The following is a 55,532-nucleotide window of genomic DNA, read 5'->3' as shown; positions in this document are numbered from 1 at the left end:
AGTACCTGGCCGGCACCCTCTGGTTCCTCTGGGTGGGCTGCGGCCGGCTCTCGGAGGGCCGGCACTGGCTGGACCACGTGCTGGAGGAGGGCACCGCGTACGACTCCTCGCGGCTGAAGGCGCTGTGGGTGCTCGGGCAGGTCTCCGTGCTCCAGGGCGACCCGGTCGGTGCGATCTCCGCGCTCCAGGAGTGCCGGGACGAGGCGGAGCGGGCCGGTGACCCCACGGCGCTCGCCTACGCGGTGCACCGGATGGGCGGTCTGGCACTGGTCACCGACGACCTGGCCAGGGCGCGGCGGCTGCTGGACGACGCGCTCGGCCGCTACCGGGAGCTCGGCGAACTGAACAGCAATGTGCTGATGGCCCGGATCGAGCTGGCGACGGTGATCGGTTTCCAGGGGGACCTCGACACGGCGGCCGAGATCTGCCAGGAGGTCAGGGAGGTCTGCGAGGACCACGGGGAGCAGTGGGCCCTGTCGTACGCGCTGTACGCGCTGGCCTTCGCGGCGCTGCAACGGGGCCGGCCGGACCGGGCCCGGGAGCTGCTCGGCAAGTGTCTGGCGATCGGCCACGCCTTCCACGACCTGCTCGGTTCGGTGCTCGCCCTGGAGCTGCTGGCGCTGGTGACGGCGGTCCAGGGCGATGCCGCGGAGGCCGCGGTGCTCCAGGGGGCCGCCGACCGGATCTGGCCGTCGGTGGGGCTGCCGCTGTTCGGTTCGGCGCACTACGGGCAGCCCAGGTTCCGTTGCGAGCAGCTGGCCCGCCGGGAGCTGGGCGACGGCCCCTACGAGGCGGCCCTGCGCACGGGCGGGCTGCTGGATCTGGACGCGGTGGTGGCCAGGGCGCTGGCGGACGGCCCCGCGGACCGGGCGCAGCGTTCCGAGCCCCGGACCAACCCCGGGAAAAGGCGGCGGCCCACCGCCTCCCGTACATCCGGGAGGGGTGGGCCGGAACGCTCGTGAAACGACTGCGCCTGATCAGCGGGCGTAGTACTCGACGACGAGCTGCTCGTCGCAGATCACGGGGATTTCCTTGCGGTTCGGGTCCCGGTCAAGGCGGAAGGCCAGGGCCTTCAGGTTCACCTGCAGGTAGCGCGGGGTCTCGCCGTCGGGGGCGTAGCCACCCTCACGGGCCACCTGGAAGGGGACCTTGGAGCGGCTGCGCTCGCGGACCATGACGATGTCGTCGGGGCGCACGCGGAACGACGGCTTGTCGACCTTGCCACCGTTGACCTCGATGTGGCCGTGCACGACCATCTGACGGGCCTGGTAGATGGTGCGGGCGATACCCGAACGCAGCACCAGGGCGTCGAGGCGACGCTCGAGCTCGACGACGAGCGCCTCGCCCGTCTTGCCCTCGGCCTTCTTGGCGCGGTCGTAGGCGCGGGCCATCTGCTTCTCGCTGATGTCGTACTGCGCGCGCAGACGCTGCTTCTCCAGCAGACGGACCTTGTAGTCCGAGTTCTGCTTGCGGCCACGGCCGTGCTCGCCCGGCGGGTAGGGGCGGGCCTCGAAGTACTTGACGGCCTTCGGCGTCAGCGCGATGCCGAGCGCACGGCTCTTCTTGACCTTGGGACGCGACTGGTTAGGCACGTTCTCCAGACCTCCGTTGTAGGTTAGGTTAGGCTCACCTTAGTTGAGGAGATCGCATGTCTCGCCCGGGGAACACCAGTCACATCACGGACAGCACTGACAGCGTCGACACCCCACGGGATGCCGATACGACGGAGGACCGATCAGATCGTGGTCAGCCGCGCCCCAGCGGGCTTGAAACCACTCGGATGCCGTCAGCAGCCGAGCGCACACGAACTCTCGTACAGAGTACCTGCTCCGCCGTGCTGCTCGTTCCCGGGCTGCGCCATGTGCCCCCGGACCACCTGATGCCCCTGGCCAGGAACGTGGGTCCGGACGGGGACCTGTTCCTCGAACTGCCCGCCGGCTCCCCCGTCGTACGGGCCGCGACGCACGCCGAGGACGACGAGCTGTCCGCCGTGCTGGAGATCACGGACGTCGCCCCGGTCTCCGTGCCGCACCGCATCCGCGGCCGCGCGTGGGTCTGCGGCCCGCTGACCTCCGTGCCCGGCGTCTCGGGCCCCGGCCGCGCGACGCTCCGGCTGGAGACGGCCGAGGCGTACGTCGACGACCTGTGGGGCGCGCAGGAGGTCGCACCCGACGAGCTGCGGGACGCGGCCCCCGACCCGCTCTGCGTGCACGAGGCGGAGCTGCTCCAGCACCTGCACGCGGCGCATGGCGAACAGCTGCGGACCCTGTGCGGGCTGCTGGGCGAGCGGACGGCCCGCCGCTGCGCGGCGCACCTGCCCTCGGTCGTCCCGCTGGCACTGGACCGGTACGGGCTGCGGGTCCGGCTGCGCGAGGGGGCGGGGCAGTCCTATGACGCGCGCTTCGAGTTCCCCGCGCCGGTGCGGGACGTCATCGACCTGAGCCACGCCATGCACACCCTCTTCGAGGCGGCGGCGCGCTGAGCCGGAACAACGGGGGCGCGGCCGGGTCCCCTCAGCCCTCGGACGGGCCGGGCTCCGTGCGGCCGAGCCGCTCGCGCACCCGGTCCACCACGTCCGCGTAGCGTGCCTCCGCGCCGTAGCGCGTGGGCCGGTAGTAGTGCTTGTCGCGGACCGCTTCCGGAGCGTACTGCTGGGCGGCGATGCCGCCGGGGACGTCGTGCGGATACACATAGCCCCGGGCGTGCCCCAGCTTGGCGGCGCCCTTGTAGTGGCCGTCGCGCAGATGGGCGGGGACCGGCCCGGCGAGCCCCTTGCGCACGTCCTCCTGGGCGGCGAAGATCGCCAGCGTCGCCGCGTTGGACTTGGGCGCGAGGGCCAGGGCGATCGTGGCGTGGCTCAGGGTGAGCGCCGCCTCCGGGAAGCCGATCATGGCGACCGCCTGGGCGGCGGCCACGGCGGTGGGCAGTGCCGTGGGGTCGGCCAGGCCGATGTCCTCGCTGGCCGAGATCATCAGCCGGCGGGCGATGAACCGGGGGTCCTCCCCCGCCTCGATCATCCGGGCCAGGTAGTGCAGCGCGGCGTCCACGTCGGAGCCCCGGATCGATTTGATGAGGGCGCTCGCGACGTCGTAGTGCTGGTCGCCGTCACGGTCGTACGTGACGGCCGCGCGGTCGACGGTCTCCTCCAGGGTGCGGAGGCTGATCTCCTTCTCCTGCTTGGCCAGCGCCGCGCCGGCCGCGGCCTCCAGCGCGGTCAGTGCCCGGCGGGCGTCCCCGCCCGCGATGCGCAGCAGATGCGTCTCGGCGTCCCCGGGCAGCGTCACCGCGCCGCCGAGCCCGCGCTCGTCGGTCAGCGCGCGCCGCAGCAGGCCGCGCAGGTCGTCGTCGGTGAGCGGTTCCAGGGTGAGCAGCAGCGAGCGGGACAGCAGCGGCGAGATCACCGAGAAGTACGGATTCTCCGTGGTCGCCGCGATCAGCGTCACCCAGCGGTTCTCCACGGCCGGGAGCAGGGAGTCCTGCTGCGCCTTGGAGAAGCGGTGGATCTCGTCGAGGAAGAGGACGGTCTCCTTGCCGTAGCCGCCGGTCGCGCGCCGGGCGCCCTCGATGACGGCGCGCACTTCCTTGACGCCCGCGGTGATCGCGGAGAGTTCGACGAAGCGCTTGTTGGTGGCCTTGCTGACCACGTACGCCAAGGTCGTCTTCCCGATGCCGGGCGGACCCCAGAGGATCACCGACGAGGGACCCGCCGGGCCGCCGTTGCCCTCGCCGACGAGGCGGCGCAGGGGGGAGCCCGGTTTGAGCAGGTGCTGCTGGCCGACGACCTCGTCGAGGGTGCGGGGGCGCATCCGGACGGCCAGGGGACTGCCGGCCGGGTCCTTCTCCTGGCGGTCTTCGGCTGCTGCGGTAAAGAGGTCGGGCTCCACGTCCTGAAGCCTATGCCACGGCACCGGCATCCCCGCCGGGCCGGTCGTCCGGCGGGGGGTGCGGGCCGGTCAGCTGGTCCAGAAGTCCCACCAGCGGGTCAGGATCAGCATGCCGATGATGCCGATCCACAGGACCGGCGGCACCCAGTGGAACTCCGTCAGCCCGGTGCGCAGCCAGTTCGGCGCGGGAATGATCCGGTGCTTGATGTTGTGCGTGGTGACGTAGCAGAACATGAAGATCGTGGCGACCCAGGCCAGGCAGCACCACAGGCAGAGCGAGTTGATGTTGTAGAGCGACTGGTACTGGAGCCAGGTGCAGAAACCGACACCGAACAGCGTGCCGGCGTTCATCCCGAGCCAGTACCAGCTGCGGAAGCGGGCGCCCGCCAGCAGCGCCAGCCCGATGCCGATGATCACCGGGTAGGTGGCCATGCCGAGCATCGGGTTCGGGAAGCCGAAGGCGGCCGCCTGCTCGCTCTTCATGATGTTGCCGCAGGCGACGACCGGGTTGAGGCTGCAGCCCGGCGTGAAGTTGGGGTCCTCCAGCAGCTTGAACTTGTCGATCGTGATGACCCAGGCGGCGAGGAGTCCGGCAGCGCCCGTGATCACCAGCAGCAGTGCGAGCGCCCGACTGCCGCCGATGGTCCTCGTCCCGCCGTCCTCGTCCTGGTCGGGAGAGGAATGGTCAACCGCTGCAGTCGTCATATCGCCGTTCCATCAGTGAGTGGCCTGCTGGGCACGGTCATTGTGCCGCACCGGGGTGTCGCATCTCCGTTCGATGAACATAAAGATGCGCCCACGGTTCGTTTCCGGCCGAGGCGGCGCGCAGGGGCCTTCGCGCACTCCCGGCACGCGCCCGTGCGCGGTGGAAGTGCCGGACCTGCGGGCATCTCGCACCCGGCGCCTCCGGCCGACGGTCCGGACCCGGGAATCCACCGGTCCCGACGTCAACCCGGCCCGTACCGGCCATCATTGAGGTTTCCGACCAGGAGTCATTCGTCAGAATGAATCCGCACACGCCAAGTTGACGACGTGACGGACCGAAAGGGGCGTGGCGACCGTCCCGCTCCGGGCCGTGCGACGACCTGGCGCCCTCCCGCGCCGCCCTCGCGCCGACGAAGAACCGGCTGGCCGGGGCACGTGCCCCGGCCAGCCGGTCATGGCGTTCACACCGCTCGTCGGAATCCCGCCCGGGCGGACGACGCCGGGTGCTACCGGGCCAGGCGCTCGCGGATCGTCCCGGCGATCTCCGGCAGGGGCACCGCCGTCTGCTCGCCGGACTCCATGTCCTTGAGCTGGGCGACGCCCTCGGCCAGATCGCGCTCGCCCGCGACGATCGTGAACCGCGCACCCGACCGGTTCGCGCTCTTCATCGCGCCCTTGAGGCCGCGGTTCCCGTACGCGAAGTCCGCCGCCACACCGTCGCGGCGCAGCTGCGTGACGACGCCGAAGAGCACCCGGCGGGCCTCCTCACCGAGGGGTACGGCGAACACGCTGGTGGTCGCGGGCAGTTCGAGCTCGACGCCCTCCGCCTCCAGCGCGAGCACCGTGCGGTCCACGCCGAGCGCCCAGCCGACCGACGGGAGCGCCGGACCGCCGATCATCTCGGACAGCCCGTCGTAACGGCCGCCGCCGCCCACCGCGGACTGCGAGCCGAGTCCGTCGTGCACGAACTCGAAGGTGGTGCGGGTGTAGTAGTCGAGGCCGCGGACCAGCTTCTCGTCGTCCTCGTACACCACGCCCGCCGCGGAGAGCAGGTCGCGCACCTCCTCGTGGTACGCCTTGCAGGCGTCGCAGAGGTAGTCGCGCAGCACCGGGGCGCCGGCCAGCTGCTTCTGCACCTCGGACCGCTTGTCGTCGAGGACCCGGAGCGGGTTGATCTCGATGCGGCGGCGGGTCTCCTCGTCCAGGTCGAGCTCGCGCAGGAAGCCCTGGAGCGCGTCCCGGTAGACGGGGCGGCACTCCTTGTCGCCCAGCGAGTTGAGCAGGATGCGGAAGTTCCGCAGACCGAGCGTGCGGTACGCCTGGTCGGCCAGGATGATCAGCTCGGCGTCCAGCGCCGGGTCCTCGGCACCGATCGCCTCGGCACCGACCTGCGAGAAGTGCCGGTAGCGGCCCTTCTGCGGGCGCTCGTAGCGGTAGTACGAGCCGGAGTACCAGAGCTTCACCGGCAGGTTGCCGAGCTTGTGGAGGTTGGCCTCCAGCGCGGCGCGCAGCACGGAGGCGGTGCCCTCGGGACGCAGCGCGAGCTCGGAGCCGCCCTTGGTGGTGAGGGTGTACATCTCCTTGGTCACGATGTCGGTGGACTCACCGACTCCGCGGGAGAAGAGGGCCACGTCCTCGAAGCCGGGCGTCTCGATGTAGCCGTAGCCGGAGTTCTTCAGGGGGGCGGCGAGCGCCTCGCGCACCGCGAGGTACTTGGCGGAATCGGGCGGGGTCAGGTCGTACGTGCCCTTGGGGGCCTTGAAGGTGCTCACGATTTTCTCTCGTCTACATTCCTCGTCGGGGCGCGTCCATCCCGTTCAGGAACGGGTTGGAGACGCGCTCGCGGCCGATGGTCGTCTGGGGGCCATGGCCGGACAGCACCACGGTCGAGTCGTCGAGCGGCAGGCACACACGGGCCAGCGACTCGAGCAGCTCGGCGTGGTCGCCGCCGGGCAGGTCGGTGCGTCCGACGGAGCCGGCGAAGAGCAGGTCGCCCGAGAAGAGGATCTGCGGAACATCCGCGACCTCGGGCATCCTGAACGTCACCGACCCCTTGGTATGGCCGGGCGCATGCGAGACACCGAATTCCAGACCGGCCAGCTTCAGGAGCGCGCCGTCGCTCAGCTCCTGGACGTCGTCCGGCTCCCCCACCGTCAGCTCGCCCATGAGCGGCATCCCGATGGAACGGCCCAGGGCCTTCTCCGGGTCGCTCATCATGTAACGGTCCTCGGGGTGGATCCAGGCGGGGACGTCGTGCGCGCCGCACACCGGGACGACCGATGCGACGTGGTCGATGTGGCCGTGGGTCAGTACGACGGCGACGGGCTTCAGCCGATGCTTCTTCAGCGCTTCCTCGACTCCGGCCGCGGCCTGGTGGCCCGGGTCGATGATCACGCATTCCTCACCGGCGGCCGGGGCGACCAGGTAACAGTTGGTCCCCCAGGCCCCTGCGGGGAACCCGGCAATGAGCACGATCGTCCTTAATGGTCGTCCGACAACGGATGGCGACTGAGAAGGTCGCGGCAGTACCAGAGCCTACCGGCGCTCCTCATTCCACAGCCAACCCATATACGGTACGGGCAGCCCAGGCCTCATACGGACGACCTACAAGGAGAACACCCGGTGGTCAGCAGCGATCAGCGGCGGCGGCAGCTCGCCAGGGAGAAGTTCGAGCGGCAGCAGCAGCGCCGGGAGGAGGCCCGTCGCAGGACCCGGCGGCTGGCGGTCGTCATCGCCTCCTCGGTGGCCGTGGTGGCGGTCATCGCGGGGGGCACCTACCTCGCCATGGGCGACGACGACAAGAAGGACAAGTCCGACGCGTCCGCGAGCGCGAGCCCGTCGGCCTCCGCGTCGCCGAGCGAGAGCAGTGCGCCCGAGCCGGCGATGAAGATCGACAAGAAGGCCGAGTACACGATGTCGCTCAAGACGAGCCAGGGCGACCTCGCGTTCACCATGAAGGCGGCGAAGACCCCGCACACCACGAATTCCTTCAAGGCGCTGGCCGACAAGGGCTTCTTCGACGGCACGAAGTGCCACCGGCTGACCACGCAGGGCATCTTCGTCCTGCAGTGCGGCGACCCCAAGGGCGACGGCACCGGCGGCCCCGGCTACACGATCCCGGACGAGAACCTGACCGGGCTGGGCAAGGCGGGCGCGGACGGCACGGTGACCTACCCGGCGGGCACGGTGGCGATGGCGAACACCGGCCAGCCGCACACCGGCGGCAGCCAGTTCTTCCTGGTCTACAAGGACAGCAAGCTGCCGCCCACCTACACTCCGTTCGGCACGATGGACGACGCCTCGCTGAAGGCCGTCAAGGACATCGGTGCGGCGGGCGTGGCGGGCGGTGCCGCCGACGGTGCGCCGAAGAAGGCCGTGGACATCTCGAAGGCCGCCGTCGACAAGTCGTGATCCGGTCGGGGCGGCCGGACCGGGCCGGCCGGTGACGACGAGCGCGGGACGGATTTTTTTCGGCCCCGCCGAGTGCGGACAGCCGGGCGGCCGGTCGCCTAGATTGGCGTTGTGCAGGGCGGGCGCTGCCCGCCCCAGGAAACTGTGGACGATGCCAGGGGGCGAAAACCCCCTCGCGGGCATCAGGTGGAGGAGGCGCTGTGAGCAGCGACCCGTGGGGCCGTGTCGATGAGACCGGCACCGTGTACGTGCGGACAGCCGACGGCGAGCAGGTCGTCGGATCGTGGCAGGCGGGTTCCCCCGAGGAGGCTCTGGCCTACTTCGAGCGCAAGTACGAGGGCATTGTGGTCGAGATCGGCCTCCTCGAACGGCGGGTGAAGACCACCGACCTGTCGGCCAAGGACGCCACGACCGCCATCGAGCACCTGCGCACGCAGGTGGACGAGCACCATGCCGTCGGCGACCTCGAAGCGCTGCGCAAGCGGCTCGACGCGCTCGTCGCGGCGGTCGACTCGCGACGCGAGGAGCGCAAGGTCCAGAAGGCCAAGCAGACCGACGAGGCGAAGCGTGCCAAGGAGGCGCTGGTCGCCGAGGCCGAGGAGCTGGCGCAGAGCGAGCAGTGGCGCTCCGCGGGCGAGCGGCTCCGGGCGCTCGTCGACACCTGGAAGGGGCTGCCGCGGCTCGACCGCAAGTCCGACGACGAGCTGTGGCACCGCTTCTCGCATGCCCGCTCGGCGTTCTCCAAGCGCCGCAAGGCCCACTTCGCGTCGCTGGACGCCCAGCGCGAGGAGGCCCGCAAGGCCAAGGAGAAGCTGGTCGCCGAGGCCGAGTCGCTCTCCGGTTCCACGGACTGGGGGGCCACGGCCGCCCGTTACCGCGACCTGATGACCCAGTGGAAGGCGGCGGGCCGCGCCCAGCGCGAGGCCGAGGACGAGCTGTGGAACCGCTTCCGCGGCGCCCAGGACGTCTTCTTCGCCGCCCGCGGCGAGGTCTTCGCCGAGCGGGACGCGGAGCAGGGCGAGAACCTCAAGCTGAAGGAGGAGCTCGCGACCGAGGCCGAGCGGCTGGTGCCGGTGCAGGACCTGAAGGCGGCCAGGGCCGCGTTCCGGGCCATCAACGAGCGCTGGGAGGCCATCGGCCACGTGCCGCGCGACGCCCGCCCGAAGGTCGAGGGGCGGATGCACGCGGTGGAGCGGGCGCTCCAGGAGGCCGAGGAGTCGGAGTGGCGGCGGACGAACCCGGAGGCGCGTGCGCGTGCCGCGGGTCTGACCGGTCAGCTGCAGGCCGCCGTGGACAAGCTGCGTACGCAGATCGACACGGCCCGCGCCTCGGGCAACAACGCCCGTGCCGACAAGCTGGCCAAGGAGCTGGAGGGCCGGCAGGCGCTGCTCGACCAGGCGCTGAAGGGCCTGGAGGAGTTCGGCGGCTGACGCCTCCCGACTTCGCCCGAGGGGCTTTCCCGCGTTCGCGCGGGGAGGCCCCTCTCGCGTGCCCGGGGCGGCACGGACGGCAACGATGCAGCCACGACAACTGCCGGAACCCGGCAGTGAATCGGGGAGGGTCGAGAAGGGATGATCTTCGCACCGGCGCGCTTCTCGCGCCGGATCCGACGCGTTCGCCCACACGTGAGGCAGGTTCACCGATGAGACCCACCCGTGTCGCCCTGACCGCCGCAGCCGCCGCCCTCGCCCCGGCCCTCCTCCTGTCCGGTCCGGCCTTCGCCGCCGGACCGGCGTCCCCGTCCGCCGCCGTCACCGCGGTGCAGGCGGACGGCGGCTCGGACATCCCGGTGGACGAGATGTCCGACGACGACCTGAGGATCGCGATCCTGCGCATCCTGGCGGACGAGGACAGCGGCAAGAGAGTCGTCCGGGAGGCCAACGAAGCCCTGGACATCGGCACCACGGAAGCCATGCGGGCCTTCCTGAAGACCGGTTACCCGCTGGCCCAGGCCGAGGACGACCAGGTCGCCCTCTTCCGCATCCTCGCCGATCCGGACTCCGGGAAGCGGGTCGTCAAGGAGATCAACGCGCTCCTCGACACCGGCACCGCGTCGGAGATCCGCCAGTGGCTGGAGACCGGCTACCGCCTCGCCCAGGCCGAGGACGACCAGGTCGCCCTCTTCCGCATCCTCGCCCGCCCGGACATCAGCGATGCGATGCGCGCGGCGGTCATCGAGGTCATCGACGGCACGCCCGAGGAGATGCGGTACTTCCTGGAGTACGGCCAGTACGAGGTCGACGCGTAGACCGCCCGGCCCGCCGCTACGGTCGGCGGGCCGACGTCACCCGGTAGACGTCGTAGACGCCCTCCACGCCGCGTACCGCCTTCAGTACGTGGCCGAGGTGCTTCGGGTCGCCCATCTCGAAGGTGAAGCGCGAGGTGGCCACCCGGTCCCGGGAGGTCTGCACGGCCGCCGACAGGATGTTGACGTGCTGGTCGGACAGGACGCGGGTGACGTCGGACAGCAGCCGCGACCGGTCCAGCGCCTCGACCTGGATGGCGACCAGGAAGACCGAGGACTGGGTCGGTGCCCATTCGACGTCCAGGATCCGCTCCGGCTGCTGCGACAGCGAGTCGACGTTGACGCAGTCGGCGCGGTGCACGGAGACGCCGCTGCCCCGGGTGACGAAGCCGATGATCGGGTCTCCGGGGACGGGGGTGCAGCAGCGGGCCAGCTTCACCCAGACGTCCTCGACGCCCTTGACGACCACGCCCGGGTCGGCGTTGGAACGGCGCTTGCCGCGGCCGCGCGAGGGCGGCGCGCTCTCGGCGATGTCCTCGTTGGCGGCGTCCTCGCCGCCGAGCGCCTGGACCAGTTTCTGCACGACCCCGGCGGCCGCGACGTGCCCCTCCCCGATCGCCGCGTACAGGGACGAGATGTCGGGGTAGCGCATCTCGTGGGCGAGGGTGACCAGGGAGTCGCCCGTCAGGATGCGCTGGATCGGCAGGTTCTGCTTGCGCATGGCCCGCGCGATGGCGTCCTTGCCCTGCTCGATCGCCTCGTCGCGGCGCTCCTTGGAGAACCAGGCCCGGATCTTGTTGCGGGCACGGGGCGACTTGACGAAGCCCAGCCAGTCCCGGGAGGGCCCGGCGCCGGATGCCTTGGAGGTGAAGACCTCCACCAGGTCTCCGTTGTCCAGGGTCGATTCGAGCGGTACGAGCCGTCCGTTGACCCGGGCCCCTATGGTCCGGTGGCCCACCTCCGTGTGCACGGCGTACGCGAAGTCGACCGGCGTCGCGCCCGCGGGAAGCGCTATGACGTCTCCCTTGGGCGTGAAGACGAAGACCTCGTTGCGGGAGAGGTCGAAGCGCAGCGACTCCAGGAACTCGCTGGGGTCCTCGGTCTCCTTCTGCCAGTCCAGGAGCTGGCGCAGCCATGCCATGTCGTTGACGGTGTCCTGGCTGCGGCCGGTGTTCTTGGGGACGTCGGTGCGCACCTTGGAGGCACCGGCGACGGCCTCCTGCTTGTACTTCCAGTGCGCGGCAATGCCGTACTCGGCACGGCGGTGCATGTCGAAGGTGCGGATCTGGAGCTCGACGGGCTTGCCGCTGGGACCGATCACCGTGGTGTGCAGCGACTGGTACATGTTGAACTTGGGCATCGCGATGTAGTCCTTGAACCGGCCGGGCACCGGGTTCCATCGCGCGTGGACGGTGCCGAGCGCCGCGTAGCAGTCGCGGACGGTGTCGACGAGGACGCGGATGCCCACCAGGTCGTAGATCTCGGCGAAGTCCCGGCCCCGCACGATCATCTTCTGGTAGACGCTGTAGTAGTGCTTCGGCCGTCCCGTGACGGTGGCCTTGATCCGGGCGGCCCGCAGGTCTGCCTGGACCTCGTCGGTCACTATGGCGAGGTACTCGTCGCGCTTGGGGGCCCGCTCGGCCACGAGCCGGACGATCTCGTCGTACATCTTGGGGTAGAGGATCGCGAAGGCGAGGTCCTCCAGCTCCCACTTGATGGTGTTCATGCCCAGCCGGTGCGCCAGCGGGGCGTAGATCTCCAGGGTCTCGCGGGCCTTCTTCTCCTGCTTCTCCCGCTTGAGGTAGCGCATGGTGCGCATGTTGTGCAGGCGGTCGGCGAGCTTGATGACCAGGACCCTGGGGTCCTTGGCCATCGCGACGACCATCTTGCGCACGGTCTCGGCCTGGGCGGCCTCGCCGAACTTGACCTTGTCCAGCTTGGTGACGCCGTCGACCAGCAGGGCGACCTGGTCGCCGAAGTCGCGGCGCAGGGTGTCCAGGCCGTACTCGGTGTCCTCGACCGTGTCGTGCAGCAGCCCCGCCATCAGCGTCGCCGGGTCCATGCCCAGCTCGGCGAGGATGGTGGTGACGGCGAGCGGGTGCGTGATGTACGGGTCGCCGCTCTTGCGCTTCTGGCCGCGGTGCCAGCGCTCGGCGACCTGGTAGGCGCGCTCGATCTGGCGCAGCGTGGCGGTCTCGATCTTGGGGTCGTTGCCGCGGACGATGCGCAGCAGCGGTTCGAGCACCGGGTTGTACGGGCTGGAGCGCTGCACGCCGAGGCGGGCGAGCCTGGCCCGTACCCGGTTGGACGAGCCGCCGGATCGGGTCGTGGGCGCGCCCGGCGGAACCGGTTTGGCCGCGGGCTTCGCCGGGGGCTTCGGGGCGGACGCGGCCGGGGGCGTCGGCGCGACCGGCTGCGCGGGGGACGCGGCCCCGGACGCCGGCGCGCCCGCCCGGTCCGGGCCCGGTCCGGGCTCTGGAGCCGGGGGCTTCGGCTTGTCCGCGGGCTGCTTCTTCCCGGGCGTGACGGGGGCCGCCGCGGGCTTGTCGGGCTGCGGGGCGGCGACTGGCTGGGCCTCGTCTGGCAAGAGCGCTCCTCGTGCGGATCCGGATACCCGGAAAGGCCATCGTATCCACCCGGTGGCCGGTCCTCCCCCGGGGACCGTGAGACCCACCACAACACGGGACGGACCCCCGGTTGTTCCCGGGGGTCCGTCCCATGTCGTGCGAGGCGGCGCCGCGTGCGGTCCGCTACGGCTCAGACCGTGATCAGCACTTCCAGCGGAGCGTTGCGCAGGCCCTGCTCCAGCCGGGCGCGTCCGGCCAGGAAGCCGAGCTCCATGAGGACCGCGACACCCGCGACCTCGGCGCCGGCCCGACGGATCAGCTCCAGCGAGGCCTCGGCGGTGCCGCCGGTCGCGAGGATGTCGTCGATGACCATGATGCGGTCGCCTGCGGACAGGTCCTCCGCGTGGATCTCGATCTCGGCGGTGCCGTACTCCAGCTCGTACGCCTGGCTGAGCGTGGCTCCGGGCAGCTTGCCCGCCTTGCGGACGGGGACGAAGCCGAGCCCGGCCCGGACCGCGACCGGGGCGGCCAGGATGAAGCCGCGGGCCTCCAGGCCGACGACCTTCGTGGCGCCGTGCCGTACGCACAGCTCCGCGAGGGCGTCGGTGAGGGCCGTGAACGCCGCCGGGTCCGCGAGCAGCGGCGTGATGTCCTTGAACATCACGCCCGGCTTCGGGTAGTCCGGTACGTCGCGGATCCGGCTGAGCAGGAGCTCACGGGTGCTTTCGGTGGTGCTGGTCATCTCAACGCTTCCCCGGGGTCCGGCCGTGTCCCCTGGGGGGCTGCTGGCGCTGGCCGACGACCGCGGCGGCGGGGGCGGGGGCGGTGTCCTGGACCGAGCCGTCCGACGGGTCGTCCTCGGCGGACTCGCCCTTGGCGGCGGCCGCCGCGCGCTTGGCGAGGATCCGCTTCTTCAGGGCCTTCATCTGCGGGTCGCGTTCCTTGAGGTCGGCGACGAGCGGCGTGGCGATGAAGATCGAGGAGTACGCACCGGCGGCGAGACCGACGAAGAGCGACAGCGAGATGTCGTTCAGCATGCCGGCGCCGAGTACACCGCCACCGATGAAGAGCAGGCCGGCGACCGGCAGCAGTGCCACGACGGTGGTGTTGATGGAACGCACCAGCGTGCCGTTGATGGACCGGTTGGCGATCTCGCTGTAGGTCCAGCGGGTCTGCTTGGTGATGCCGACCGTGCTCTCCTTGAGGCTGTCGAAGACCACGACGGTGTCGTACAGGGAGTAACCGAGGATCGTGAGCAGACCGATCACGGTGCCGGGGGTGACCTCGAAGCCGACCAGGGCGTAGATGCCGACCGTGATGGTGATGTCGTGGATCAGCGCGACCAGGGCCGCGATGGCCATGCGCCACTCGAAGGCGATGGCCAGGTAGACCACCACGAGGACCATGAAGATGCCGAGGCCGGTCCATGCCTTGTTGGCGATCTGCTCACCCCAGCTGGGGCCGACCAGGTCGGCGGCGATCTTCTCCGCGGGGACGTCGAGGTCCTTGGAGAGCTGTTCCTTGATCTGGTCCGACTTGGCGGTGTCGACCTCGGTGATCTGGATGCGCAGGCCGCCGTTGCCGAGCTTCTGGACGATCGCCTGGTGGCCGGAGGCCTCCGTGGCCAGGTCCTCCGCCTCGGAGACGGTGGTGCTGGTCTTCGGGGTGGTGAAGACCGCGCCGCCCTTGAACTCGATGCCCATGTTGAGGCCGCTGACCACCAGGCCGACGATGGCCGTGATGGTGATCAGGATCGAGACGCCGTACCAGAGCTTGCGCTTGCCGATGAAGTCGTAGCCGACCTCGCCGCGGTAGAGACGGGCGCCGATGGTGCCGAGTCGCGACATCTCACGCCTCCTTCGGGTCAGTGGGGGCGGTGGCACGGCGCGAGCGGCGCAGCGGCGGCTTGGCGCCGAGCCGCTTCGGGTCCAGGCCGGACCACGGGTGGCCGCTGGAGAAGAACTTCGTGCGGGCCATCAGCGTCATGAGGGGCTTGGTGAAGAAGAACACCACGACCACGTCGAGCAGGGTGGTGAGCCCCAGGGTGAAGGCGAAGCCCTGGACCTTGCCGACGGTGACGACGAAGAGCACCGCCGCGGCGAGGAACGAGACGAAGTCGGAGACCAGGATGGTGCGACGGGCGCGCGGCCAGGCCCGTTCGACGGCCGGGCGGAGCGTGCGGCCCTCACGGATCTCGTCCCGGACCCGTTCGAAGTACACGATGAAGGAGTCGGCGGTGATGCCGATGGCGACGATGGCGCCGCAGACCGCCGGAAGGTTCAGCGCGAAGCCGATGGCCGGGCCGAGCAGCGACATGAGCGTGTAGGTCAGGATGCCGGAGGTCAGCAGGCTCAGCAGGGCGATGAATGCGAGGCCGCGGTAGTAGACCACCAGGTAGATGACCACCAGGGCCAGCCCGATGGCGCCGGCGATCAGACCGGCCTGGAGCTGCTCGCCGCCGAGCGCGGCGGTGACGGTGGTGACGCTCTGCTCACTGAACGAGAGCGGGAGCGCACCGTAGGAGAGCACGTTGGCCAGGTCCTCGGCGGACTGCTGGGTGAAGCTGCCGGAGATCTCCGCGCTGCCGCTGAGCGTCGTGCGGACGGAGGGCGCCGAGACGACCTCGCCGTCGAGCGCGATGGCGAACTGGTTCTGCGGCTGCTGCAGCTGGGAGAGCTTGCTGGTGATCTTCTGGAACTGCTTGGAGCCCTTGCCGGTGAACTCCATCTGGACGATCCACATGCCGCGCTGCTGGTCGAAGTTGGCCTTGGCGCTGTCGACCTCGGTGCCGGACACCTCGGACGGGCCGAGGACGTACTTCTCCGCACCGTCGGAGCTGCACGCGACCGTGCTGTCGGTGGGCTTGACGCCCCGCGCGGCCTTGGAGCGGAGTTCCTTGCTGGAGCAGTCGAGCTCCGCGAACTGCTTCTGCAGCTTGGTCGCGGCGGCCTGCTCCTCGGCGGAGGGGGCGGACGCGGAGGACGACGGCGAGGCGTCGGCCTTCGGCTTGTTGCTCGCGTCCGGGCTCGGCGTGGAGTCGGCCTTGAGGGCTCCGGTGACCGCGCGGCCCTGGGTGGTGGCGGTCGCGCTCGGCGTCGTCGAGGACTTGCCCTTGTCCTTGTCCGTCGCGGTGGCGCCCTCCGACGCCGAGACGCTCGGGCTGGTGGACGGGGAGGGCTTGCCGGACGACGAGGCGCTGGGCTCCGGGGTGGGCATGCCCTGGGCGACGGTCAGCACCGGCCGGAAGTAGAGCTTGGCGGTGGTACCGACCTGCTCACGGGCCTGGGCGGAGTTCGTGCCCTTGGGGATGTTGACGATGATGTTGCGATCGCCCTGGGTCTGGACCTCGGCCTCGGAGACACCGAGACCATTGACACGGCGCTCCATGATCTGGACCGCCGTGTCCATGTTGGTCTTGTTGACCGCCGATTCCTGGCCCGGTTCGCTCTTCGCCTCCAGCGTGATGGACGTGCCACCCGCCAGGTCGATGCCGAGCCGTGGAGTCGGCTGATCAGCCAGGAACATCCCGCCGATGAGCGCGACCATGGCGATCAGGATCAGAGCCAGGGAACGCCCCGGCTTGCCCTGACCGCCGGACGCTCCCCGGCTCTTCTTCGGTGCTGCCACCTTCTCGTTTCTCCCTGTCCAACCGCCCCGCGCCGGGTACGCGCCCGAGCGGCCACGAAGTGTAGTGGGGACCCGCCCCCGCAGAAGATCGCACGGTCCGGGGAGTGCCGGACGCCGATGCGCCCATGACACTCCCCGGGTCGTGGACTACTTCGCGTCGGCCTCGCCGTCGGCCTTGCCCTCGGACTTCTTGTCGGACTTGGCGTCCTTCGACTCGGCGTCGTCGGCCCCGTCCTTCTTCTCCAGGTCGATCGCGGCGTCGTCCGAGGCGTCCTCGGTCAGAGAGGAGGCGTCGTCCGGAACGACCGCACCGTCGAGGGTGTCGTCGCCGTGAACGATGCGGTTGTACTCCTCGTCGTCGAGGACGGCGCCGACGGCGTTCTTGGCGTAGACGGCGTGCACGCCGGGCGCGACCTCGAGGAGCACGGTGTCGTCGTGAACTTCCTTGACGGTGGCGTACATCCCCCCGATCGTCCGGACGCCGGTGCCGGGCTGCATCTCGTTGCGCATCTGGACTGCGGCCGCCTGCTTCTTCTTGGCGGACCGCGTCATCAGGAACATGGCCCCGATGAGCACGATGAAGGGGAGGAGAGTCACGGGATTCACGGGACGAGTTTCCTTCGCACGACCGCGCTGGAGGGCGGCCTGTATCTACGGGGGTGGGCACACCGACCTGCTAAGGGCGGCATCGGCGGAGTCTAAGCGAGTCCGCATCGATGGAACAACGCCCGACGCCGTGCTGTGGTTCCTGCTTCGGCCAAGCTGTGACACTTCACGCCCCGAACAGGCCCTGTTGTCCCTTTCCGCCGTGCTGCGGGGGCACGAGACCGAGGTGCGCCCAGGCCGCGGGCGTCGCGATCCGTCCGCGCGGGGTCCTGGCCAGCAGCCCCTCCCGTACCAGGAAGGGCTCCGCGACCTCCTCGACCGTCTCGCGCTCCTCCCCCACCGCGACCGCGAGGGTGGACAGCCCGACGGGGCCGCCGCCGAAGAGCTTGAGCAGGGCTTCGAGCACCGCCCGGTCCAGCCGGTCGAGGCCCCGGGCATCGACCTCGTACACCCCGAGGGCCGCGGCGGCGACCGGGCGGTCGATCCGCCCGTCGGCCTTGACCTGGGCGTAGTCACGGACGCGGCGCAGCAGCCGGTTGGCGATGCGGGGCGTGCCGCGGGAGCGGCCGGCGATCTCGGCTGCGCCGTCCGCGTCCGTCTCCACGTCGAGCAGGCGGGCGGAGCGGTGGATGACGCGTTCCAGTTCGGCGGGGGTGTAGAACTCCATGTGGCCGGTGAAGCCGAAGCGGTCGCGCAGCGGCGGCGGCAGCAGCCCGGCCCGGGTGGTCGCGCCGACCAGGGTGAAGGGTGGCAGTTCCAGCGGGATGGCGGTGGCGCCGGGGCCCTTGCCGACGATGACGTCGACCCGGAAGTCCTCCATCGCCATGTAGAGCATCTCCTCGGCGGGGCGCGACATCCGGTGGATCTCGTCGAGGAAGAGGACCTCGCCCTCCTGGAGGGAGGAGAGGATCGCCGCGAGATCGCCGGCGTGCTGGATGGCGGGGCCGGAGGTGATCCGGATCGGTGCGCCCATCTCGGCCGCGATGATCATGGAGAGGGTGGTCTTGCCGAGGCCGGGGGCGCCGGAGAGCAGGACGTGGTCGGCGGTGGCGCCGCGGGCCCTGGCCGCCTTGAGGACCAGGTCGAGCTGTTCGCGCACCTTCTCCTGGCCGACGAATTCGTCGAGGTCCTTCGGCCGCAGGGCCGCTTCGACCGCGGTGTCCTCGCCGTCCGCGTCGGCCCGGACGAGGCGCTCGTCGAGCCGCTCGTCGCTGTCGGGTCCGGTCTCGTCCCAGTTCATGTGGTCTGTCCCGCCTCGGATGGTTCGGTGCCGTGCGGTGCCCGGCCCGGCGTCGGGGGTGTCCCCGGGGTGTCGCGCTCCGGTCAGCGCGCGCGGTTGAGGGTCTGCAGCGCGGCGCGCAGCAACTGCGGCACGGGGGGCCGGCCGCCCTCGGCGAGGGCCGCCTCGGCCTGCGGGGTGACGGCGGCGACCGCCTCGTCGGCCTCGCGGGTGGCGTAGCCGAGGCCGATCAGGGCGGCCTGGAGCTGGTCGCTCCAGGAGGAGGTGACGGGGGTTCCGATGCCCTGCCGGCCGCTGTGGGACCCGACGGGCTCGCCGAGCCTGTCCTTCAGTTCGAGGAGGAGCTTCTGTGCGCCCTTCTTGCCGATGCCCGAGACGGCGGTGAGCGCCTTCTCGTCGCCGGTGGCGACCGCGGTGCGCAGGGCGTCGGGGCTGTGGGTGGCGAGCATGGCCTGGGCGAGCCGGGGGCCGACCCCGCTGGCGGTCTGGAGCAGTTCGAAGACCTGCCGCTCGTCGTCGTCGGCGAAGCCGTAGAGGGTGAGCGAGTCCTCCCGTACGACGAGGGAGGTGGCGAGCCTGGCCTCGGTGCCGATCCGGAGGCCGGCGAGGGTGTTCGGCGTGCACTGGACGGCCATGCCGATGCCGCCGACCTCGATCACGGCCGTGGTCGGGGCGAGTGCGGCCACGGGGCCGCTGACGAAGGCGATCATCGGGGGACCTTCCGGACGGGAACCGCGGGTGTACGGGGGGCGCGCCGGGCGGCGGTCGCGTGGGCCTGCTGGAGGCGGTTGACCGCGGGGGCGCGCCAGATGTGGCAGATGGCGAGCGCGAGGGCGTCGGCCGCGTCGGCCGGTTTCGGCGGGGCGTCGAGTCGCAGCAGCCGGGTGACCATCGCGCCGACCTGTGCCTTGTCGGCGCGGCCGCTGCCGGTCACGGCCGCCTTGACCTCGCTGGGGGTGTGCAGGGCGACCGGTATGCCGCGCCGGGACGCGCAGAGCATGGCGACGGCGCTGGCCTGGGCGGTGCCCATCACCGTACGCACGTTGTGCTGGCTGAAGACCCGCTCCACGGCGACGCACTCCGGCCGGTGCTCGTCGAGCCATTCCTCGATGCCGCGCTCGATGGCGACCAGCCGGTGGCCGAGCTCCGCGTCGGCGGGGGTGCGCACCACTCCGACGCCGAGCATCGTCAGGGGCCGACCCGCGACGCCCTCGACGACTCCGACACCGCACCGGGTCAGCCCCGGGTCGACGCCGAGTACCCGCATGGGATGCCCCCTTCCGTGCCGATCGTTCAACTGTTCCCGCAGGCTATCCGCTCGCACTGACAATGCGACGGGCCGACGGGGTGTGTTCCCCGTCGGCCCGTCCGTGGAGGCCGTGCCGCTGAGCCGGGCTCAGGCCTCGACCTTCTCCATGACCTCGTCCGAGACGTCGAAGTTGGCGAAGACGTTCTGCACGTCGTCGCTGTCCTCCAGGGCGTCGATCAGCTTGAAGATCTTGCGCGCGCCCTCCTCGTCCAGCTCGACCTGCATGGTGGGGAGGAAGTTGGCGTCGGCGGAGTCGTAGTCGATGCCGGCCTCCTGGAGCGCGGTGCGGACCGCGACCAGGTCGGTGGCCTCGCTGACGACCTCGTAGCTCTCGCCGAGGTCGTTGACCTCCTCGGCACCCGCGTCGAGCACGGCGCCCAGGACGTCGTCCTCGGTCAGCTCACCCTTGGGGACGATCACGACGCCCTTGCGGTTGAAGAGGTACGACACCGAGCCCGGGTCGGCCATCGAGCCACCGTTGCGGGTCATCGCGACGCGGACGTCGGACGCGGCACGGTTGCGGTTGTCGGTGAGGCACTCGATGAGCACCGCGACGCCGTTCGGGCCGTAACCCTCGTACATGATCGTCTGGTAGTCGACGCCGCCCGCTTCGAGACCGGCACCGCGCTTGACCGCGGAGTCGATGTTCTTGTTCGGTACGGAGCTCTTCTTGGCCTTCTGGATCGCGTCCACAAGGGTCGGGTTCCCATCGGGGTCCGCGCCGCCGGTACGGGCGGCGACCTCGATGTTCTTGATCAGCTTCGCGAAGAGCTTGCCGCGCTTGGCGTCAATCACGGCCTTCTTGTGCTTCGTCGTAGCCCATTTAGAGTGGCCGGACACTGCCTTCTCCTTCGCGTCACCAAAAACGATTCGAACCCGAGAGATCCTACCGGGATCGAGTCAGCCGACTGCGCGCACCATGTCCACGAACAACGCGTGAACACGGTGGTCCCCGGTCAATTCCGGATGGAATGACGTGGCCAGGGCGTTTCCCTGACGTACGGCGACGATGTGGCCGTCGTGCTCCGCCACCACCTCGGCGCGCGCCCCGACCGACTCCACCCAGGGGGCGCGGATGAAGACGCCCTCCACCGGGCCGCCGTCGACGCCGGTGACCTCGACGGCGGCCTCGAAGGACTCGTTCTGCCGCCCGAAGGCGTTGCGGCGCACGATCATGTCGATCCCGCCGATCGTCTCCTGGCCCGCGCGCGGGTCGAGGATCTTGTCGGCGAGCAGGATCATTCCGGCGCAGGTCCCGTAGACGGGCATGCCGTCCCGCACCCGTTCGCGCAGGGGGTCCAGCATGCCGAACAGGACGGCCAGCTTGGACATCGTGGTGGATTCGCCGCCGGGCAGGACCAGACCGTCGACCTCGGCGAGTTCCTCGGGCCGCCGGACCGGCCTGGCCTGGGCGTCCGCCGAGGCCAGGGCGATCAGGTGTTCCCGTACGTCGCCCTGGAGCGCCAGGACTCCGATCACAGGGGTGTCGCTCATCGGTGCTTACCAGCCGCGGTTGGCGTAGCGCTCGGCCTCGGGCAGGGTGTCGCAGTTGATGCCGACCATGGCCTCGCCCAGGTTCCGGGAGGCGTCCGCGATGATCTTCGGGTCGTCGTAGAAGGTGGTGGCCTTCACGATCGCGGCGGCGCGCCTGGCCGGGTCGCCGGACTTGAAGATGCCGGAGCCGACGAAGACGCCCTCGGCGCCGAGCTGGCGCATGAGCGCGGCGTCGGCCGGGGTGGCGACCCCACCGGCGGAGAACAGCACCACGGGCAGCTTGCCGAGCTCGGCGACCTCCTTGACCAGCTCGTACGGGGCGCGGAGTTCCTTGGCCGCGGCGTACAGCTCGTTGTTGTCGTAGCCGCGCAGCCGGGCGATCTCGTTCTTGATCTGGCGCAGGTGGCGGACCGCCTCGACGACGTTGCCGGTGCCGGCCTCGCCCTTCGAGCGGATCATGGCCGCGCCCTCGGCGATGCGGCGCAGGGCCTCGCCCAGGTTGGTGGCGCCGCAGACGAACGGCGTGGTGAAGGCGAACTTGTCGCTGTGGTTGACCTCGTCGGCCGGGGTGAGGACCTCGGACTCGTCGATGTAGTCGACCCCCAGGGACTGCAGGACCTGGGCCTCGACGAAGTGGCCGATGCGCGACTTGGCCATCACCGGGATGGAGACGGCCTCGATGATCTCCTCGATCATGTTCGGGTCGGACATCCGGGCCACGCCGCCGTCCTTGCGGATGTCGGCCGGAACCCGCTCCAGGGCCATGACGGCCACGGCGCCCGCGTCCTCGGCGATCTTGGCCTGTTCGGCGTTGACGACGTCCATGATCACGCCGCCCTTGAGCTGCTCGGCCATGCCGCGCTTGACGCGCGCGGTTCCGGTGGCCGGGGAGTCCGGGGACTGCGGGGTGGAGGGAAGCGTGGACATGGATCGACCTCACTCGGAGAAAAAGTTGCCGAAAAGCGCTGGTTGGCGCAGAGCCGAGCAAACTCCCCGGGAACAGTCCACGACAAGGGCCAATGGGAGGCCGGTGGATCGTTTTGCGCGTGTACGGGCCGGGATGTGGCCCCGGTCACGCGTGAGAGGGCCGGTTTCGGCTCAGCCGCCGGGGCGGTCCGCGAGGGCCACCGGCGGTTCGTCGTCCATCTCGAAGGCGAGCGGGAACGGGGCGTGGCCGGCCAGCCGGAACCACCGCACCTTGCGATGGCGGCGCAGCGCTCGCGCCGCGCGCACCGCGTCGTTGTGGAACCGGCGGGCCATCGGTACGCGGCGCACGGCGGCGGCCAGTTCGAGCGCGGCCTCCTCGCCGCCGGGGATCTCCTTCACCGCCTCCACCTGCGCCGCCTCGCCGAAGACCGCGCGCAGCGCGGTGCTCAGCTCGCTCTCGGCGACCTCGCGGTTCTCCTCCTCCGCCTGGCGGGCGGCGTGCGCGGCCTCGTACAGCACGATGGAGGCGGCCGGGTCGAGGACACCGGACGTGGCCAGTTCCTGGGTGACCGATGCCCGGCGCAGGAGCTGCGCGTCGAGGGCGGCGCGGGCGGCGTCGATACGGGTGTGCAGCCGGTCCAGCCGGCCGGCGGTCCAGCTGAGGTACATGCCGATCGCGACGACCGCTACGGCGATCCAGATGAGGGTTTCGGTCACGGGCGGCAAGGCTACCGCCGGTGCGCAGGCGGCGTGACGCCCACCGGCCGGCACCGGCCTCCCGGGAACCGCCGCGCCACGCACGCCGGGCCCCCGGGCACTCCGGACCGGAAGACCCTAGTCCCGGGCCAGGCCGAGCCGGGCGCGCAGCCCCGGGCGTTCGTCGGCCGCCACCGAGGCCGCGCCGTCCGTCACCGTCTCGTACACCGCGAGGATGTCCGCCCCGACCGTCGACCAGTCGAACCGCCGAACGTGGGCGGTGCCCCGCTCGCGCAGTTCCGCGCGGCGGTCCGGGTCGCCGAGCAGCCGGATCGCGGCTCCGGCCAGCGCTTCCGCGTCCTCGTTGGCGAAGAGCTCGCCCGCCGCGCCCTGGTCCAGGACCTGGGCGAACGCGTCCAGGTCGCTGGCGAGGACCGGGGCGCCGGCCGACATGGCCTCGACCAGGATGATCCCGAAGCTCTCGCCGCCCGTGTTGGGGGCGACGTACACGTCGACGCTGCGCAGCAGCCGGGCCTTGTCCTCGTCGCTCACCATGCCGAGGAACTCGACCCGCTCGCGCATCGCCGCCGGCAGTGAGGCGACGGCCTCCTCCTCGTCGCCCCGGCCCGCCACCAGGAGCCTGGCGTCCGGGCGGGCGGCGAGGATCGCGGGCAGGGCCCGCATCAGGACGGGCAGGCCCTTGCGGGGCTCGTCGATGCGCCCGATGAAGCCGATCGTTCCCCCCTGCCACTCGGCCCGGGGCTCGGCCGCGGCGAAGAAGTCGACGTCGACACCGTTCGGGATGACGACCGCGTCGCCGCCCAGGTGCTCGACCAGGGTGCGGCGCGCGTACTCGCTCACCGCGATCCGTGCGCTGATCTTCTCCAGGGCCGGCTGCAGGATCGGGTACGCCGCGATCATGGCCCGGGAGCGCGGGTTGGAGGTGTGGAACGTGGCGACGATCGGCCCCTGCGCGGCCCAGCAGGCGAGCAGCCCGAGCGACGGCGAGGTCGGTTCGTGGATGTGGATCACGTCGAAGGTGCCGTCGTGCAGCCAGCGGCGGACCCGGGCGGCGGAGAGGAAGCCGAAGTTCAGCCGGGCCACGGAGCCGTTGTACGGGACGGGCACGGCCCGGCCGGCCGACACCACGTACGGCGGCAGCGGGGTCTCGTCGTCCGCGGGCGCCAGCACCGACACCTGGTGGCCCAGGCGGATCAGGTGCTCGGCCAGGTCGCGGATGTGGAACTGCACGCCCCCGGGCACGTCCCAGGAGTACGGGCAGACGATGCCGATCTTCACGGCCGGTCCTCCCGGGGTTCCAGGTCGGCGAGCCAGAGCCGTTGCAGCATGTGCCAGTCCTCCGGGTGCTCGGCGATCCCGGTGGCGAAGGCGTCGGCCAGCGCCTGGGTCATCGCGGACGTCCGCTCCGTGCGGTCGCCCGTGGCGGGCACCTCGACCGGCGGGTGGATGCGTGCCTTCATCACGGGCGTGTCGTCGTAGCCGAGCGTCACCGGCAGCAGCAGCGCACCGGTCTGCTGGGCGAGCAGCGCCGGGCCCGCGGGCATGCGCGCGGTGTCGCCGAAGAAGGACACCTCGACCCCGGAGGCCGACAGGTCGCGGTCGGCCACCAGGCAGACCAGCCCGCCCGAGCGCAGCCGCCGGGCCAGGGTGCCGAAGGCGGCGCCGCCACTGTGCGGCAGGACCTCCATGCCGAGCCCCTCGCGGTAGGCGACGAACCGGTCGTACAGGGTCTCCGGCTTCAGCCGCTCGGCGACGGTGGTGAAGGGCACCTTGAGATCGGTGGTGACCCAGGCGCCCGCCAGGTCCCAGTTCGCCAGGTGCGGCAGGGCGAGGATGACGCCGCGGCCGGCGTCCAGTCCGTCGGTCAGCCGGTGCGCGTCGGTCACCTCTATGGACGCCTTGATCCGCTCCGGGCTCCAGGTGGGCAGCCGGAACGACTCCATCCAGTAGCGCATGTACGAGCGCATGCCGGCCCGGGAGAGCTCGGCCAGCCGGGCCGGTGAGGCGCCGGGCACGACCCGTGCCAGGTTCGACTCCAGTCGCAGCACGCTCCTGCCGCGCCGCTTCCACGCCTGGTCGGCGATGGTCCGGAAGAGGGACCGGGCGACCGGCTCGGGAAGCTTCTTGACGGCGGCCCAGCCGAGTCCGTACAGCCCGTCCGTCAGCCGGTCGCGCGGGCCGGTCCGCCCGCTCACCGGTGCGTCGCTCACTGGGCGGCCCCGCTGCCCTGCGCGGCGGCCGCCTCGGCGGCGTCGGCCTCGGCGGATTCGCGGCGCACGGTGACGACCCGCTGCACGAGCGTCACGAGGCTGCCCACGGCGACGATCCACAGCGCGATCGGCAGCAGCACCTGGATGCCGGGGACCCCGAACTTGTGCAGACCGGCGAGCCCGGCCGCGACCAGCGAGACCACCAGCCGCTCGGCGCGCTCCACGAGCCCGTTGACGGCGACCGGCAGCCCGATCGACTCGCCGCGCGCCTTCGTGTACGAGACCACCTGACCGCTGGCCAGGCAGAAGATCGCGACCGCGCAGAGCACGTTGTCGTCACCCCTGCCCGCGTACCAGAGCGCGAAACCGCCGAAGATCGCCCCGTCGGCGACCCGGTCCAGCGTCGAGTCCAGGAACGCGCCCCAGCGGCTGGAGATGCCGGCCTGGCGGGCCATGTTCCCGTCGACGAGGTCGGAGAAGACGAAGATCGTGATGACGATCGTGCCCCAGAAGAACTCCCCCATCGGGAAGAAGACCAGCGCACCCGCCACCACTCCGGCCGTACCGATCAGCGTGACCGCGTCAGGGCTCACGCCGAGACGGAGGAGCAGTGCGGCGAACGGTGTGAGGACACGCGTAAAAAATGCACGCGCGTACTTGTTCAGCATGGCCTTCCCGAGGGTCGGTGGGCCGAGCGGCCCCATCGGCCACCGGCTGGCCCATCGTAGTCACGCCCGCCCGGCTCCACCGTCCGGGCACCCGGGCGGCACCGGGGGCGGGGGCGTTGTATGGACGCATCCCGGCCCGAGTGGAAAGCTCGAATTACCGCGGGTGTCGTCGTGGCCGCCGCGGCGGCTCCCCGTGCCCGTGGCTTTTCTCCCCCACCCCGCGCCGGCCCCTTCGGCCGGCGCCACCATCCGGGAGGCACATCATGGGTGACAGGACACACGCGCGCACCGGGGCCGCCGGCGGGGCGACGACGGCCGACCGGCCCTCGTCCGTGCGGAACGTGGTGCTCGTCGGCCACAGCGGTGCCGGAAAGACCACGCTCGTCGAGGCCCTGGCGCAGACGGCGGGGGCGGTCAACCGGGCGGGCCGGATCGAGGACGGCACCACCCTCTCCGACTACGACGAGATCGAGCACCGGCAGCAGCGTTCCGTGCAGCTCTCCCTGGTCCCCGTGGAGTGGGCCGGGTGCCGGGTCAACCTGCTGGACACACCGGGCTACGCCGATTTCGTCGGGGAGCTCAGGGCCGGTCTGCGGGCGGCGGACGCGGCCCTGTTCGTCGTCTCCGCGGCCCAGGAGGCGGACGCGGTGGCCGGAGCCACCCGCGCCGTGTGGGAGGAGTGCGCGGCCGTCGGCATGCCGCGCGCGATCGTCGTCACGCACCTCGACACGGCGCGCACCCCGTTCGACGAAATGGTCCGGGTCTGCGGCGAGGTCCTGGGCGGTGACGACCCCGAGGCCGTGCTCCCGCTCCACCTGCCCGTCCACGGCCCCGAGGGACCCGACGGGCACGCGCCGCTCACCGGCCTGACCTGCCTGCTCACCCGGCAGGTCTTCGATTACTCGTCGGGCGAGCGGCGGGAGCGGCCGCCCGAGGACGCCCAGCGGGCACCGCTCCGGGCGGCCCGCGACCGGCTCATCGAGGGGATCATCGCCGAGAGCGAGGACGAGACCCTGATGGACCGCTATCTCGGCGGGGCCGAGATCGACGTCGCGAGCCTCGTCGAGGACCTGGAGCGCGCCGTCGCCCGGGGCACCTTCCACCCCGTCCTCGCCGCCGCTCCCGCGGCCGGGGACGCCCGGCAGGGCGTCGGCACCGTCGAGCTCCTGGACCTGGTCACCGGTGGTTTCCCGGCCCCGTCGGAGCGCCCGGTGCCCGGCATCACCCCCCTGCACGGGGCGTCGCGCCCGGTCCCGTCCTGCGATCCGGACGGGCCGCTGATCGCCGAGGTGGTCAAGACGTCCTCCGACCCGTACGTCGGCCGGGTCTCGCTCGTGCGCGTCTTCTCCGGCACCCTGCGCCCCGACGAGACCGTCCACGTGTTCGGCCACGGCCTCACCGACCCCGCCCACGAGGCCCGCCCCTTCCACGAGGCCGAGGTGCGCGTCGGCGCGCTCTCCGCCCCCTTCGGCAAGCAGCAGCGTCCGCTGACCTCGTGCGCCGCGGGGGACCTGGCCTGCGTCGCCAAGCTGGGCACCGCCGAGACCGGGGACACCCTCTCCGACCCGGACCTGCCCCTGCTGCTGGATCCCTGGACCGCTCCCGACCCGTTGCTGCCGCTCGCCATCGAGGCGCACAGCAAGGCGGACGAGGACAAGCTCTCCCAGGGGCTCGCCCGGCTGGTGGCCGAGGACCCGACCATGCGCCTCGAACAGAACCAGGACACCCATCAGCTGGTGCTGTGGTGCCTGGGCGAGGCCCACCAGGACGTGGCGCTGGACCGGCTGCGCAACCGCTACGGGGTCCAGGTGGACGCCGTGCCGCACGAGGTGGCGCTGCGCGAGACGTTCGCCGCCCCGTCGACCGGACGCGGCCGGCACGTGAAGCAGTCCGGCGGCCACGGCCAGTACGCCATCTGCGAGATCGACGTGGAACCGCTGCCCGCCGGGTCGGGCGTCGAGTTCGTCGACAAGGTGGTCGGCGGATCGGTGCCCCGGCAGTTCATCTCCTCCGTGGAGAAGGGCGTGCGCGCCCAGGCGGCCCGCGGGGTCGTGGCCGGGCATCCGCTCGTCGACGTGCGCGTCACGCTGCGGGACGGCAAGTCCCATTCGGTGGACTCCTCCGACGCCGCGTTCCAGACCGCGGGCGCGCTGGCCCTGCGCGAGGCCGCCGCGGACACCCGCATCCGGTTCCTGGAACCGGTCGACGAGGTCCGGGTGCTGGTCCCCGACGACTACGTCGGGCCGGTGATGAGCGATCTGTCCGGCCGCCGCGGCAGGGTGATCGGCACCGAGCAGTCCGGCTCCGGACGCACCCTCGTACGGGCCGAGGTGCCGGAGCTGGAGATCGACCGGTACGCCGTCGACCTGCGGTCCCTCTCCCATGGCGCCGGTCGCTTCGACCGGGCGTACGCCCGGCACGAAGCGATGCCCCCACAGCTCGCGGAACGTCTCGGGGAGCGGCGGGAGAACCGTCCGGGCGACGCCTGAGCAGGACTGTCGGCCGTCTTTGTCCACAGGCACCAGCGGCGCACCGATCCGGACGATACGCTTTGGTCCCAGCTCAGAAGGTGTGCCGGACACGACAGTTGGGAAACAGCCGCAGGAGCGGTTCTTGGCGGCGAGTGGGGGCGACGGTGGCCAACGACGGATTCGATTTCTCTCCTGGGGCGCAGATTCCGCTCCAGGGCTCGGGCGGTCAGGCGGTGGCGACGAACGCCCTCGCCTCCGCCGCGTACCGCGACAGCCCGGTGGAGCAGATCCTTGAAGCCAACAGCGAGTGGCACAAGTCCGAGGTGAAAGAGGGCCGTTCCAAGTTCATCAAGGCCGACTACTTCAAGCCGAATCTCGGTGAGGCGTTCTCCCGCGCCGTCCAGGAGCGGATGCTGGGCGGCGCCCGCAAGGCCCTCATCCAGTCCTTCGGGACCGATCCGCAGACCGTCGTCGAGCACTGCCTGTCCGCGTCCCGCCTGCGCAGGACCCGGGATGCCAAACTGACCGCCGTCACCGCCCTGTTCGGCTTCCTCTTCCTGCCCGGCATGCTCATGTGGATCATCGCGTTCCGGCTGCGCGACTGGCTGAGCGGCACCAAGGACAAGGCCCTCTCCGCCCTGGGCAACGCCCTGCTCCCGATCATCGGCATCGTGGCCCTGTTCTTCCTGGTCAAGCTGCCGCTCACCGGGTTCGCGGCGATCTACGTACGGGCGATGATCATCGCCCCCGTCATCGGCTGGTACATCGCCAAGCGGATCGCCGAGTCCTCCGCCAAGGACATGCGGGCCCGTTGGGAGGGGCTCCTGTCCGGCGGCGGCGTCACCGCCAAGATCCCCGAGGCCGTGCCCAAGAACCCCAACGAGACCTCCCGCGAGGCGCTGCGCCAGGGGCTGGAGAAGCTCTCCGCCGAGCAGCAGTCCAACTCGGTCTTCTACGCGGGTCCCAAGGGGATCCTCGGCATGGGCACCCGCTGGGGCAGCTGGCAGCTCGCCGAGGAGCTCGTCCCGAAGGAGCCCAACAAGGAGTTCCACCAGTTCCGCAGCTGGGACGTGATCCGGGCCATCCACGACCAGCTCAAGCTGCTGGAGCGCGGCCCGTTGAACACCGGGGGGTTCCCCACCCCGTCGGTCACCCACTGGATCGTGTCCCCCGTCGGGGAGAACGCCGGATCGGTCTCCCGTCCCGAGGGCGAGGACGTCGCCACCTTCCAGGTCAAGCCGCACGAGATACAGCGGATCTGCAACCACCAGCAGTTCGGCGGCGGCGACCGGCACTACCTGGGGGTCCAGTTCACCCTCTGGGACGGCCAGTTGGTCATCACCATGATGATCACGGTCACGGTCCTCTACGAGACCCTGCGCATCGAGGTCACCGGACACGCGCTCGGCCCGGTCCACTCCCTGTTCACCAGCAAGCCCTCGGCCAAGACCAAGACGGTCAACAAGACCGTGCGGTTCTGGGAGACCCGCAGCATCACCCTCCCCCTGGTCGAACCCGAGGAGGTCGTCCGCCTCGCCCTGCGCGCGCCCTTCACCTGGTATCCGCCGATCCTGGACTACCTGGGCGGCAAGATCGCCCTGCCCGAGCCGTTCGGCCTGCGGCACGCCTGGGCGGAGAAGCCGTGGCGGCACCGCTTCATGGCGGACGACGCGATGCGCGCCGCGACCCCCGTGCTGCGTGCCGTGCACAGCGCCGCCCTGCGCGTCCTGGAGGAGAACGGCGTCGACACCGAGCGCTTCGACAGCCGCTCGATGGCGCTGAGCGGTCAGGTGCAGGACCCGTCCCCGCGCAAGGCGGACGTGTACGACGCGTAGGACCGTCCCGTGCGGATGCGCGAAGGCCGCCCCGGCCGAAAGGCGGGGGCGGCCTTCACACGGGGCGACGGTCCGGTCAGTCGACCGGCCAGGCGTCGGCCAGCATCTTGCGCGTGTCGGCGAGCAGCTGCGGCAGCACCTTCGTGTGCCCGACGACCGGCATGAAGTTGGTGTCACCGCCCCAGCGCGGCACCAGGTGCTGGTGCAGATGGGCCGCGATGCCGGCCCCGGCCACCGCGCCCTGGTTCATGCCGATGTTGAAGCCGTGGGCGCCCGAGGCCGACCGCAGGGCCACCATCGCCCGCTTGGTGAAGTCGGCCAGCTCCATGGTCTCCGGGCCGTCCAGCTCCGTGTAGTCCGCGACGTGCCGGTACGGCACCACCATCAGATGGCCGCCGTTGTACGGGTACAGGTTCAGCACGGCGTAGACGTTCCGGCCGCGCGCGATGACGAGCCCGTCCTCGTCCGATTTCGACGGGATGCCGCAGAACGGGCAGCCGTCGCCGGCCTCCGGACCGGTCGGCTTGTTCTCGCCCTGGATGTACGCCATCCGGTGGGGCGTCCACAGGCGCTGGAACGCGTCGGGCGTTCCCACTCCGATCTGCTGCTCCGGCTCACTCGTCATGGCGATCAGCATATTGCTTCACCCACGCGGAGCGTGTCGCCGGGGGCCGTACCCGTGCGCGGAGGGCGATGCTGAGGCGATGAGCGACCGGCCCGCCGACTCGGCGCCTCCTTCCCTCCGTCGCTGGGAGCAGCGCACGGAAGTGCCGCTCCTCGTCGTCTCGCTGGTCTTCCTGCTCGGCTACGCGGTGCGCGTCCTGGCCCCCGACGACGCCGGGGTCTGGCGCGACCTCGCCCTCGCCCTGGTGGGTGCCACCTGGCTGCTCTTCGCCGGCGACTACGCCGTACGGCTCCGGCTCAGCGGCCTGGGCATCCGCTTCGTCCGGGTGCACTGGCTGGACACCGTGGTGTTGCTGCTCCCCCTGCTGCGGCCGCTGCGGCTGATCCGCGTCTACACCGCGGTGCAGCGGCACCGGCGGCAACCGCGGCTGAGCCTGTACGCCCGGGTGATGGCCTATGCCGGGGCGAGCGCGCTGCTGCTCGGCTTCTCCGCCGCGCTGGCCGTCTACCACCAGGAGCGCAGGGCGCCGGGGGCCTCGATCCGCACCTTCGGGGACGCCGTGTGGTGGGCGTGCGAGACGCTCACGACGGTGGGGTACGGGGACGCGGTCCCCATCACGCCGAGCGGGCGGGTCGTCGCGTCGGGCCTGATGGCCTGCGGGCTGGCGCTGCTGGGGGCGGTGACGGGCTCGTTCTCGTCGTGGATGCTGCAGGTGTTCAGGCGGGAGGACGAGGAGAGGCCCCCGGGGAGCGGGTAGCTCTCCGGGGGCCGCTCACGCCGTGTGCGTCAGACCTGGACGCGGTCCTCGACGGCCTTCTGGATCTTGGCGATGGCGTCCTCGACGGGGATGCCGTTCTCCTGCGATCCGTCGCGGTAGCGGAAGGAGACGGCGCCGTTGGCCATGTCCTCGTCGCCCGCGATGATCATGAAGGGGACCTTGGCCTTCTGCTGGTTGCGGATCTTCTTCTGCATCCGGTCGGACGAGGCGTCCACGTCGACCCGCAGCCCCTTCTTCCGCGCCTTGGCGGCGAACTCCTGGAGGTAGGGGATGTGCGCGTCGCCGATCGGGATGCCGACCGCCTGGACCGGGGCCAGCCAGACCGGGAAGGCGCCCGCGTAGTGCTCCAGGAGCACCGCGAAGAAGCGCTCGATGGAACCGAACAGGGCGCGGTGGATCATGACCGGGCGCTGCTTGGTGCCGTCCGGGCCGGTGTACTCCAGGTCGAAGCGCTCCGGCAGGTTGAAGTCGAGCTGCACGGTCGACATCTGCCAGGTGCGGCCGATGGCGTCCTTGCACTGGACCGAGATCTTCGGGCCGTAGAACGCGGCGCCGCCCGGGTCCGGGACCAGCGGCAGGCCCTGCTTCTCGGCGACCTGGCGCAGCGTCTCGGTGGCCTCTTCCCAGATCTCGTCCGAGCCGACGAACTTCTCCGGGTCCTTGGTGGAGAGCTCCAGGTAGAAGTCGGTCAGGCCGTAGTCGCGGAGCAGGTTCAGGACGAAGGTGAGCGTCCGGTCGAGCTCCTCGGCCATCTGCTCCTTGGTGCAGTAGATGTGCGCGTCGTCCTGCGTGAAGCCGCGCGAGCGGGTCAGGCCGTGCACCACGCCGGACTTCTCGTACCGGTACACCGTGCCGAACTCGAAGAGGCGCAGCGGGAGTTCACGGTACGAACGGCCGCGCGCGTCGAAGATCAGGTTGTGCATCGGGCAGTTCATCGGCTTGAGGTAGTAGTCCACCCCGTCGTCGAGCTGCATGGGGGGGTACATGCCGTCGGCGTACCAGTCCAGGTGGCCGGACTTCTCGAAGAGCTTGCCCTTGGTGGCGTGCGGGGAGTAGACGAACTCGTAGCCCTCCTCCTCGTGCCGGCGGCGCGAGTAGTCCTCCATGGCACGGCGGATGATGCCGCCCTTGGGGTGGAAGACCGCGAGGCCGGGGCCGATCTCGTCGGGGAAGGAGAAGAGGTCCAGCTCGTTGCCGAGCTTGCGGTGGTCGCGCTTGGCGGCCTCCTCCAGGAACTCCAGGTGCGCCTTGAGCTCGTCCTTGGTGGGCCAGGCGGTGCCGTAGATGCGCTGGAGCATCGGGTTCTTCTCGCTGCCGCGCCAGTACGCCGCGGCGTTGCGCATCAGCTTGAACGCCGGGATGAACCGGGTGGTCGGCAGGTGGGGGCCCCGGCAGAGGTCCTTCCAGCACAGCTCGCCGGTCTTCGGGTCGAGGTTGTCGTAGATGGTCAGCTCGCCGCCGCCCACCTCGACGTCCGCTCCGTCGTCGGAGGACGCGGCGCCCTTGATGCCGATGAGCTCCAGCTTGTACGGCTCGTCGGACAGCTCCTCGCGGGCGTCCTCGTCCGTCACGACCCGGCGGGAGAACCGCTGGCCCCGCTTCTGGATCTCCTGCATCTTCTTCTCGATGGCCTTGAGGTCCTCGGGGGTGAACGGCTTCTCGACGTCGAAGTCGTAGTAGAAGCCGTCCTTGACCGGCGGCCCGATGCCCAGCTTGGCCTCGGGGAAGAGCTGCTGCACGGCCTGGGCCATGACGTGCGCGGTGGAGTGCCGCAGGATGTTCAGGCCGTCCTCGGAGGAGATCTCGACGGGCTCGACGACCTCGCCGTCGGCGACGACGTACGCGAGGTCCTTCAGCTCGCCGGCGACCCGGGCCGCGACGACGGTGCGCTCGCCGGGGAAGAGCTCGGCCGCCGTAGTGCCCGTCGTCACCACGCGCTCTTCCCGCTCGGAATCGCGTTGGATGGTCACACGGACGTCTGACACCGGTCTCTCCTGACTCAGGGGGAACGCACGCGTTCGCTGTGCGCGTGCGATACGAATCGTACCGAGCCGCGGGCCCCCTCTGCGAAACGGTTCGGGCGCCGGGCCCCGCCACCGCCCCCGCGGCCTTCTCCCCACGGCCCTATTCGCCGGTGCACGCCTCCTCGAAATGGTCGACGTTCTCCTGGAGCGACTTCATCAGCCGGTCCCGCTCCGCCTCGTCGACCTGTACGGGCACCACCTGGGTGGTGCGGGTCAGCCGCCGGAAGCCGCCGCGGCTCTCCAGCCGGCCCTCCACCCTGACCGGCAGCCCCACCAGATGGGCCTGCCCGGCGATCCGGTACGCCTCCTCGTCCAGCTCCAGCCGTACGTGCGGCACCTCGGCGCCCGCCAGCACCCGCAGCCGCACGATGCCCGGTCCGCGCGGTGCCGAGCGGCGCATCCTGACCACGGCGCCGGTGATCCGGACCGTCACGGCGGGTTCGTTCCTGAGGTAGCGGGCGCCCGCCCGGCGAAGGGCGGGCAGGTCGCCCGGGGAGAACTCCACCGGTTCGGGGCGGGGCGGGCAGCCCTCGGGGACCGGGGCGGCGGGGGCCCACTCCAGGGCGACCCCCGCCCCTTCCGAGCCCCGGACCAGGGCGACCAGGGCCTCGGTGAGCTCCCGGCTGACGCCCGCCCCGACCGCCGTGTCGAAGGCTTCGAAGCCGCCGGTGGCCCGCTGGTAGTCCACCGCCTCGCGGGCGGCGTGCAGGGCGTGGTGGAGCCGTACGACGACGGCGCGGCCCGCCTCGACCGGGAGGTAGGCGGTCAGCGCCCGGCCGCCGGGCGCGGGCCCGACGAGGATGCCGTCCAGCACCGCCCCGGCCCTTCGGCGGTGCCGTGCGCCGTGGTATCCGGTGCGGTCCCGTACCGCGAGGGCCCCGGCCAGCAGGATCTGCCGGGCGGCGGTGTGCAGCCGCTCGGCCTCGGTCCAGCCGGCCGCTCCCGCCGTGCCCGCGGCCGGTTCGGGGGCCTCGCGCCACCAGCGGATTCCGTCGCTGGGCACGGCGAGGGAGACCAGTACGTCGCGGGCGGAGGGCACGGCGCTGCGGGCGAGTGCGGTCAGCGCCTCGCCGAGGAGGTCCTCGCTGTCGGGGAAGGCGGTGCTGTCGGGGACGAGCAGGCTGGTGACGCCGCCGGGCGGGGCGGGCGGGCCCGGCGGGGTCCAGCGGCTGTAGCGTCCGGCCGCGCCGCCCCGGCGCCGCCAGCCGTGCCGGGCGAGGAGGGCACCGAGGACCGCGGGGTCGACCCGGGCCGGGTCGGGGAGGTCCCCCGGCGGTCCGGAAGGGCGGGACCACGGCCCGGCGGACTCGCCGGGGCGCGGGCGGGGGGCCGACGGGATCGCTCCGTCGGCGGGCTCGTCCATCGGCCGGTGCATCAGGGTCTCCCTCCGGCCCCTACGCGGGTCATGATCTCGCAGAGCGCCCGGTCGTCGAAGATGCGCGAGGTGGGGATCCGCACGGTGGTCCTGTGCCGGCCCGTCACCGGGTGTCCGGCCAGGTTGATCCAGTAACAGCAGTGCCGCAGGTCGAGCCGGTCGTGCCCGGCGCGCAGCCAGTCGTCCTGGCTGCGCGGCACGATCATCACGACGAGGATCTTGTGCACCGACACCGGGGTCCGGGCCAGCTTCACGAGGTGGGCGTTGTCCAGCGTGAAGGAGAACGCCGGTCCCGGCGGCCGGGGCGGCAGTTGGTAGGTGCACTTGAGCTGCACCTTGATGGTCACCTCGTCGTCCACCGTGTGGCCGGGGGCGCCGTGGCTGACGTGCCAGTCGATGCCGTTGTCGGGGAAGGGCTGCGACAGGGAGCATCCCGCCGCGGCCGCGACCGCGTGCAGATAGCCCACCTGGAGGGTCTCCATGCAGGCGGTGGGGGCGAGTGTGCCGCGCAGCGGGGCGATCCGCTGGGGCAGCAGTCCGCTCGGTTCGGGCTGCGCGAGCGCCATGGCTGCGAGTGCCTCCCGGGCTGTGCCGATCGGGGTTCTTCGGTGCGGGGCGGCGGACAACTTCCTTACCCGTCACCTGTGTTGTCACCGCACGGAGCGGTCCGCAAACGGCGTACCAGGCAAAGCGCGCGGGTATCACCGAACCGGGCAGGGGAATCACACCGCCTGCCGTCCGGACACGAGGAGTTCGGGGATGACTCATTGGTACGAGGGGCCGTTGGCCGCTTTTGACACCGAGACAACAGGAGTCGACGTCGAGGGGGACCGGATCGTTTCGGCCGCCCTGGTCGTCCAGGACGTGGCGGGCGGGCGGATGCGCGTCACCCGCTGGCTGGTGAATCCGGGCATTCCGGTGCCTCCCGGGGCGATAGAGATCCACGGTCTGACCGACGACCACCTGCAGCGCAACGGCCGTTGGCCGGCTCCGGTGGTGGAGGAGATAGGCCGGGCGCTGGCCGAGCAGACCGCGGCCGGACGCCCGCTGGTCGTGATGAACGCGCCGTTCGACCTGACGCTGCTGGACCGGGAGCTGAAGCGGCACCGGGCCTCGTCGCTCGCCCAGTACCTCCAGCAGGCGCCGCTGTGCGTGCTGGATCCGCGCGTGCTCGACAAGCACCTGGACCGTTATCGCAAGGGGCGGCGCACCCTCACCGACCTCTGCGAGCTGTACGGCGTGGTGCTCGACGGCGCGCACGACGCGGCGGCCGACGCGGCGGCGGCGCTGGAGCTGGTGCGGGCGGTGGCGCGGCGGTTCTCGTCGCGTCTGGAGCGGCTGACCCCGGCGGAGCTGCACACCCTGCAGGCCGTGTGGCACGCGGCGCAGGCGCGCGGCCTGCAGGCGTGGTTCGCGAAGAACGGCACCGAGGAGGCGGTGGATCCGGCGTGGCCGCTGCGCCCGGCGCTGCCCGCCGCGGCGTGAGGTGACCGGCCGCCCGGTCCGGTGCCGGCGCGGCCCACGTGGAAGGAAACGGTGGGGAGAAACAGAAGACCGGTCCGTCGTTGGTGCTGACGGACCGGTCTCTTCCGGGTGGGCGATACTGGGTTCGAACCAGTGACCTCTTCGGTGTGAACGAAGCGCTCTCCCACTGAGCTAATCGCCCGGGAACGGGTTGAACCATACAGGGCTCGGCGGGTCGGGTTCAAACTCCTTCCAGCCGGGCCGTCAGTCCCCGCCGTCCGGCGCGCATCATCAGGGCGTGGTTGGCGCGGAACACCGGGCGTCCGGGCACCGCGAGGAGCCGCATCAGCCGCTTGCGCACCTCGACCTCCTGCTCGTAGACGGCCCGGCTGCCGGCGCCGTGCGGGAGGACCGTCCACCGGGCCCAGCCCTCCAGGTCGCCGCCGAGGACCGCCTCGACGACCCGGGCCGACGGATCGCGGCGGCTCTCGCGAATGGTCATGACGAGGTCGTACGGGAGGAGGGAACGGATCCGGGCGGTGCCGGTGGCGGCGTCGAGCCGGGCGACCTCGCGGAACTGCGGCCACCAGCACGGGTAGTCGTCGGCGCGCAGGAGGATCTCGTAGACGGTGTCGGGCGGGCCGGGAAGGTCCCAGATGCTCAGGAAGCGGTAGTGGCTCCAGTCCATGGTCCCAGTCTGCGCGTACTCAGCCGGGGAACTGAGTATCCGAGCGCATGTTTGAACCTGTGGCTCGCACCACACTCCGTGACATGGAACATGTGCCGCCGCCCGCCGAGGAATTGGCGCTCCTCGATCGCGAACTGGCCCGGCTGGACGCCCGCCGGTCCCAGCTGTTGGTTCGCCGTGCCTGGCTGGTGAGTGTGCTGACGCCGCCCGCGACGCCGGCCCCACCGCAGTTCGCCGGTTCGTTCGGACCTCCCCCGTCCGGCCCGGCCCCGTTCGGGCCCCCGGCCGCGCGGGCCGAGCAGCGCAGCGCGCAGAACGTGCTGCTCACCCTGGGCGGTCTGCTGCTGGCGATCGCCGCGATCGCCTTCACCCTGGTCAGTTGGGGCCGCATGGGCATCGGCGGCCGTTCGGCGGTGCTCGCCGTGGTCACGCTCGCCGCGCTCGCCGCTCCCGCCGTGCTGCTGCGTCGCAAACTGTCCTCGACGGCCGAGTCGCTCGCCGCCCTGGCGTCGGTGCTGATGGTCCTGGACGCGTACGCCCTGCACCGGGTGGCGGTGCCGGAGGCCGGCGGGGCGGGTTTCGCCGCGGTCGCCTCGGCGGTGCTCGCGGCGCTGTGGTGCGCGTACGGGCTGCTGCTGGACCGGCTGCGGCTGCCACTGCCCCTGGCGGTGGTGAGCGCGCAGCTGCCGCTGCTGCTGTGGGCGTGGTCGGCGGGGGCCGGTGCCACGGTGTTCGGGTGGGCGCTGCTGCTGACGGCCGCGCTGGACTGCGCGATCGCCGTACGGGTCACGCGGCTCCCGGTGCGGGTGACCGCCTGCGTCGGCTGCTGGACGACGGGGCTGCTGGGGCTGCTGGTGGCCCTGGGGCAGTCCGTCTCGGCCGGGTCCGCCCCGGCCGCGCTGACTCCGGCCGCGCTGCTGCTCACGGGTGCGGCGATCGCGCTGGCCGGGGCGTGGCGCGCGCCGACGGGGTTCGCGGTGGCCGGTGGTCTGCTGGCGGGGCTCTGCGGGGTGGCCGCGGTGGGCGGTGTGCTGCGGGCCGGGGCGGACGGAAACTGGTCGGTCCCGGTGTACCTGCTGTGCGGGGTGGTGCTGTCGGCGGCCGTGCGCGCCCGGTTGCCGCGGCCGGTCGGGCAGGGGGTGCTGTGGGCCTCGGCGGCGGTGGTCGCGACCGCCGTGCTGGACGCGCTGCCCGCGGTCGGCGTGTCGTTGCTGGGTCCGGTGTCGCGGCTGGGCGAAGTGTGGTCCGGAGTGCCCGACGGCGGTGTGCGGGGCGCGCTGGGGGCCGGGGGTCCGGCGTGGTCCCACATGACCGCGGCTCCGGTGGTGCTGCTGACGGTGGCCGGTCTGGCGGCGTCGGCGCACCGGTCGTGGGACCGGCTGGTCCGGGCGGCGGGTCCGGTGGTGTCGCCGGGCGCTTCCTGGCGGGGTGCGGCGGGGGCCGTGGCGCTGGGGCTCGGCTGGGCGGGGCTCGTCGTGTCGCCCGCGGTACTGGGGTTCCCGTACGCGGCGGCGGTGGCGGTGCAGTCGGTGCTGGCCGCCGGGGCGTTCGCGGTGGCGGTGGCGGGGCTGCGCCGGGGCGCGAGCGCTTCGGGGGCGACCGCGCTGGTGTGCGCCCTGGCCGGCGCGGTGAGCACGGGGTTCCTCTCGCTCGCCGTGCAGGGCGCGACGTACGCGGTGTTCTCGGTCCTGCTGGTGGTGTGCGCGGCGGCCGCCGTGCTGCTCGACGGGGTCGCGGGGCCGGTGGCGCAGTCCCCCGCAGCCCCGGCGGCGCCCTTTGTCCGGCTGCCGTGGATCGCGCAGACGGTGGCCGTGTGCGGGGCCGTGCTCTGCGCGACGGTGCTCGCCCGTGCGCTCGGGGCGTCGTGGGAACTGCCCGCCCATCGGGCGGCGCCGGTCCTGCTGGTCGTCCCCCTGGCGACGGTGCTGCTCGGGGCCCGGCTGGGGAACCGTCCGAGTGCGCTCCCCGTGGAACTGGCCGGGGCCTCGGCGGCGATGGTGGCGATCTGCCTGGCCCTGCCGGACCGGCCGTTCCTGGCCCTGGTGCTGGCGCTGTGCGGCGTACTGGCGGCGGCCACGGCCGTACGGGCCGAACGGCGGCCGGTCGCCGGGTACCTGGCGGTGGTGCTGTTCGTCCTGGCCTCCTGGGTGCGGCTGTCGGCCTCGGGGGTGTCGGACCCGGAGGCGTACACGCTGCCGGTGACGGTGCCCGCCCTGGTGGTCGGCGTGCTGCGCCGGCGCCGCGACCCGGAGGCGTCGTCGTGGACGGCCTACGGGCCGGGGCTCGCGGCGACGCTGGTGCCGAGCCTCTTCGCGGCCTGGGTCGATCCGCACTGGCTGCGTCCCCTGTTGCTCGGTGTGGCGGCGCTCGTGATCACGCTGGCCGGTGCGCGGCTGCGGCTGCAGGCGCTGTTGCTGCTCGGCGGTGCGGTGCTCGCGCTGGACGCCCTGCACGAACTGGCGCCGTACGTGGTCCAGGTCGTCGGCGCGCTGCCGCGCTGGCTGCCGCCCGCACTGGCCGGGCTGCTGCTGGTGGTCGTCGGGGCGACGTACGAACAGCGCCTGCGCGACGCGCGGCGGCTGAAGGAGACCCTGGGCAGGATGCGCTGACGGGGCGTCGCACGGCCGGTCCGGGATGCCTCCGCGGAGGCTCCGGGCCGGCCGTCGGCCGTCCGCCGGGAAGCGGGTGCCGCGAACTCGCCCGTGAAATGGAGCAGTTCGCACCACCTGCCGACGCAATGCAATTGCGACGCAGTTCTCGAATGCTCCGGAACATTGCCCGGGGAGCGGCTCGGCGAACTCTTTTCGGGAATTCCCGCCACCTCCGGCAACCTGTCCGTACGCGATATCCGGATACCGCTTGTCGCTGAGCGGATCGCACTCCGGCCGCCGCCCGGGCCGAATCATTCGCGAAAGTGCTCACGTCCCGTACCGGAGGAACCCCGGAGCGGAAAACACGGAGGGCCCGTGAGACTCTGCGTCTCACGGGCCCTCCGTCCGGGGTGGGCGATACTGGGTTCGAACCAGTGACCTCTTCGGTGTGAACGAAGCGCTCTCCCACTGAGCTAATCGCCCGGGTGCGGACCAAACATTACCCCATGTCAGCGGTGCTCCGTGACCACCCCCGGATCAGCCCCGCACCCGCCCCGGGATCACTCGTCGATCTTCCAGGGCATGACGATGCCGAACTTCCAGACGTAGATCCCCACGAGCACCGCGACGATCACCAGGCCGGTCACGGTGAGGATGATGTTGCGCCGCCGGACCTTGGGGTCGAGCGCCCGCTGGGCGGCCTCGGTGACCTTCCGCCTCGTCCAGCGGAGCACCAGCTGGGCCCAGACGAACTCGGTCGCCCAGATCGCCATGCCACCGAAGATCACCAGCCAGCCGGGGCCGGGCAGCGGCAGCATGATGATCCCCGCCACGACCACGGCGAGACCGACCACGAAGACGCCGACCTGCCAGCTCAGGTGCAGCGCCCTGGACGCCTTGATGAAGCCGGGCGCCCTGGATCCGAGCTCCCGGTCCTCCTTCGTCACCTCCTGGGTGGCCTCCCCCGTCACGCCGTCCGCCCCATCCCCCGCGGCGGGGCCGGCGGCCGCCCGTCCGGCGCCCCCGCCCCGCTCGTCACGCTCCGCATTCATGAAGGACAACCTACCTGAACGGGCTTCATCACCGGAATGGCCGCATAACCGAAAGTCACACACCGCCGTACGAGCTATCCGAAGGAACACAAAAAGGTCAGAGGGGTTTACAACGCCACCGTAGGTGGCATGTCGATTTCGCCGACGTGCGAATCCCCGAGCGCACACTGAGCGAAAGGCCCTGGCGCTTATGAACACCACGGTCAGCTGCGAGCTGCACCTGCGCCTCGTTGTGTCGAGCGAGTCCTCACTGCCTGTCCCCGCGGGCCTGCGGTATGACACGGCCGATCCGTATGCCGTGCACGCCACCTTCCACACCGGAGCGGAGGAGACGGTCGAATGGGTATTCGCCCGCGACCTCCTCGCCGAGGGGCTGCACCGCCCCACCGGCACCGGAGACGTCCGCGTCTGGCCATCCCGTAGTCACGGCCAGGGCGTCGTCTGCATCGCGCTGAGCTCCCCGGAGGGCGAGGCCCTGCTCGAAGCCCCGGCGCGGGCCCTGGAGTCGTTCCTGAAGCGGACCGACGCCGCGGTCCCACCAGGCACCGAGCATCGTCACTTCGACCTCGATACGGAGCTCTCTCACATCCTGGCCGAGAGCTGAGCCAGGCGGAGAGCCGCGCGGCGCCGTCCGACTCGGGGAGACGGCGTCGCGCGGACAACCTCATACGGCCGGCCCCGGCGCCGTGACCACACGATCCACCGTGGTCACGGCGCCGGTGCGCGTCCGCCGCAGGCCCCCTCCGGCGGCCCGGCGCCCGCGCCGGGCCGGAGTGCGCCCGTACGGGGCCTGCGGCCGCGGCCCGGCCCCCTCGGACCGACCCGTGGCCGGTATGCGCTCACCGCACCTCTCACGGGTCCTCTCGGGCCTCTGCGCCCCGCCGCCGAGCCAGTAGAGTCAGCCGGCATCGGCGGGCACCCGCCCGCCGGAGGCAGGGAGCGAAAGCGTGCTGATCCCACACGACACCCGGATCGCCCTCGACACGGTGGTCGATCTGCTCAACACCGCACCGGAGAGCGAACCGCCGTCGAGCGGGGCGCGGACGGAGGACGGACCGGGCGACGGTCTCGCCGGCGTCGAGACGCTGTACGACTTCGCGCGGCGCCATCGCATCAGCGGCGTCGGCACGCTCGACGAGAAGGACCTGCGGGCGGTGCGGGACGTACGGGCCCGTTTCGCGAAGATCTTCGCGACGGACGACACCCAGCTCGCCGCCTCGCTCGTCAACACGCTCGTCGCCGCCGCCGGCACGACTCCGCAGCTCAGCAATCACGACGGCTACGACTGGCACGTGCACTACTTCGCGCCGGACGCCTCGATCGCCGACCACCTCGCGGCCGACTGCGGCATGGCGCTGGCCTTCATCGTGGTGGCGGGCGAGCTCGAACGGCTGCGCAGGTGCGAGGCGCCGGACTGCCGGCACGCCTTCGTCGACCTGTCCCGCAACCGCTCCCGCCGCTACTGCTCCAGCCGCACGTGCGGCAACCGTCTGCACGTGGCCGCGTACCGGGCACGCCGCAAGGAAGCGGCCGGCTGACCGTTCACAGCATGAACAGATCGTGCAGCGCGGCCATCAGCAGCAGGCCGCCGATCACTCCGAGGAAGATCATCAACGGGGGCTGGGAAAGCGCGAAGAGGCAGCCGCGCGGCTCTTCGGCAGGGGGTGCGGGGGCATCGCCCCGGGAGGTGTCCACCATCTCGGGACGATCATGACGTACTCAGCACCCGCAGAACGCCAATAACCCTCCTCACGACGGGAGTTCACTCGTACCGGGTCGTCCGTGATTCGCTCCGGCGGGCGATCCGCCGTCACGTGTTCGGCAGCGTTCCCGGGTCCGCCGGGCCCGGCGCCGTGCTGGAGGCCCGCACCACGAGTTCCGGCCGGAGCACCACATCGCGGTGCTCGTGGGTGCCGCCCCCGTCGTCCGCCTCCTCCAGCAGCAGCTCCGCCGCCATCCGCCCCATCACGGCCGCGGGCCGGCGGACCGAGGTGAGCGGCACGGCCGCCGCGGCGGCGAACTCGATGTCGTCGTACCCGACGATGGCCATGTCGTGCGGCACCCGGACGCCCGCCGCGTACAGCGCCTGCAGCACACCGAGGGCGAGCAGGTCGTTGGCGCAGAACACCGCGGTCGGCCGGGGCGCGAGGCCGAGCAGCCGGGCCCCGGCGTCGCGGCCGGCCGCCACGTCCAGGCGTTCGGAGGGGATCTCGACGAGCGCCCCGGGCGGCAGTCCGCCCTCGGCCAGCGCCGCCAGGGCGCCCTCGCGCCGGTCCTTGATCTGCTGGAGGTCGCCGGGGCCGCTGACGTACGCCACCGAGCGGTGTCCGGCCGAGACCAGGTGACCGACGGCCAGGGCGCCGCCGCGGACGTCGTCGACGGAGACCGCGCAGGTCCCCCCGCCGGACGCCACCCGGTCCACCAGGACGAAGGGGATCCGGTGGCGGCGGAACGCCGCCAGGTTCCGGCCGGTCGCGTCGGCGGGCGTGACCAGGACGCCGCACACCCGCTGCTCGGCGAAGAGCCCCAGGTACTCGGCCTCCTCCGCCGGGTCCTGGTCGCTGTTGCAGACCATGACGCCGAGGCCGGCCTTCCGGGCGGCGCGCTCGGCGCCCCGGGCCACGTCCACGAAGAACGGATTGCCCATGTCGAGGACGAGCAGCGCCATGATCCGGCTCCGGCCCGCCCTGAGCTGGCGCGCCGACTCACTGCGCACGTACCCGAGTTCCTCGATGGCCGCCAGCACCCGGGCGCGGGTCTCCGGCAGCACCGCCTCGGGCCTGTTGATCACATTGGAGACCGTGCCCACGGAGACTTCGGCCCGCCGGGCCACATCCTTGATCCCTGCCACACGCGCCACTCGTCCTGCCCCACCAATGCCCTCGGCCGCGCCCGTCCGCGGCGTCGCCCCATCGTACGGACGGCGCCCCGGGGCGGTCCGCCGCCCGGTGCGGCGCGGGTCAGATGCCGTGCTTCTTCAAGATGGCCTCGATGTCGCTGAAGTCGTCACCGGACGAGGCGGGCTGCTGCCGGGACTTCGTCTTCGGGGCCGCCGGTGCCCCGGCTCCCAGGGAGGGCGCCGACGCGCCGGGGGCGACGGCGTCCGCCCGCGCCGCCCGTGCCGCGGCCCTGCGTTCCTTGCGGGTGCCGCCGCCGCGGCGTTCGACCGCGCGCGTGGTCGTGAACAGCACCCAGGCCAGCGCGAGCAGCCCGAAGCCGGCCCAGATGCTCGGTTCGAAGGCGATTCCGGCCACCCAGTCCACGATCCCGGTCAGCGCCAGCCCGATCGGGACCAGCGAGTAGGCGGCGATCCGGGCAGCGGCGAGGAAACGCCTGCGGTACGCGGTGACGGCGGCGATGCCCAGGCCCGCGGCGGACACCGCGGCGCAGATGGTCTCGGCAAGCATCGGTGCCTCCAGGCGCACGGGGAAACGTCCCTTCCATCCTGCACCGGCGACCGGGCGGGAGGCCACGACGGAGAACCACATCAGGGACTTTTCAGGGCCGGGATCCTCCCCAGGTGCCGCCCCGTGGCCACCGGGGGCGGGTGCGGTTTGGGGGGCGGGGGCGGCCCCTGGGAGACTGGTCCCATGAGCGATTCCACCCCTGCGGCACCCGTCGTCCTCGACGTCTGGTGCGATCTCCAGTGCCCCGACTGTCACCGGGCCCTCGACGATGTGCGGGCCCTGCGGGCCGAGTACGGCGACCGGCTGGAGGTACGGCTGCGGCACTTCCCGCTGGAGCGGCACAAGCACGCCCACGCCGCCGCGCAGGCCGCCGAGGAAGCCGTGGCCCAGGGCAAGGACTGGGCGTACGTCGAGGCCCTCCTCGCCCGCACCGACGACCTCGGCCGCGTCGGCGAACCGCTGCTGATCGAGGTGGCGCGGGAACTCGGCCTGGACGCCGAGGAGATGGACACCGCCCTGATCGACGGGCGGCACATGCTGATCGTCGACGCCGACCAGGCCGAGGGCAAGGCGATCGGGGTCACCGGCACCCCGACGTACGTGATCGGCGACGAGCGGCTGGACGGCGGCAAGAGCCAGGACGGGCTGCGGGAGCGCATCGCGGAGATCGCCGACCGGCTGCTCGCCGCACGGGGCTGAGCGGACGGGTCAGAGCGCCTTGGCCAGGTTGTACTGGGCCGTTCGGTAGCCGAGCGACTCGTACAGCCGCAGGGCGGGCGTGTTGGAGGCGAACACGTGCAGCCCGAGCCGGCGGGGGCCCGCGGCCAGGACGAGGTGCTCCGCGTGCAGCATCAGGGTGCGTCCGTGGCCGCGGCCCCGGTGCTCCTCGGCCACCTCGACGTCGAAGACGAATCCGGCTCCCACGCCCTCGATCTTCTCCCGCACCGACACCCACAGGTGGCCGACGGCCGCGCCCCGGTCCACGAGCACGTGGAGGAGCATGCCCTCGGTGTCCCGGCCGTCCGGCAGGTTGCGCTCGTGGTCGGCCCTGGACTTGCGCATGGCCTGCTCGGCCGGCACGCCCCGGTCGATCCAGGACTTCGCGTACTCCTCGATGCTGGTGCTCCGCCAGGTCTCGAACTCCTCGGCGGTCATCGGCCGGGCGACGGCCCCGTCCGGGAGCGCGGGGGCCGTGGGGCCGAGTTCCTTGAGCATGTTGCGGCTGCGTTCGGTGTAGCCGAGCGCGGCCGCCAGGCCCTGGGCCGCCTCGTTGTCCGCCGGTGCCTCCAGGCGGACCTGGGCGCAGCCCCAGCCGCGCAGCACCTCCTCGGCGGCGAGCGCGGCGATGGTGCCGCGGCCGCGCCGCCGGTCGGGTTCGTCGATGCGCAGGGAGCGCAGCACGCCGGCCCCCACGCCGAACGCCGCGTCGGTGCCGACTTCGACGGAACCGACGGCCCGTCCGTTGTCGCACACGTCGTACGTGCGGGTCTTCACGCCGTCGGCGCCTTGCTGGATCGGCCCGGTCGGCCGGAGGGTGGTGGTCATCCGTGCTGTTCTATCCACCGGGCCCCGCCGCGTCACCCGGTTTTACGGATTCGGGATGCCGGTCCTACGGGTCGAGGTCGTTCCCGGCCCGCTCCTCGAAGATCCGCATGGCCTTCGCGGTCACCGGCCCCGGGCCGCCGGGCAGCTCCCGGTCGTCCACCCGGTGGACGGCCTGCACATCGCGCAGCGTGGAGGTCAGGAAGATCTCCTCGGCCCGTTCCAGGACGTCGAACGGCAGCTCGGTCTCCTGGGCGCCCGTCCACTCCACGGCCAGCGCGCGGGTGATCCCGGCGAGGCAGCCGGAGGCGACGGGCGGGGTGTGCAGTTGTCCGTCGAGCACGACGAAGACGTTGGAGCCGGTGCCTTCGCAGAGCTGTCCGACCGTGTTGGCGAAGAGCGCCTCCGAGGCGCCGTGCTCGTGGGCGCGGGCGAGGGCGACGACGTTCTCGGCGTACGACGTGGTCTTGAGCCCGACGAGCGCGCCGCGTTCGTTGCGCGTCCAGGGGACGGTGATCACTGCGGTGGTGTCGGGCCGGCGGACGGCCCCGCCGAGGGCGATGACCAGCCCGGGGCCCGCGTCGCCGCGGTCGGAGCCGAGCGGGGAGATTCCGCCGGTGTAGGTGATGCGCAGCCGGCCGAGCGGCATCGGGTTGGCGTCGATGACGGCGGCGCAGCCCCGGCGTATCTCGTCCGGGTCCGGCTCGGGGAGGCCGAGGCCGCGGGCCGACCGGGCCAGCCGGTCGAGGTGGCGGGTGAGGGCGAAGGGCCTGCCGTCGGTGGTCCTGATCGTCTCGAAGACGCCGTCCCCCACCGTGAGCCCGTGGTCGAGCACGGACACCCTGGCGTCGTCGGCGTCCCGCAGGCCGCCGTTCACCCACATCCTCATCATGCGGTCCTTCCTGTCGTTCCGTGGTCGCCCGACGCCACCGCGAGCAGTCGGGATGCCTTGAGTTCGGTCTCGTCCCATTCGCGTTCGGGATCCGAGCCCCAGGTGATGCCGGCCCCGGTACCGAAGCGGAGCACCGGCACCGTCCCGGTCCGGTCGATCCAGAAGGTGCGTATGCCGACGGCGAGCGAGGCGGTGCGGCGGTCGGCGTCGACCCAGCCGATGCCTCCGCAGTAGGGCCCGCGCGGCGCGGTCTCCAGTTCCCCGATGATCCGCAGGGCGCTGGACTTGGGCGCCCCGGTGACCGATCCGGGCGGGAACGCGGCGTCGAGGAGTTCGGGCCAGCCGGCGCCCTCGGCGAGTTCGCCGCGCACGGTGGAGACGAGGTGGACCAGGCCGGGGTGCTTCTCGACCACGCAGAGGTCGGGAACGGTGACCGAACCGGTGGCGCAGACCCGGCCGAGGTCGTTGCGGACCAGGTCGACGATCATCACGTTCTCGGCGTGGTCCTTCTCCAGCAGGTCGCCCTCGGTCCGGCCGGTGCCCTTGATCGGTCCCGACTCGACGGTCCGGCCGTCCCGCCGGAGGAAGAGCTCGGGGGACGCGGTGGCGATCTCGACGCCGTGCGCGGGCAGCCGAATCGTTCCTGCGTACGGGGCGGGGTTGCCCCGGGCCAGCAGCGCGGTCAGCGCGTCCACGTCCGCGGCGGCCGGGTCGGGCAGGGGCGCGGTCATCACCCGGCAGAGGTTGGCCTGGTAGACCTCGCCCGTCGCGATGCGTTCACGAATCCGCCGTACGCCCGTGGTGTACATGGCCCGGTCCAGGGACGAGGTCCAGTCGCCGGCCGCGGGGCCGCGCCAGGCGCCGGGCACCGGGGCGGGCACCGGCCGCCTGCGCACGGAACCGAAGCGCGCGCAGACGAGGCGGCCCTCGAAATCGGCGGAGACGGCCCAGAACCCGGTCGATTCGAGGGCCGCGGGATCACTGGTCACATCCCGCAGGTCGGATGCGAGGAGGCCGTCGAAGCGGGCCATTGGAGCAAGGTCGTGCACGCGGTCGAGTCTAGGGTCTTCCGCCCGGGCCGGTCCGGGCCGGTGAGCGGGGTCCGGGCAACGCGGCCGCGCCCCGGCCGGAGCTCCCCCACCGGGGCCACCAGGGCTTTTGGCCGACGCCCCGGGCACACGCGTCAGGGGGCTCTGTGGGGCGGGGTTCACCGGGAGGGACGCCCGAGGGGCGTGCGGCGAGCCGCGCCGGGGCGGGTGCACCTCAGCACGCTGCGCAAACGCGTTTTTGTACTGGCCCGGGAATCCGCTAGAGTTCAACACGTCGCCGGGACGCGCAAGCGGACCGGGAAAGACAAGCGGACGTAGCTCAGTTGGTAGAGCGCAACCTTGCCAAGGTTGAGGTCGCCAGTTCGAACCTGGTCGTCCGCTCGCAGAAAAGTGGGGGATCTTCCCGAACCCTCACTCCGGGTGGAGTGGCCGAGAGGCGAGGCAACGGCCTGCAAAGCCGTCTACACGGGTTCAAATCCCGTCTCCACCTCCAAGGACGATTAGCTCAGCGGGAGAGCGCTTCCCTGACACGGAAGAGGTCACTGGTTCAATCCCAGTATCGTCCACTGGTCCGCAAGGATCCCCGCGCGATTAGCTCAGCGGGAGAGCGCTTCCCTGACACGGAAGAGGTCACTGGTTCAATCCCAGTATCGCGCACGCAGTACACGCAGGTTAACCCTGCGCGATTAGCTCAGCGGGAGAGCGCTTCCCTGACACGGAAGAGGTCACTGGTTCAATCCCAGTATCGCGCACCAGCGAAAGCCCCGGTCGTCCTCGACGACCGGGGCTTCTTCGTTCCCGCCGGGAGCGGTGGACGCCCGTGGGGCCGGACGGGAGACGTCCGGCCCCACGCGGTCAGGCGCTCGGTGCGGCCGTCCGGTTCAGGACGAGAAGAGCATGCGGCCGAAGCTCTTGTGCCGGTAGTGGCCGCCGTGGTGCTGCGGCGCGCCCCAGGCGGGCGCCGGGGCGGCGGGGTACGCCTGCGGGGCCGGCGGCGCGGGCGGGGCCTGCTGCGCCCACTGCGCCTCGATGCGGGTGAGGGACTCCAGCTCGCCGTAGTCGAGGAAGATTCCCCGGCAGCCGCTGCACTGCTCGATCTGGATGCCGTTGCGGTTGTACGTGTGCATCTGCGCGTGGCACTTGGGACACTGCATGGTTTCGGCTCACTCCTCGTTCTGGGACCGCCGTCGCCGGAAGGGATGTCCGCCGACGGTCGGTTCAGCCTACGACGACTGCCCGGCGGCCAACTCCGGCAGGAGGGAGGCGATTCGGGCGCAGGCGTCGAGCATCGTCTGCTCCACCTCGTCCGGAGCCCGGCCCTCCGCCGCGGACTTGGCGAGCGCCAGCGCGGCGGACTGGACGGTCAGGGCGCGGGCCGGGACGTCCAGTTCGGGCCAGGGGTCGCCCTCGGCGCGCACGGCAGGGCCGCCCGCGGCCCGGTAGGCGCCCAGGAAGCGGGACCAGACCTCGGTGGGCAGGAGGCCGGCCGCGTACCAGGCGGCGGGGCGGGCGAGGTCCCAGGAGGGGTCGCCGAGGCCGAGGTCGTCGACGTCGATGAGCAGCCAGGGCCCGTGCGGGGCCGGGTGGCGGACGAGCTGGCCCAGGTGCAGATCGCCGTGGCAGAGGAAGGACGAACGGGGCGGGGGCGGGGCGGCCTCGTCGCGGGCCCAGGCGGGCAGTCGGCGCCAGGCCGCGAGCACGGGGGCGGCGGCCGGGTCGTCCGGGCGGGCGGCACACATCCGGGCGACGGCGAGCGCGGCCTTCGCGGGGCCCCGCATGGGCGGCAGCACGAGGGAGGCCGGGGGCGGGGTGCGGTGCAGTGCGGCCAGCAGACCGGCGGCCTCCTCCCAGGGGGCTGCGTCCGGGTCGCCGGGGTCGACGGGCGCACCGTGGGGCCACAGCGTGACGGGGCGGTCGGGGAGAGGGTCCGGCCCGGAGGCTTCGGGGTTCCGGGCGGGGCGGGGGTGCAGCGGTGCGAGCAGGATGCCGGTGAGCCGGGGGTCGTCCGCGAGGGCGAGGCGGGTGAGCAGGCCGGGGGCGTCCGTGCCGGAGGCGTGGGCCTTGGCGACGACGGTCCCGCTGCGGACCACGGTGCCGTCCGCGCGGTCCGCGAGCACCGTCGGGGGCGGGCAGGCGCAGGGGGCCTCGGGGCGCGGGTGCGCGGCCCGGTGGGCGAGGTCGCCCAGCGCGCGTATGACTGCGGTGGTCACGGTCTCCCCCGGTGGCGAGCGGATGCACGGGCGGCCCGGTCCGTGCCGGGCCCGTCGACGAGCGTACGTGCACCGGGCGGTGGGAACGGCCCGGCGGACGGGGCGCTCGGGGCCGTGGGGCGGGACGGGGCCGAAGGTGCCTCGGGTGTGCGGGGCGGGTGCTCCGTCGTGAACGGTTCCGGAAAACGCGATGTCCGGTCAGCTCCCCAGCTGACCGGACAAACGCTGCCGTCCGCCGCACCCCCGTCCCCACGGGGCTGTTGGCCGGATGTCCCGGTCCGGACCGCTCTTCCGGACCCCGGGCGCCGCTCAGCGCCCCAGCATCACGCCCACGGACGACGCCTGTGTGACCACCGCGTCCCAGCCGCCGAAGACGACCACGAGCAGGGCCGCCAGGGGAAGAACCATCGCCGTCGCCACCAGGGGGTGGCGCGTACCGGACGACGGACGGGCGCCGAACGCGGTGTGGAACCTGCGTCCCCGCGTACGGATCATGGTCCGCGTTGCCGTGTCCGCCATGGTTCCTCTCCCGACTCGATATGGAGCGGCGGGCGTGTGACCTCGGGGGACGAGTGTTGCGCCCGCCGCTTGACCTCAACAGTAGGGACGCGGGGGACGGACGACGTCATGCCCGCGTACCTAATGACGGGCCTCCCGGAGGATGAGCCGCCGGTGGGCGGTGTACTCCCCTGGGTGGAGAACGGGTGCACTTCCTTGGGGACATCCCTGAGGGGTTGTCGGGTGTTCCTCCCACCCGACCTCCGATGTATCGAAGTGCCCGAAGGGTGTCGAGACAACCGGGAAAAGGGCTTTGACCAGGTAGAAAGTGGTGGAGGTCGCGAAACCGTCCGGGCAGGCGGCGGGCCGCTCGGCCGGGTATTCACCCGATTTCTGATGCCGTTGTCGTATCTCCGTCGGACAGGGTCCGGTTCCGGGGCACGGGACGTCGTCCGCGGCCGGCCGGCCCCGCCCGCCACGGTTGCGGCGGAACCGTCCGTGACCGTGACTTCACTCACCCTCCCGCTCCCCCGTCGGCCGGGCGGCGCGATCTGCCGGGCCTCCGGTCGGTCCGCGCACGCCCGTGCCGGCCGGGGCCGCACCATATGGTTTTCGGCCATGCGACTCCAACGGCCTGTCGGGGCAACCGCTTTGGGGGCCGGGGGCCGATGCGGCGTGGGCCGGCTGCCGGCCCACGGCCCGTCACGGCCCGTGCCGCGTACCGGCAATCGATCGTCCGGCGAGGGCGCGGCCTCTGAGCGCCCCGGGCGCCGGGTACGTAAGCTGTGCCTCGTCAGGCGGACCAGGCAGCGGGGATGGGCAGACATGGCGATGATGCGGCTCCGGCGCGAGGACCCGCGTGTCGTCGGCTCGTTCAGGCTGCACCGGCGGCTCGGGGCGGGCGGCATGGGTGTCGTCTACCTGGGATCTGACCGGCGTGGTCAGCGGGTGGCGCTGAAGGTGATCCGCCCCGATCTGGCGGAGGACCAGGAGTTCCGGTCGCGGTTCGCGCGCGAGGTCTCCGCGGCCCGGCGGATCCGCGGTGGTTGCACGGCGCGGCTGGTGGCCGCCGATCTGGAGGCGGACCGCCCGTGGTTCGCCACCCAGTACGTCCCGGGACCCTCGCTGCACGACAAGGTGGCCGAGGAAGGACCGTTGTCGGCGGTCGAGGTGGCCTCGATCGGGGCCGCGCTCTCCGAGGGTCTGGTGGCGGTGCACGAGGCCGGTGTGGTGCACCGTGACCTGAAGCCGTCGAACATCCTCCTCTCCCCCAAGGGGCCCCGGATCATCGACTTCGGGATCGCCTGGGCGACCGGGGCCTCCACGCTCACCCATGTCGGCACGGCGGTGGGTTCGCCGGGCTTCCTCGCCCCCGAGCAGGTGCGGGGCGCGGCGGTGACGCCCGCGACCGACGTGTTCTCGCTCGGTGCCACGCTGGCGTACGCGGCGATGGCCGACTCGCCCTTCGGGCACGGCAGTTCCGAGGTGATGCTGTACCGCGTGGTGCACGAGGAGCCGCAGCTGCACGATGTGCACGACGCGCTGGCGCCCCTGGTGAGCGCCTGCCTGGCGAAGGACCCCGAGGAGCGGCCGAGCACGCTTCAACTCTCCATGCGGCTCAAGGAGATCGCGGCGCGGGAGGCGCAGGGGCTGCGCACGGGCCGGCCGCCCGCGCAGCGTTCGACGCAGGATCCGGACCGGCCGACCGGCCGTCTCGACGGCCCGTACACCGAGCAGCAGACCCGGCGCGCGGCGCCTCCCGGGCCCCGTCAGCAGAAGCTTCCGCAGGACAGCCGGCAGGGCCCGTCGTCCAGGTCCGGGGGTGCGCGCACCGGTGGTTCGCGTACCGATGGTTCACGTACCGGCGGTTCGCGCACGGGTGGTTCGCGTCCGCAGCAGCCGCGCAGCACCACCCGGTCCGACCGGCGTCCGCAGGGCACGAACGGGACGAACGGCCGGCCGACGAACGGCAGGCCGGGGACGCGGCCCGGGAACCGGACGACCTCGACGGGTCTGCGGCCCGCCAATCCGCGGCTGCTGCGGCAGCGGCTCGTCGTCTTCGTCGTGGTGACGCTGCTGGTGGCGCTGGGCATCGCGGCGGCTCAGGGCTGCCAGGGACCGGCCCGCGGACTGGGTGCCGACCGGGGCCACGAACAGACGCAGGGCCAGAGCCGTTAGGTCCGCGACTCTGCCGGGACGACCGACGGTCCCGGGGTCGGTGGGCTCCGGCTCGGTGGCGGGTTTCCAGCGGGCGAGGAGCGGGGCCCAGTGGCTGCCCTGGCCGGCGAAGAGCGCGTAGCAGCCGACGAGCGTACCGGGGACGGACGAGGTCCGCCGGAACCGTCCGAGCAGCACGATGCGCGTGACGAAGACTCCCACGGGCAGCACGTACGCGGCGTCGCGCTGAGCGGGAGCACCGCTCCCCGGGTCATCAGCCAGGCGCACAGCAAGCCGGTGAAGGTGGTCGACAGGGTGAGCGCCGCTCCCGGGAGGAGGCGTCTGCCGCAGACGAAGCGGGCGGTACAGCCGACGAGCCCGGCCACGCGGAGGGTCCACGAGACCGGCGAAGCCTCCCCGGAGACCTGTCGGTGGTCCGGGGCGCGCCGATGGGAGGGGACGGGGTCTGACGAACTTCCCGGCGAGGGCGACGACCGCATCGGGCTCGCCGCCGCCCGGGAGCCTTTCGTGGACCGGGACACCAGCCGGTGGTACGGGGGCGGGGCGCGCGTCAGCCGCGCGGGATGCTCCCCAGGACGCGGGTCGCCGCCCAGTAGACGGCGGAAGCCGTGATCATACCGGCGAAGATCGCCGCGTCGACACCCCACAGGGCCTTCGCTGCGGGGCCGGCCCAGAAGCTGGTGGTCACCCACATCGTGGCGGCGATGCCACCGACGACGAGCGCCAGGATTCCGGCCCAGTGGACGCCGCCGCGGTACCAGAACGGGCCGCCGCGCCGCGCCTCCAGGAGGACGGCGCCGTCGTAGCGGTTGCGTCGCAGGGCCAGGTCGGTCACGGCCACCGCCATGGCCGGACCGGTCACCACGACCACGAGCTGGAGCATGGTGTTGACGCTGGTCAGGAAGTCGAAGACGAGGATCGCGTACAGCGTCATCGCCGTGCCGAGGGCGCCGATGACCAGGACCGCCGGGATGCGGGCGATGCGGACACCGACCGACTGGATGGACAGGCCGGCGCTGTAGGCCGTCATGCCGTTGTTGGTCATCGTGTTGACGACGACCGCGATGACGAAGACGGGGACGAACCAGCCCGGCAGGATGGTCTCCAGCGCGGCCTGCGGGTCGCTCATGTCCAGGGAGGTCGCCGCGAACGCGCCGACGGCGGTGAAGACCACGCTCGGCAGGTACGCGCCGAGAGCAGTCCATCCGGCGATGGCGACGGGGCTGCTGTCACGGGGGAGGTAGCGGGCGAGGTCGGGGCTGTTGGTGTACGAGAGCGGGGCGGAGGCGACGATCGTGAAGCCCGCGCCGAGCGTCGCGACGAGCGCGACGCCCCGCAGCGGCTCGGCCGGGGCGTAGGACCAGTCGGTCCCGGCGAGCACGTACCCCGTGACCACGACGAACACGACGGTCAGAAGGACGCTGAGCGCGGCGTAGAGGCGCACGATCGTGGCGTACCCGAAGATCGCTATCAGCAGCGTCCCCCCGGCGATGAGACAGATGACGACCGCGTCGACGACCCGGCTGTCCGGCAGCCCCATCCGGCCCGCCAGCCCGATGCCCGCGACCGAGGCCGCCGACCAGTTCAGGGCGAGGTAGGCCGCGGCGATGAGCCAGCCGGTCAGGACGAGCACGACCTTGTTGCCCACGACCCCGTACACCGCACGCGAGATGACCGATCCACTCGTACCGGCGACCGGTCCGCTGGCCGCCAGGACGCCCGTGCAGATCCACAGCAGGTTCCCGGCGAGGATCACGCCGATGGTCTGCGGGAGCGTCAGCCCCATGAGGATCAGCGTGGCTCCGACGACGAAGCTCAGATAGCTCACGTTCGGTGCCGCCCAGACCGCGAACAGCCGGCGCGGGTGCCCGCCGCGTTCGTCCGCGGGCACCAGATCGATGCCCCGGGTCTCCAACTGACCCGCGCGTTCGGCGCCGTGGCTGTCGGAGGGCCCCGGGGAGGAGTTCGAGGACCGCACGGAAGGGGTGGAGTTCGTCGCCATCGAGACCTCTCGGATCCACAGACCGCGATGCCACTATTGAGCGCCCGGCCAATTACCTATTGGTCGCACATCCAATAGCGTGTCCCACGCGGCGTCAAGACCCTGACCGGCACGGATCCCGATCAGCCGGAGGGGGCGGCGCATCAGCAAATTCGCACCTTGCCGCGCGTCCGCTCCCGGCCCCGCCCGGCGCGGGGCCCCGGCGCGTCCGGGCACGGCGCCCGGGCCAAGGGCTCCGCGGCCCGGGGCGGGCACGGGGCCGGCCCGGGCGGGACCCGGCGGGCGCGTCTCAGCGCACGGCCCGCAGCAGGCCCGCGATGTGCGTGAACCCGCGCCGTTCCGCGTGTTCGAGGGCCGTGACGCCGTCGCCGTCCGGGAGGCCGGCCGTGGCGCCCGCCGTGATGAGCAGTTCCACGACCTCCTCGTGCGTGGGGCCGCCGTCGCCCAGGATCACCGCCTCCAACAGGGCGGTCCAGCCGAGGCGGTTGACGTGGTCGACGTCGATGTCGGTCTCGCGCAGCAGGGCCCGTACGTAGCCGACGTGGCCGCGTTCGCAGGCGGGAATCAGGGCGGTGCCGCCGAAACGGTTGCACGACGACGGGTCGGGGCCGGCCGGGAGCAGGGTGCGCATCATCGCCACGCTGCCGGTCACCCCGGTCACCAGCCAGGCGCTGTCCTCGTGGTCGTCCCGGGCGTCGGGGTCGGCCCCCGCGGCGACGAGCACCTCGGCCGCGGCCACGTGGTCGCCCGCGGCGGCGAGCAGGAGCGGGGTGCGGCGGTGACGGTCCCGCACCTCCACCTCGGCACCGGCGGCGAGCGCGGCCCGCACCCCTGCGGTGTCCCCCGCGCCCGCCGCCGCCAGCAGGGCGTGTTCGGCGGGGGTCGGGGGAGTGCTCCTCGGGCTGCTCGCGCCGCGCAGCACGGCCGACATGGCCCTCATCCGCGTGCGCACCGCGATGCCGATGCCCGCCCTGAGTCCGGCCCGGACACGGACGGGGTCGAGGAGCCGACGGCGCACGGTACGGACGGTGCCGTGCGCCGGCCGGAACCGGGAGGACGCGCCGCCCCCGCCCGCGGCGTCGCCGGTGCTGTCGAAAGGCGGCATCACGCGACCTCCGCTCCTGTCCTACTTGTTCAGGACCGCGGCGCCGGCCCGGGCGAACTTCTCGTCCAGGTCGCCGGAGGGGGCGCCGGCGACGCCGATGCCCGCGATCGGGGCGCCGCCCGCCTGGACCGGGGCG

Annotated in this window: 51 protein-coding genes, 7 tRNA genes and 1 pseudogene (1 of these 59 running past the window's edge); 19 read left to right on the top strand and 40 right to left on the bottom strand. The window is 72.0% G+C overall.

Annotated elements, in window-relative coordinates; all coding sequences use genetic code 11:
• Positions 1–962 carry the 3' portion of an ATP-binding protein gene (locus ACFYW1_RS32960; protein WP_389001589.1) on the top strand. It extends 1,228 nt beyond the left edge of the window, so only the last 962 of its 2,190 coding nucleotides appear in the window; the start codon falls outside the window, past its left edge; the stop codon is at positions 960–962.
• A 15-nt stretch (positions 963–977) separates the two neighbouring features.
• On the opposite strand, the gene rpsD is transcribed toward ACFYW1_RS32960, so the two are convergent.
• Positions 978–1,592, bottom strand: coding sequence for a 30S ribosomal protein S4 (gene rpsD, locus ACFYW1_RS32955; RefSeq protein WP_389001585.1), 615 nt, complete (start codon positions 1,590–1,592; stop codon positions 978–980).
• A gap of 188 nt (positions 1,593–1,780) precedes the next feature.
• Here rpsD and ACFYW1_RS32950 point away from each other — a divergent pair, with 188 nt between their 5' ends.
• On the top strand, positions 1,781–2,482 hold the full coding sequence (locus ACFYW1_RS32950; RefSeq protein ID WP_389001582.1) for a DUF2470 domain-containing protein: 702 nt from the start codon (positions 1,781–1,783) through the stop codon (positions 2,480–2,482).
• A gap of 31 nt (positions 2,483–2,513) precedes the next feature.
• Here ACFYW1_RS32950 and ACFYW1_RS32945 read toward each other — a convergent pair whose 3' ends face one another.
• From ACFYW1_RS32945 to ACFYW1_RS32930, 4 genes are all read right to left on the bottom strand, one after another.
• The gene (locus ACFYW1_RS32945) at positions 2,514–3,884 is read right to left on the bottom strand and encodes a replication-associated recombination protein A (RefSeq protein ID WP_389001579.1); all 1,371 of its coding nucleotides are present in this window, start codon (positions 3,882–3,884) and stop codon (positions 2,514–2,516) included.
• A 69-nt stretch (positions 3,885–3,953) separates the two neighbouring features.
• Positions 3,954–4,589: a vitamin K epoxide reductase family protein gene (locus ACFYW1_RS32940; RefSeq protein WP_389001576.1), complete on the bottom strand. Its 636-nt coding sequence runs from the start codon at positions 4,587–4,589 to the stop codon at positions 3,954–3,956.
• A 506-nt stretch (positions 4,590–5,095) separates the two neighbouring features.
• Positions 5,096–6,361: a histidine--tRNA ligase gene (gene hisS, locus ACFYW1_RS32935; RefSeq protein ID WP_389001573.1), complete on the bottom strand. Its 1,266-nt coding sequence runs from the start codon at positions 6,359–6,361 to the stop codon at positions 5,096–5,098.
• A gap of 13 nt (positions 6,362–6,374) precedes the next feature.
• Positions 6,375–7,061 (bottom strand): MBL fold metallo-hydrolase, encoded by a 687-nt coding sequence (locus ACFYW1_RS32930; RefSeq protein WP_389001570.1) that lies wholly within the window; start codon positions 7,059–7,061, stop codon positions 6,375–6,377.
• Positions 7,062–7,211: 150 nt separating this feature from the next.
• Between ACFYW1_RS32930 and ACFYW1_RS32925 the strand changes: the two genes are divergently transcribed.
• The 3 genes from ACFYW1_RS32925 (at position 7,212) to ACFYW1_RS32915 (ending at position 10,248) form a co-directional block, all read left to right on the top strand.
• Positions 7,212–8,000 carry a peptidylprolyl isomerase gene (locus ACFYW1_RS32925; protein WP_389001567.1) on the top strand — a complete coding sequence of 263 codons (789 nt, stop codon included), beginning with the start codon at positions 7,212–7,214 and terminating at the stop codon, positions 7,998–8,000.
• 200 nt (positions 8,001–8,200) lie between these two features.
• Entirely contained in the window at positions 8,201–9,430 is a 1,230-nt protein-coding gene (locus ACFYW1_RS32920) for a DUF349 domain-containing protein (RefSeq protein ID WP_389001564.1), read from the top strand.
• A 212-nt stretch (positions 9,431–9,642) separates the two neighbouring features.
• Positions 9,643–10,248: an ALF repeat-containing protein gene (locus tag ACFYW1_RS32915; RefSeq protein WP_389001561.1), complete on the top strand. Its 606-nt coding sequence runs from the start codon at positions 9,643–9,645 to the stop codon at positions 10,246–10,248.
• A 16-nt stretch (positions 10,249–10,264) separates the two neighbouring features.
• Here ACFYW1_RS32915 and ACFYW1_RS32910 read toward each other — a convergent pair whose 3' ends face one another.
• From ACFYW1_RS32910 to pgsA, 15 genes are all read right to left on the bottom strand, one after another.
• The gene (locus ACFYW1_RS32910) at positions 10,265–12,832 is read right to left on the bottom strand and encodes a RelA/SpoT family protein (RefSeq protein WP_389001558.1); all 2,568 of its coding nucleotides are present in this window, start codon (positions 12,830–12,832) and stop codon (positions 10,265–10,267) included.
• A 170-nt stretch (positions 12,833–13,002) separates the two neighbouring features.
• On the bottom strand, positions 13,003–13,554 hold the full coding sequence (locus tag ACFYW1_RS32905; protein WP_389001555.1) for an adenine phosphoribosyltransferase: 552 nt from the start codon (positions 13,552–13,554) through the stop codon (positions 13,003–13,005).
• Position 13,555: 1 nt separating this feature from the next.
• On the bottom strand, positions 13,556–14,659 hold the full coding sequence (secF, locus tag ACFYW1_RS32900) for a protein translocase subunit SecF (protein ID WP_389001552.1): 1,104 nt from the start codon (positions 14,657–14,659) through the stop codon (positions 13,556–13,558).
• Between the two features lies 1 nt (position 14,660).
• Positions 14,661–16,439, bottom strand: coding sequence for a protein translocase subunit SecD (gene secD, locus ACFYW1_RS32895; RefSeq protein WP_389001549.1), 1,779 nt, complete (start codon positions 16,437–16,439; stop codon positions 14,661–14,663).
• Between the two features lie 147 nt (positions 16,440–16,586).
• Positions 16,587–17,045 carry a preprotein translocase subunit YajC gene (gene yajC, locus ACFYW1_RS32890; protein ID WP_389001546.1) on the bottom strand — a complete coding sequence of 153 codons (459 nt, stop codon included), beginning with the start codon at positions 17,043–17,045 and terminating at the stop codon, positions 16,587–16,589.
• A 166-nt stretch (positions 17,046–17,211) separates the two neighbouring features.
• Positions 17,212–18,285: a Holliday junction branch migration DNA helicase RuvB gene (ruvB, locus tag ACFYW1_RS32885; protein WP_389001543.1), complete on the bottom strand. Its 1,074-nt coding sequence runs from the start codon at positions 18,283–18,285 to the stop codon at positions 17,212–17,214.
• An 83-nt stretch (positions 18,286–18,368) separates the two neighbouring features.
• Entirely contained in the window at positions 18,369–18,995 is a 627-nt protein-coding gene (gene ruvA / locus ACFYW1_RS32880; RefSeq protein WP_389001540.1) for a Holliday junction branch migration protein RuvA, read from the bottom strand.
• Positions 18,992–19,552, bottom strand: a complete 561-nt coding sequence (ruvC, locus tag ACFYW1_RS32875; RefSeq protein ID WP_389001537.1) for a crossover junction endodeoxyribonuclease RuvC — start codon at positions 19,550–19,552, stop codon at positions 18,992–18,994. The genes ruvA and ruvC overlap by 4 nt, the downstream gene beginning before the upstream one ends.
• Positions 19,553–19,681: 129 nt before the next feature.
• Positions 19,682–20,434, bottom strand: a complete 753-nt coding sequence (locus tag ACFYW1_RS32870; protein WP_389001534.1) for a YebC/PmpR family DNA-binding transcriptional regulator — start codon at positions 20,432–20,434, stop codon at positions 19,682–19,684.
• A 60-nt stretch (positions 20,435–20,494) separates the two neighbouring features.
• Positions 20,495–21,088, bottom strand: a complete 594-nt coding sequence (gene pdxT / locus ACFYW1_RS32865; protein ID WP_389001531.1) for a pyridoxal 5'-phosphate synthase glutaminase subunit PdxT — start codon at positions 21,086–21,088, stop codon at positions 20,495–20,497.
• A 6-nt stretch (positions 21,089–21,094) separates the two neighbouring features.
• Positions 21,095–22,015 carry a pyridoxal 5'-phosphate synthase lyase subunit PdxS gene (pdxS, locus tag ACFYW1_RS32860; RefSeq protein WP_389001528.1) on the bottom strand — a complete coding sequence of 307 codons (921 nt, stop codon included), beginning with the start codon at positions 22,013–22,015 and terminating at the stop codon, positions 21,095–21,097.
• Positions 22,016–22,186: 171 nt separating this feature from the next.
• Positions 22,187–22,732, bottom strand: a complete 546-nt coding sequence (locus tag ACFYW1_RS32855) for a hypothetical protein (RefSeq protein WP_389001525.1) — start codon at positions 22,730–22,732, stop codon at positions 22,187–22,189.
• Positions 22,733–22,849: 117 nt separating this feature from the next.
• Positions 22,850–24,010: a glycosyltransferase family 4 protein gene (locus ACFYW1_RS32850; protein WP_389001522.1), complete on the bottom strand. Its 1,161-nt coding sequence runs from the start codon at positions 24,008–24,010 to the stop codon at positions 22,850–22,852.
• Entirely contained in the window at positions 24,007–24,942 is a 936-nt protein-coding gene (locus ACFYW1_RS32845) for a phosphatidylinositol mannoside acyltransferase (protein ID WP_389001519.1), read from the bottom strand. The genes ACFYW1_RS32850 and ACFYW1_RS32845 overlap by 4 nt, the downstream gene beginning before the upstream one ends.
• A complete protein-coding gene (gene pgsA, locus ACFYW1_RS32840; RefSeq protein WP_389001516.1) occupies positions 24,939–25,610 on the bottom strand; it encodes a phosphatidylinositol phosphate synthase in 672 nt (223 codons plus the stop codon). The genes ACFYW1_RS32845 and pgsA overlap by 4 nt, the downstream gene beginning before the upstream one ends.
• A 263-nt stretch (positions 25,611–25,873) precedes the next feature.
• On the opposite strand from pgsA, the gene ACFYW1_RS32835 reads away from it, so the two are divergent.
• Both ACFYW1_RS32835 and ACFYW1_RS32830 read left to right on the top strand, forming a co-directional pair.
• Positions 25,874–28,099 carry an elongation factor G-like protein EF-G2 gene (locus tag ACFYW1_RS32835; protein WP_389001512.1) on the top strand — a complete coding sequence of 742 codons (2,226 nt, stop codon included), beginning with the start codon at positions 25,874–25,876 and terminating at the stop codon, positions 28,097–28,099.
• 146 nt (positions 28,100–28,245) lie between these two features.
• Complete coding sequence (locus ACFYW1_RS32830; RefSeq protein WP_389001509.1) at positions 28,246–29,916, top strand: hypothetical protein; 1,671 nt, start codon at positions 28,246–28,248, stop codon at positions 29,914–29,916.
• 76 nt (positions 29,917–29,992) lie between these two features.
• On the opposite strand, the gene ACFYW1_RS32825 is transcribed toward ACFYW1_RS32830, so the two are convergent.
• Positions 29,993–30,553: an HIT domain-containing protein gene (locus tag ACFYW1_RS32825; protein ID WP_283850680.1), complete on the bottom strand. Its 561-nt coding sequence runs from the start codon at positions 30,551–30,553 to the stop codon at positions 29,993–29,995.
• Positions 30,554–30,620: 67 nt separating this feature from the next.
• Here ACFYW1_RS32825 and ACFYW1_RS32820 point away from each other — a divergent pair, with 67 nt between their 5' ends.
• Positions 30,621–31,298, top strand: a complete 678-nt coding sequence (locus tag ACFYW1_RS32820; RefSeq protein ID WP_389001505.1) for a potassium channel family protein — start codon at positions 30,621–30,623, stop codon at positions 31,296–31,298.
• Between the two features lie 29 nt (positions 31,299–31,327).
• On the opposite strand, the gene thrS is transcribed toward ACFYW1_RS32820, so the two are convergent.
• The 3 genes from thrS to ACFYW1_RS32805 form a co-directional block, all read right to left on the bottom strand.
• Positions 31,328–33,304 carry a threonine--tRNA ligase gene (gene thrS, locus ACFYW1_RS32815; protein ID WP_389001503.1) on the bottom strand — a complete coding sequence of 659 codons (1,977 nt, stop codon included), beginning with the start codon at positions 33,302–33,304 and terminating at the stop codon, positions 31,328–31,330.
• Positions 33,305–33,443: 139 nt separating this feature from the next.
• A complete protein-coding gene (locus tag ACFYW1_RS32810; RefSeq protein WP_389001501.1) occupies positions 33,444–34,718 on the bottom strand; it encodes a hypothetical protein in 1,275 nt (424 codons plus the stop codon).
• Positions 34,718–35,284: a DUF4365 domain-containing protein gene (locus ACFYW1_RS32805; protein ID WP_389001498.1), complete on the bottom strand. Its 567-nt coding sequence runs from the start codon at positions 35,282–35,284 to the stop codon at positions 34,718–34,720. The genes ACFYW1_RS32810 and ACFYW1_RS32805 overlap by 1 nt, the downstream gene beginning before the upstream one ends.
• A 193-nt stretch (positions 35,285–35,477) precedes the next feature.
• Here ACFYW1_RS32805 and ACFYW1_RS32800 point away from each other — a divergent pair, with 193 nt between their 5' ends.
• On the top strand, positions 35,478–36,203 hold the full coding sequence (locus tag ACFYW1_RS32800) for a 3'-5' exonuclease (RefSeq protein WP_389001494.1): 726 nt from the start codon (positions 35,478–35,480) through the stop codon (positions 36,201–36,203).
• Between the two features lie 109 nt (positions 36,204–36,312).
• On the opposite strand, the gene ACFYW1_RS32795 is transcribed toward ACFYW1_RS32800, so the two are convergent.
• Both ACFYW1_RS32795 and ACFYW1_RS32790 read right to left on the bottom strand, forming a co-directional pair.
• Positions 36,313–36,384 (bottom strand) — tRNA-Val (locus tag ACFYW1_RS32795).
• Between the two features lie 39 nt (positions 36,385–36,423).
• A complete protein-coding gene (locus ACFYW1_RS32790; RefSeq protein WP_389001491.1) occupies positions 36,424–36,870 on the bottom strand; it encodes an SRPBCC family protein in 447 nt (148 codons plus the stop codon).
• Positions 36,871–36,953: 83 nt separating this feature from the next.
• Between ACFYW1_RS32790 and ACFYW1_RS32785 the strand changes: the two genes are divergently transcribed.
• Entirely contained in the window at positions 36,954–39,479 is a 2,526-nt protein-coding gene (locus ACFYW1_RS32785) for an SCO7613 C-terminal domain-containing membrane protein (RefSeq protein WP_389001488.1), read from the top strand.
• A 393-nt stretch (positions 39,480–39,872) separates the two neighbouring features.
• Here the strand turns inward: ACFYW1_RS32785 and ACFYW1_RS32780 are convergent.
• Together ACFYW1_RS32780 and ACFYW1_RS32775 are read right to left on the bottom strand one after the other, a co-directional pair.
• Positions 39,873–39,944, bottom strand: a tRNA-Val gene (locus ACFYW1_RS32780).
• A 77-nt stretch (positions 39,945–40,021) separates the two neighbouring features.
• Positions 40,022–40,513 (bottom strand): TIGR02611 family protein, encoded by a 492-nt coding sequence (locus ACFYW1_RS32775; protein WP_389001485.1) that lies wholly within the window; start codon positions 40,511–40,513, stop codon positions 40,022–40,024.
• A gap of 190 nt (positions 40,514–40,703) precedes the next feature.
• Between ACFYW1_RS32775 and ACFYW1_RS32770 the strand changes: the two genes are divergently transcribed.
• The gene (locus tag ACFYW1_RS32770; protein ID WP_003959770.1) at positions 40,704–41,117 is read left to right on the top strand and encodes an SsgA family sporulation/cell division regulator; all 414 of its coding nucleotides are present in this window, start codon (positions 40,704–40,706) and stop codon (positions 41,115–41,117) included.
• A 343-nt stretch (positions 41,118–41,460) separates the two neighbouring features.
• A complete protein-coding gene (locus ACFYW1_RS32765) occupies positions 41,461–42,051 on the top strand; it encodes a CGNR zinc finger domain-containing protein (RefSeq protein ID WP_389001481.1) in 591 nt (196 codons plus the stop codon).
• 4 nt (positions 42,052–42,055) lie between these two features.
• On the opposite strand, the gene ACFYW1_RS32760 is transcribed toward ACFYW1_RS32765, so the two are convergent.
• The 3 genes from ACFYW1_RS32760 to ACFYW1_RS32750 all read right to left on the bottom strand — a co-directional run bounded on the left by ACFYW1_RS32760 (position 42,056) and on the right by ACFYW1_RS32750 (position 43,920).
• Entirely contained in the window at positions 42,056–42,211 is a 156-nt protein-coding gene (locus tag ACFYW1_RS32760; RefSeq protein WP_384231935.1) for a hypothetical protein, read from the bottom strand.
• Between the two features lie 112 nt (positions 42,212–42,323).
• The gene (locus ACFYW1_RS32755; RefSeq protein WP_389001476.1) at positions 42,324–43,373 is read right to left on the bottom strand and encodes a LacI family DNA-binding transcriptional regulator; all 1,050 of its coding nucleotides are present in this window, start codon (positions 43,371–43,373) and stop codon (positions 42,324–42,326) included.
• Between the two features lie 100 nt (positions 43,374–43,473).
• On the bottom strand, positions 43,474–43,920 hold the full coding sequence (locus ACFYW1_RS32750) for a hypothetical protein (protein ID WP_389001473.1): 447 nt from the start codon (positions 43,918–43,920) through the stop codon (positions 43,474–43,476).
• 183 nt (positions 43,921–44,103) lie between these two features.
• Here ACFYW1_RS32750 and ACFYW1_RS32745 point away from each other — a divergent pair, with 183 nt between their 5' ends.
• The gene (locus tag ACFYW1_RS32745) at positions 44,104–44,619 is read left to right on the top strand and encodes a DsbA family protein (RefSeq protein ID WP_389001470.1); all 516 of its coding nucleotides are present in this window, start codon (positions 44,104–44,106) and stop codon (positions 44,617–44,619) included.
• Positions 44,620–44,628: 9 nt separating this feature from the next.
• On the opposite strand, the gene ACFYW1_RS32740 is transcribed toward ACFYW1_RS32745, so the two are convergent.
• The 3 genes from ACFYW1_RS32740 to ACFYW1_RS32730 all read right to left on the bottom strand — a co-directional run bounded on the left by ACFYW1_RS32740 (position 44,629) and on the right by ACFYW1_RS32730 (position 47,385).
• A complete protein-coding gene (locus ACFYW1_RS32740; protein WP_389001467.1) occupies positions 44,629–45,465 on the bottom strand; it encodes a GNAT family N-acetyltransferase in 837 nt (278 codons plus the stop codon).
• A 64-nt stretch (positions 45,466–45,529) separates the two neighbouring features.
• Positions 45,530–46,351 (bottom strand): aminotransferase class IV, encoded by an 822-nt coding sequence (locus tag ACFYW1_RS32735; protein ID WP_389001703.1) that lies wholly within the window; start codon positions 46,349–46,351, stop codon positions 45,530–45,532.
• Positions 46,351–47,385: a chorismate-binding protein gene (locus ACFYW1_RS32730; RefSeq protein ID WP_389001700.1), complete on the bottom strand. Its 1,035-nt coding sequence runs from the start codon at positions 47,383–47,385 to the stop codon at positions 46,351–46,353. Before ACFYW1_RS32730 ends, ACFYW1_RS32735 begins: the two co-directional genes overlap by 1 nt.
• Positions 47,386–47,711: 326 nt before the next feature.
• Between ACFYW1_RS32730 and ACFYW1_RS32725 the strand changes: the two genes are divergently transcribed.
• The 5 genes from ACFYW1_RS32725 (at position 47,712) to ACFYW1_RS32705 (ending at position 48,158) form a co-directional block, all read left to right on the top strand.
• Positions 47,712–47,784: transfer RNA gene (locus tag ACFYW1_RS32725), tRNA-Gly, on the top strand.
• 38 nt (positions 47,785–47,822) lie between these two features.
• Positions 47,823–47,896, top strand: a tRNA-Cys gene (locus tag ACFYW1_RS32720).
• A 1-nt stretch (position 47,897) separates the two neighbouring features.
• A tRNA-Val gene (locus ACFYW1_RS32715) sits at positions 47,898–47,969 on the top strand.
• Positions 47,970–47,988: 19 nt separating this feature from the next.
• Positions 47,989–48,060 (top strand) — tRNA-Val (locus ACFYW1_RS32710).
• A gap of 23 nt (positions 48,061–48,083) precedes the next feature.
• Positions 48,084–48,158, top strand: a tRNA-Val gene (locus ACFYW1_RS32705).
• 126 nt (positions 48,159–48,284) lie between these two features.
• Here the strand turns inward: ACFYW1_RS32705 and ACFYW1_RS32700 are convergent.
• The 3 genes from ACFYW1_RS32700 to ACFYW1_RS32690 form a co-directional block, all read right to left on the bottom strand.
• Entirely contained in the window at positions 48,285–48,557 is a 273-nt protein-coding gene (locus tag ACFYW1_RS32700; RefSeq protein ID WP_266735950.1) for a zf-TFIIB domain-containing protein, read from the bottom strand.
• 69 nt (positions 48,558–48,626) lie between these two features.
• Complete coding sequence (locus ACFYW1_RS32695; protein WP_389001463.1) at positions 48,627–49,613, bottom strand: phosphotransferase family protein; 987 nt, start codon at positions 49,611–49,613, stop codon at positions 48,627–48,629.
• Between the two features lie 309 nt (positions 49,614–49,922).
• Positions 49,923–50,132, bottom strand: coding sequence for a hypothetical protein (locus tag ACFYW1_RS32690; RefSeq protein ID WP_148833444.1), 210 nt, complete (start codon positions 50,130–50,132; stop codon positions 49,923–49,925).
• Between the two features lie 804 nt (positions 50,133–50,936).
• On the opposite strand from ACFYW1_RS32690, the gene ACFYW1_RS32685 reads away from it, so the two are divergent.
• Entirely contained in the window at positions 50,937–52,289 is a 1,353-nt protein-coding gene (locus ACFYW1_RS32685) for a protein kinase (protein WP_389001459.1), read from the top strand.
• Positions 52,290–52,839: 550 nt separating this feature from the next.
• Here the strand turns inward: ACFYW1_RS32685 and ACFYW1_RS32680 are convergent.
• The 3 genes and pseudogenes from ACFYW1_RS32680 to ACFYW1_RS32670 all read right to left on the bottom strand — a co-directional run.
• A complete protein-coding gene (locus tag ACFYW1_RS32680; protein WP_389001456.1) occupies positions 52,840–54,291 on the bottom strand; it encodes a purine-cytosine permease family protein in 1,452 nt (483 codons plus the stop codon).
• A 289-nt stretch (positions 54,292–54,580) separates the two neighbouring features.
• Positions 54,581–55,222, bottom strand: a complete 642-nt coding sequence (locus ACFYW1_RS32675) for an ankyrin repeat domain-containing protein (protein WP_389001697.1) — start codon at positions 55,220–55,222, stop codon at positions 54,581–54,583.
• A 195-nt stretch (positions 55,223–55,417) separates the two neighbouring features.
• Positions 55,418–55,532 (bottom strand): annotated as a pseudogene (locus ACFYW1_RS32670) (heme-binding protein); the annotation flags it as partial.

It is taken from the genome of Streptomyces sp. NPDC002669 (assembly GCF_042889165.1).
Taxonomy (GTDB): Bacteria; Actinomycetota; Actinomycetes; order Streptomycetales; family Streptomycetaceae; genus Streptomyces.
Note: the sequence above shows the minus strand (reverse complement) of the source record. Positions and strands in the feature narration are given on the sequence as shown.

What these genes read in the sequence shown, in the direction of transcription:
- ACFYW1_RS32750 (WP_389001473.1), bottom strand. Translation starts at nt 43,920, where the DNA reads ATGCTTGCCGAGACCATCTGCGCCGCGGTGTCCGCCGCGGGCCTGGGC.
- ruvA (WP_389001540.1), bottom strand. Translation starts at nt 18,995, where the DNA reads ATGATCGCCTTCGTCAGCGGCCCCGTGGCCGCACTCGCCCCGACCACG.
- ruvC (WP_389001537.1), bottom strand. Translation starts at nt 19,552, where the DNA reads ATGCGGGTACTCGGCGTCGACCCGGGGCTGACCCGGTGCGGTGTCGGA.
- secF (WP_389001552.1), bottom strand. Translation starts at nt 14,659, where the DNA reads ATGTCGCGACTCGGCACCATCGGCGCCCGTCTCTACCGCGGCGAGGTC.
- pdxT (WP_389001531.1), bottom strand. Translation starts at nt 21,088, where the DNA reads ATGAGCGACACCCCTGTGATCGGAGTCCTGGCGCTCCAGGGCGACGTA.
- pgsA (WP_389001516.1), bottom strand. Translation starts at nt 25,610, where the DNA reads ATGCTGAACAAGTACGCGCGTGCATTTTTTACGCGTGTCCTCACACCG.
- ACFYW1_RS32820 (WP_389001505.1), top strand. Translation starts at nt 30,621, where the DNA reads ATGAGCGACCGGCCCGCCGACTCGGCGCCTCCTTCCCTCCGTCGCTGG.
- ACFYW1_RS32825 (WP_283850680.1), bottom strand. Translation starts at nt 30,553, where the DNA reads ATGCTGATCGCCATGACGAGTGAGCCGGAGCAGCAGATCGGAGTGGGA.
- ACFYW1_RS32915 (WP_389001561.1), top strand. Translation starts at nt 9,643, where the DNA reads ATGAGACCCACCCGTGTCGCCCTGACCGCCGCAGCCGCCGCCCTCGCC.
- ACFYW1_RS32680 (WP_389001456.1), bottom strand. Translation starts at nt 54,291, where the DNA reads ATGGCGACGAACTCCACCCCTTCCGTGCGGTCCTCGAACTCCTCCCCG.
- ACFYW1_RS32675 (WP_389001697.1), bottom strand. Translation starts at nt 55,222, where the DNA reads ATGTCGGCCGTGCTGCGCGGCGCGAGCAGCCCGAGGAGCACTCCCCCG.
- ACFYW1_RS32785 (WP_389001488.1), top strand. Translation starts at nt 36,954, where the DNA reads ATGGAACATGTGCCGCCGCCCGCCGAGGAATTGGCGCTCCTCGATCGC.
- ruvB (WP_389001543.1), bottom strand. Translation starts at nt 18,285, where the DNA reads ATGAACTGGGACGAGACCGGACCCGACAGCGACGAGCGGCTCGACGAG.
- ACFYW1_RS32745 (WP_389001470.1), top strand. Translation starts at nt 44,104, where the DNA reads ATGAGCGATTCCACCCCTGCGGCACCCGTCGTCCTCGACGTCTGGTGC.
- pdxS (WP_389001528.1), bottom strand. Translation starts at nt 22,015, where the DNA reads ATGTCCACGCTTCCCTCCACCCCGCAGTCCCCGGACTCCCCGGCCACC.
- ACFYW1_RS32940 (WP_389001576.1), bottom strand. Translation starts at nt 4,589, where the DNA reads ATGACGACTGCAGCGGTTGACCATTCCTCTCCCGACCAGGACGAGGAC.
- ACFYW1_RS32760 (WP_384231935.1), bottom strand. Translation starts at nt 42,211, where the DNA reads ATGGTGGACACCTCCCGGGGCGATGCCCCCGCACCCCCTGCCGAAGAG.
- ACFYW1_RS32685 (WP_389001459.1), top strand. Translation starts at nt 50,937, where the DNA reads ATGGCGATGATGCGGCTCCGGCGCGAGGACCCGCGTGTCGTCGGCTCG.
- ACFYW1_RS32810 (WP_389001501.1), bottom strand. Translation starts at nt 34,718, where the DNA reads ATGCACCGGCCGATGGACGAGCCCGCCGACGGAGCGATCCCGTCGGCC.
- ACFYW1_RS32790 (WP_389001491.1), bottom strand. Translation starts at nt 36,870, where the DNA reads ATGGACTGGAGCCACTACCGCTTCCTGAGCATCTGGGACCTTCCCGGC.
- ACFYW1_RS32800 (WP_389001494.1), top strand. Translation starts at nt 35,478, where the DNA reads ATGACTCATTGGTACGAGGGGCCGTTGGCCGCTTTTGACACCGAGACA.
- ACFYW1_RS32735 (WP_389001703.1), bottom strand. Translation starts at nt 46,351, where the DNA reads ATGAGGATGTGGGTGAACGGCGGCCTGCGGGACGCCGACGACGCCAGG.
- ACFYW1_RS32730 (WP_389001700.1), bottom strand. Translation starts at nt 47,385, where the DNA reads ATGGCCCGCTTCGACGGCCTCCTCGCATCCGACCTGCGGGATGTGACC.
- ACFYW1_RS32950 (WP_389001582.1), top strand. Translation starts at nt 1,781, where the DNA reads ATGCCGTCAGCAGCCGAGCGCACACGAACTCTCGTACAGAGTACCTGC.
- ACFYW1_RS32775 (WP_389001485.1), bottom strand. Translation starts at nt 40,513, where the DNA reads ATGAATGCGGAGCGTGACGAGCGGGGCGGGGGCGCCGGACGGGCGGCC.
- ACFYW1_RS32740 (WP_389001467.1), bottom strand. Translation starts at nt 45,465, where the DNA reads ATGACCACCACCCTCCGGCCGACCGGGCCGATCCAGCAAGGCGCCGAC.
- ACFYW1_RS32905 (WP_389001555.1), bottom strand. Translation starts at nt 13,554, where the DNA reads ATGACCAGCACCACCGAAAGCACCCGTGAGCTCCTGCTCAGCCGGATC.
- ACFYW1_RS32835 (WP_389001512.1), top strand. Translation starts at nt 25,874, where the DNA reads ATGGGTGACAGGACACACGCGCGCACCGGGGCCGCCGGCGGGGCGACG.
- ACFYW1_RS32770 (WP_003959770.1), top strand. Translation starts at nt 40,704, where the DNA reads ATGAACACCACGGTCAGCTGCGAGCTGCACCTGCGCCTCGTTGTGTCG.
- ACFYW1_RS32805 (WP_389001498.1), bottom strand. Translation starts at nt 35,284, where the DNA reads ATGGCGCTCGCGCAGCCCGAACCGAGCGGACTGCTGCCCCAGCGGATC.
- ACFYW1_RS32690 (WP_148833444.1), bottom strand. Translation starts at nt 50,132, where the DNA reads ATGGCGGACACGGCAACGCGGACCATGATCCGTACGCGGGGACGCAGG.
- ACFYW1_RS32700 (WP_266735950.1), bottom strand. Translation starts at nt 48,557, where the DNA reads ATGCAGTGTCCCAAGTGCCACGCGCAGATGCACACGTACAACCGCAAC.